Raw genomic sequence first — 57158 nt, 5'->3', positions numbered from 1 at the left:
GGACAACGTGAACGTCATGGCCGTCAACCTCACCACGCAGGTGCGCGGCATCGCCAAGGTGGTGACGGCCGTCGCCAACGGTGACCTCACCCAGCGCCTGAAGATGGAGGCCAAGGGCGAGGTGGCCGAGCTGGCGGACACCATCAACGCGATGACGCAGACGCTGTCCATCTTCGCGCAGCAGGTGACGGACGTGGCGCGCACGGTGGGCGTGGAGGGCAAGCTGGGCGCCCAGGCGGTGGTGCCGGGCGTCGCGGGCACGTGGAAGGACCTCACCAACAACGTGAATCTGCTCGCCAACAACCTCACCGACCAGGTCCGCAACATCGCGGAGGTGACGACGGCCGTCGCCAGGGGCGACCTGTCGCGCAAGATTACCGTCGACGCCAAGGGTGAGGTGCTGGAGCTCAAGAGCACCATCAACACCATGGTGGACCAGCTCAACAGCTTCGCCGCCGAGGTGACACGCGTCGCGAAGGAGGTCGGCACCGAGGGCAAGCTGGGCGGTCAGGCGGAAGTGCGCGGCGTGTCTGGCGTGTGGAAGGACCTCACGGACAACGTGAACTTCATGGCCGTCAACCTCACCACGCAAGTGCGCGGCATCGTGCGCGTGGTGACGGCGGTGGCCAACGGCGACCTGAACCAGAAGCTGACCCTGGACGCCAAGGGCGAGATTGCCGCGCTCGCGGACACCATCAACGCGATGACGCAGACGCTGTCCATCTTCGCGCAGCAGGTGACGGACGTGGCGCGCACGGTGGGCGTGGAGGGCAAGCTGGGCGCCCAGGCGGAAGTGCCGGGCGTCGCGGGCACGTGGAAGGACCTCACCAACAATGTGAATCTGCTCGCCAACAACCTCACGGCGCAGGTGCGCAACATCGCCGAGGTGACGACGGCCGTCGCCAACGGCGACCTGTCCAAGAAAATCACGGTCGACGCCAAGGGCGAGGTGCTGGAGCTCAAGAGCACCATCAACACCATGGTGGACCAGCTCCGCGCCTTCGCCGCGGAGGTGACGCGCGTCGCGAAGGAGGTCGGCACCGAGGGCAAGCTGGGCGGTCAGGCCGACGTGAAGGACCTGTCCGGCGTGTGGAAGGACCTCACGGACAACGTGAATGTCCTGGCCGGCAACCTCACGGACCAGGTGCGCAACATCGCCAAAGTCACGACGGCGGTGGCCAACGGTGACCTGTCCCAGAAAATCACTGTCTCCGTGAAGGGCGAGGTGCTGGAGCTCAAGAACACCATCAACACCATGGTGGACCAGCTCCGCGCCTTCGCCTCCGAGGTGACCCGCGTCGCGAAGGAGGTCGGCACCGAGGGCAAGCTGGGCGGTCAGGCCGCGGTGCCCGGCGTCGCCGGCACCTGGAAGGACCTCACGGACAACGTGAATGTCCTGGCCGGCAACCTCACGGACCAGGTGCGCAACATCGCCAAAGTCACGACGGCGGTGGCCAACGGAGATTTGTCGCAGAAAATCTCGGTGGAGGCCCGGGGCGAAATCCTGGAGCTGAAGAGCACCATCAACACCATGGTGGACCAGCTCCGCGCCTTCGCCGCCGAGGTGACGCGCGTCGCGAAGGAGGTGGGGACGGACGGCAAGCTGGGCGGTCAGGCCGCGGTGCCCGGCGTCGCGGGGACGTGGAAGGACCTCACGGACAACGTGAACAGCATGGCCTCCAACCTCACCGCGCAGGTGCGCAACATCGCGCTGGTGACCACGGCGGTGGCCAACGGCGATTTGTCCAAGAAGATTACCGTCGACGCCAAGGGCGAAATCCTGGAGCTGAAGGACACCATCAACATCATGGTGGACCAGCTCAACAGCTTCTCCGCGGAGGTGACGCGCGTCGCGCGCGAGGTCGGCACCGAGGGCAAGCTGGGCGGTCAGGCGGAGGTGCGCGGCGTGTCCGGCGTGTGGAAGGACCTCACGGACAACGTGAACTTCATGGCCCGCAACCTCACCACGCAGGTGCGCGGCATCGTCAAGGTGGTGACGGCCGTCGCCAACGGCGACTTGAAGCAGAAGCTGGCCGTGGAGGCGAAGGGCGAGGTCGCCGCGCTGGCGGAGACCATCAACAACATGACGGACACGCTGGGCACCTTCGCCGAGCAGGTGTCCACGGTGGCTCGCGAGGTGGGCGTCGAAGGGAAGCTGGGCGGCCAGGCGCGCGTGCCCGGGGTGGCGGGGACGTGGAAGGACCTCACGGACAACGTGAACTTCATGGCCTCCAACATCACCACGCAGGTGCGCGGCATCGTCAAGGTCGTGACGGCCGTCGCCAACGGCGACCTGACGCAGAAGCTGGCCGTGGAGGCGAAGGGCGAGGTCGCCGCGCTGGCGGAGACCATCAACAACATGACGGACACGCTGGGCACCTTCGCCGACCAGGTGACGACGGTGGCCCGCGAGGTGGGCATCGAAGGGAAGCTGGGCGGCCAGGCCCGCGTGCCCGGCGCGCGCGGCACGTGGCGGCAGCTCACGGACAACGTGAACCAGCTCGCCGGCACCCTGACGAGCCAGCTGCGCGCCATCTCCGACGTGGCCACCGCGGTGACGAAGGGGGACCTCACGCGCAGCATCACCGTCGTGGCGGAGGGCGAGGTCGCCGCGCTGAAGGACAACATCAACCAGATGATCGTCAACCTGCGTGAGACGACGCAGAAGAACCAGGAGCAGGACTGGCTCAAGACGAACCTGGCGAAGTTCAGCGGCATGATGCAGGGCCAGAAGAGCCTGGACGCCGTCAGCCGCCTCATCATGAGCGAGCTGACGCCGCTGGTCTCCGCGCACCACGGCGCCTTCTTCCTGGTGGACGGCGTCGAGGCGGGCGTGCCGCTGCTCAAGCTCACCAGCACCTACGCGTACCGGGAGCGAAAGAACATCGCCAACCGGTTCCGCTTCGGTGAGGGCCTGGTCGGCCAGTGCGCGCTGGAGCGGAAGACCATCCTGCTCACCCAGGTGCCGGAGGACTACATCACCATCTCCTCCGGGCTGGGCGAGGCCGCGCCGCTCAACATCATCGTCCTGCCCGTCCTCTTCGAGGGCGAGGTGAAGGCCGTCATCGAGCTGGCCTCCTTCCACGCGTTCAGCGCCATCCACCAAATCTTCCTGGACCAGCTCACGGAGACCATTGGCGTGGTGCTGAACATGATCATCGCCAACATGCGCACCGAACAGCTCCTGCTCCAGTCGCAGGACCTGACGCAGGAGCTCCAGAGCCAGTCCAATGAGCTGACGCAGCAGCAGGACGCGCTCAAGCGCAGCAACATCGAGCTGGAGGAGAAGGCGACGCTCCTGGAGGAGCAGAACCGCCGCGTGGAGGAGAAGAACAACGAGGTGGAGCGCGCCCGCGTCAGCCTGGAGGAGAAGGCCGAGCAGCTCACCGTCATCTCCAAGTACAAGAGCGAGTTCCTGGCCAACATGAGCCACGAGCTGCGCACGCCGCTCAACTCGCTGCTCATCCTGGCCAAGCTGCTGTCGGACAACAAGGACGGCAACCTCAGCACCAAGCAGGTGGAGTACGCGAACACCATCTACGCCTCCGGCGGAGACCTGCTCAGCCTCATCAACGAAATCCTCGACCTGTCCAAGGTGGAGGCCGGGAAGATGCAGGTGGAGCCGCGGGACATCGTCCTCACCGAGCTCAACCAGTTCATCGAGCGCAGCTTCATCCCCGTCGCGGAGCAGAAGGGCCTGTCCTTCACCGTGGAGGTGGGGCCCGGCGCGCCGCGCCACATCCGCACCGACCCTCAGCGGCTCCAGCAGGTGCTGAAGAACCTGCTGTCCAACGCCTTCAAGTTCACCGACGAGGGCAGCGTCCAGCTGAAGGTGAAGCAGGTCGACGCAGGCACGCACTTCGACCACGAGACGCTGCGGCGCTCGCGGTACGTGCTCGGCTTCGCGGTGTCGGACACGGGCATCGGCATCGCGCGGGACAAGCAGCGCCTCATCTTCGAGGCGTTCCAGCAGGCGGACGGCTCCACCGCGCGCAAGTACGGCGGCACGGGCCTGGGCCTGTCCATCAGCCGCGAAATCGCCAAGCTGCTGGGCGGCGAAATCCAGGTGACCAGCGAGCCCGGCCGCGGCAGCACCTTCACCCTCTACCTGCCGCCCGAGTACATCAGCCCGGAGGAGGAGGGCCTGTCGTCCATGCCGTCCCCGTACGAGCCTCCGCCCCGGCTGCCGCCGCCTCCGACGCCGGAGCCGCCGGTCGCGCCGCCGGTGGCGGACAGCGGCCACGTGCTGGACGCGGCGCTGCCGCCGCCCATCGAGTCGCTGCTGACGCCCGTCGCCGTGGAGGATGACCGCGACCACATCCGCGAAGGGGACCGCGTCCTGCTGCTCATCGAGGACGACGTGAAGTTCGCCCGCATCATGGTGCAGATGGCGCGGGAGAAGGGCTTCAAGGCCCTGGTGGCCACGCGCGGTGACACCGGCCTGTCCATGGCCAACGAGTTCCAGCCGCACGCCATCACCCTGGACATCCAGCTCCCCGTGGTGGACGGCTGGAGCGTGTTGGACCGGCTCAAGCGCAGCCCGCGCACGCGCCACATCCCCGTGCACGTCATCAGCGTCATGGACAAGAACCAGGGCAACTCGCAGGGCGCCTTCGGTTACCTCACCAAGCCTGTCAGCAAGGAGGGCCTGGAGCGGGTGTTCAACCAGCTGGCCAGCTTCCTGGAGCGCAAGGAGCGCCGGCTGCTGCTGGTGGAGGACGACGACGTCCAGCGCGACAGCCTGGTGACGCTGCTCAGCGAGGGCGGCGACGTGGTGGTGACGGCCGTGGCCACCGGTGAGGAGGTGCTCCAGAGCCTGGAGACCGGCGAGTTCGACTGCGTCGTCATCGACCTGATGCTGCCCGACACCGACGGCATCCGGCTGGTGGAGGAGGTCAAGACGCAGAACCGCTTCCGCGACCTGCCCATCGTCATCTACACCGGCAAGGAGCTGACGCCCAAGGACGAGGCCCGGCTGCGCCGCTACACCGGCAGCGTCATCCTCAAGAGCGGGACGAAGAGCCCGGAGCAGCTGCTCAGCGATACGGCGCTGTTCCTCCACCGGTTGGACCAGAACCTGCCGCCGCGCGCCCGGGCCGCCCTGGCGCAGCGCAACGACAAGGACGCGGAGCTGTCCGCCAGGAAGGTCCTGGTGGTGGATGACGACATGCGCAACATCTTCGCGCTCACCAGCGTGCTGGAGAACCACGGCATGCAGGTGGTGTTCGCGGAGAACGGGCGCGCGGCCATTGAGACGCTCGAGCAGCACCGCGATGTCGACATCGTCCTCATGGACGTGATGATGCCGGAGATGGACGGCTATGAGACCATGCGGGCCATCCGCAAGGACCTCAAGTACTCCAGCCTCCCCATCATCGCGGTGACGGCCAAGGCGCTGAAGGACGACCGGGAGAAGTGCATGGCGGCCGGCGCGAGTGACTACCTGCCCAAGCCGGTGGACACCGACAAGCTCCTGGAGCTCATCCGTCTGTGGGTGACGGCTTGATTCACTGAGTGATGTTTACCGTACGGCGCTCCTCTTCCGGGCTTGGGTCCGGTCGAGGGGACGCCTAGCCTCTTCCACCTTGAGAAAAGGCAGGACCGGGGCAGATTCATCCGCCGACTTCAATGACGCCTAGCGAACACATCTCCGCGGACCGCAACCAGGGAAGGCCCTCCCAGCCCCGGGCGAGCATCCTGATGGTGGATGACCATCCATCCAACCTGCTCGCGCTCGAGGCCATCCTCGAGCCGCTCGGGCAGGAGCTGGTGAAGGCCACCAGCGGTGAGGAGGCGCTCAAGTTCCTGCTCCAGCGCGACTTCGCCGTCATCCTGATGGACGTCCAGATGCCGGGGCTGGACGGCTTCCAGACGACCACGCTCATCAAGCAGCGCGAGCGCACGCGCACCATCCCCATCATCTTCCTCACCGCGCTCAGCCGCGACGCGGCCCACGTCTTCAAGGGCTACGCGCACGGCGCGGTGGACTACCTGCTCAAGCCGTTCGACCCGGAAATCCTCCGCTCCAAGGTCAGCGTCTTCGTGGACCTGTTCCTCAAGGAGCAGCAGCTTCAGCGGCAGGCGGTGCTCCTGCGGCAGCGCGAGCGCGAGGCGATGGAGCGGCAGAGCGAGCTGCGCCACCTGCGGCTCACGGAGTCCTTGCCGGAGGTGATGTGGGCGGCGCGCTCGGACGGCAGCTTCACCTACGCCAACCGCGCCGCGCGGGACTACACCGGCATCCAGGCGGACCAGCCGCTGTCGCTCAACACCTTCCTGGAGTTCGTCCACGCGGCGGACCGCGAGGCCATGCGCGCCGCATGGGTGCAGGCCATCCGCATGGGGCAGCGCGTGGAGCGCGAGTTCCGCCTGCGCCGCTTCGACGGCGTGTACCGCTGGCACCTGGCGCGCGCGGTGCCGGAGCGGGACGAGAATGGCCTGCTGGCCGGCTGGATTGCCGTGGCCACGGACATCGACGACAAGCGCCGGGCGGAGGAGGCGCAGGGGCGCTTCAAGGCGACGCTGGATGCGACGCTGGACTGCGTCCTCATGTTCTCCCCGGACTCGCTGACGCTCACCTACGCCAACGCGGGCGCGGCCAAGCAGCTGGCCAGCAGCACCGAGGAGCTGGTGGGCCTGTCGGTGCTGGAGGTGGAGGGCGCCTTCGACGAGGCCGGCTTCCGCAAGCTGCTGGCGCCGCTGGTGAGTGGCACGTTGCCCAGCCAGACGTACTCCACCAGCCACCGCCGGCGGGATGGTTCGGAGGTGCCGGTGGAGGTGGTGCTCCAGTACGTGGCGGCGGACGGCGGCCCGGGGCGCTTCATCTCCGTGGCGCGCGACATCACCGAGCGGCAGCGGGCGGAGACGGCGCTGCGGCTGGCCAGCGAGGCGAAGGACTCCTTCCTCGCGGCGGCCAGCCATGAGCTGCGCACGCCGCTGGCCGCGGCCAAGGGCCACGCGCACCTGGCGCTGCTGAAGCTGGGCGGCGAGACGGAGTCAGGGCCGGGCAAGTCGCTCAAAATCATCAACCGGCAAATCGACCGGATGGCCAAGCTGGTGGAGGACCTGCTGGACATCAGCCGGCTCCAGGCGGGGCGCTTGTCGCTGGAGCTGGAGCGGTTCGACCTGAGCCACCTGGTGCAGGAGACGCGGGACCGCATGGCGGTGCTGTCGCAAGGCCATGAAATCCACGTCGAGGCGTCGGAGCAGTTGGAGGGGACGTGGGACCGGGGCCGGCTGGACCAGGTGCTGACGAACCTGCTGTCCAACGCCCTGCGCTACTCGCCGGAGGGCGGGCCCGTGTGGGTGCGGGTGCAGGGTGAGCGCGACGAGGGCGTCCACCTGTCGGTGACGGACACCGGCGTGGGCATCCCCAAGGAGAAGCAGGCGCTCATCTTCGAGCGCTTCGGCCGCGCGCACGGCAGCAAGTACGGCGGTCTGGGCCTGGGGCTCACCATCAGCCAGGGCATCGTGGAGCAGCACGGCGGCCGCATCTGGGTGGAGTCCCCGGGCGTGGCGGGGGAGGGCTCTACCTTCCACGTCTGGCTGCCGCGCGAGACGGAGGCGCCCGCCGTCGCCGTGCCCCCGGACGCGGTGACACGCTCCCCGAACTGACGCCTCCCGGGGGGCGCGGCGTTTTTTCTGGGGGGCGCGTTCCCACGCTGGCACGGTCGCGTGTCCAATGGAGCGTGGAGAGAAAATGGCCCGGGGACTAGGCGCCTCGGAGCTCGCCGACCTCTATGAAAAGTACGCGCCCACCGTCCACGGGAGGGCCAGGACCCTGCTCGGCCGCGATTCGGACGCCTGGGACGCGGTGCAGGAGGTCTTCTGCCGGCTCCTCCAGGCGGGTGGGGCGTTTCGCGCGGAGGCACGCCCCATGACCTACATCTTCCGGGTCACCACCCATGTCTGCCTCAACATGCTGCGGAGCCGGGCGTTGAAGGACGTCCCCGCCCAGGCACCCTCCGAAGCGGAGGAGGCTGGCGAGGACCCGCAGGAGGTGGAGGCGCGCAACCTGCTGCGGGTGCTGGCTCGCGAGCTGGATGACCGGGCCCTCCAGATTGCGACGCTCCACTTCGTGGACGCGCTCACCCAGGAGGAAATCGTGGAGGTGGTGGGCCTGTCGCGCAAGACGGTGGGGCGCGAACTGGAGAAGGTCCGCGTTCGCGCGCGGGAGCTGGCGCTGGAGCCCCGGCCATGAGCGGGCACCTGTCGAGGCTCGCGCTGGATGAGCTGGTCGTGGAAGACGCCCCCCCGCCCGCGCATCTCGCGGCGTGTGCGCAGTGTCAGGCGAAGCTGGCGCGGCTGCGCGAGGCGGCGGGCACGGCGCGTGTGGCGCCTGAGTTCGCGTGGACGCGGACACGGGTGCTGGCGCAGCGTGCCGCACCTGCCCCCGCGCGTGGGTTCCTCGGGGCGTGGCGGTGGGCGGCTCCACTGGCCCTGGCCTTGGGGCTGGCGTCGGTGGTGGTGCTGCGGGAGCCGCCGGAAGGCGTCCGCGTCAAGGGCGGTCCCTTCGTGTCCGTGGTGAGGCAGTCGGACGGCGCCGTGGATGCGCCGCTGTCGCCCGGGGATGTGGTGACGCTCTCGCTGAAGCCGGCGCCCTACCGGTATGCGTTGGTGTTCGCCACGGACGCGGCGGGCAAGGTGTCGCTCCTGTGGCCCGCGCGGGGCACGCAGTCGGGAGACCCGGCGACGCTGGTGATGCCGCCTACGTTCATCGTCACGCCCGGTGACTTCGTGCTGGATGCGTTCTTTTCGGACGCGCCGCTGCCGGCCGAGCCGGGCCGCGCGGCCCTGGCGATTCGCGCCGCCGCCTGCGCTGCCCTCAAGGTGTCTTTGGATTGCCAGCCTCCCGCGCGGCTCGAAGGCGCGGCGCACCACTACCGTCTCGCCGTCCCCGTGAGCTCCAGCCCATGATGCTGCTCTCGCTGTTGACCGCCGCGCTGTTGTCGCAGGCTCCCGCCGAGGAGGCTCCGCCGCCCAGGCGCTATGCGTTGCTCATCGGCGCCAACCGGGGGCTGGCCTCCGACGAGCCCCTGCGCTTCGCGGACGCGGACGCGCGCCGCATGTTCACCCTGTTCCGGGACGCGGGGGGCCTCCTCCCGGAGGATGCCCAGGTCGTCCTGGGCGCGGATGCCAGCCAGGTGAAGGCGGCGCTCGGGACGCTGCGCGAACGCATGGCGCGTGACGCCACGCCAGGCGACCAGCTCCTCGTCTACGTGTCGAGCCACGCCGACGGTGAGGCGCTGCACCTCTCCGGGACGCGCCTGCCGGTGAAGGACCTGGTGGCGTTCATGGAGGCGTCCCCGGTGGGGGTGGCGGTGATGTTCATCGACTCGTGCCGCTCTGGCGCGGCCACCCGCATCAAGGGCCTGGAGCCGGTGGAGGAGCGGCTGGTGCAGTGGTCCGCGCCCGCCATCAAGGGGCGCGTCATCGTCACTTCGTCCAGCGCGGACGAAGCCTCGCAGGAGGCCGATGACCTCCAGGGCTCGTTCTTCACGCACCACCTGCTGGCGGGACTGCGCGGGGCGGGGGACCTGAACCGGGATGGGCGCGTGACACTTCAGGAGTCCTATGCCTACGCGTACGGGCGCACGGTGGAGTCCACGCTGCTGACCCGCGCGGGGACGCAGCACCCGAACTTCCACTTCGATTTGAAGGGGCAGGGGGAGCTGGTGCTCACCGAGCCCGTGCTCGCGCCCAGCAGGCTGCTCATCACCGTGCCCGAGCCGGGCGAGTGGGTGGTGGCCTCGGAGCAGGACGGCATGGTGATGGGCGTGTTCTCCAAGGGCAGCGGTCCGGTGATGCTGGCCCTGCCGCCTGGGGGCTACCGCCTGCGTTCGCGGCGAGAGGACGCGTGGCTGGAGCTGCGCGTCGCGGTGCCCGAGCAAGGGCACGTGCTGGTGGACGAGCCGCTGCTCCGCCAGGGCGCGTTGGTGGCGATGCAGGAGAAGGGCCCCACGGGCTGGCGGGGCGCGGTCCACCTGGGGGGCTCCTTCTTGACGCGGACCGCCAGCAACTTCGGCGTGGGCATGGGGGGGCACCTCACCGCCATGCTCAAAGCCCCCATCGAGCCGGGGCTGCTGGACGTGGTCTGGGGGACGTTCGCCGGGCGCGCCAGCACGTCCGCGGTGAGCCGAGGTATCCGCCAGACGGAGTGGTCCCTGCGGCTGGGAATGGGGCGCCGGTTCCACGGCGAAGTGGGGGCGCTGGTGCTCGGCCCCGAGTTGGGCGCGCTGTTCTTCCTCCAGGACGATGGGGGCACCTCCAGACGGGGCGTGGCGACCTACGGCGGCGTGAGCGCTTCCGTTTGGGTGGGTGGAGCGGATGTGTCGCTGGTCGTCACGGGGGGCCTGGGCGGCGCGGTGATGCCGCTGCCCGAGGGCAACGTGCTACGGCCGCTCGCGAGCGCGGGGGCCGGGCTGGGCTGGAGTTTTTGAGAGGCCAGGTTCCCGTCCGCGTCGGTTCGCGTGTCCAAAGAGGCACATTCCTGTCAGGAGATTCGATGCCTCGCTCTTCCGTCGTGCCCCCGGCGCTCGCCACGCTTCTCATCGCGGCGCTGGCCATGTCTGGCTGCGGTGAAATCTCAGATGGACAGCCGGGCGGCCCTTCCCCAAGCGACGCTCTGCGCCTGCAAATCAACAACGCACCGGAAATGGAGTACGCGAACGGAGTCCTCCCCGTCACGGTGCGAGCGCACGGGGGCACGCCAGAGATAGTGGAGGTCTTCGTGAATGGCTCGCTCCTGGCCACGCTGCTGCCGCCTTTCAAGTTCGATTGGGACACAACCCAGCTGCCGGAGGGCGTGCATCAGCTTCAGGCTCGAACGCAATGGAAGGGGCACTCCCTCCTGAGCACGAAGCATTCCGTGACGGTCGACCGCACGGGTCCCAGCGTCTGGAGCCGGTCGCCCATGAGCGGCCTCCGCGTGGGCCGCACGACGACCTTGGCGGTGACCTTCTCGGAGGCCATCTGGTTCACTCAGGGCGAAGGCCCTACGGCCAGTGTCCAGATTGGGGGCCGAACCCTGTCCCCGCGTATGTCGTTGTCCGAGGACCGCTTGACGCTGCATGCGCAGATAGACAAGCCAGAGGTGCTGCCGTCAACGGGCTCGGCTTCCGTGCCGCTGTGGAACGTCAGGGACCGGGCGGGAAACCACGCCGTACACAATGGGCTTCCTGTAGGGCAAGTCGACTGGACCTGGGAGGTCGACCTCTTCCATCAAGAGTCTCCTCACTGGTCGCAGTGGCCGTCATCAGGGAGGGATGGCCCCGCCTCGGTGGCGGACCGGCTGGCACTGGTCGTGGAACCGGATGGGACGCCGGTGGCCGCGCTCGCCGATGCGCTCGGCAGCGCGCCGCTTGACGAGGCTGTGCGCGCGGCGGGCATCGTCGTGGGGCGCTTTGAAGACGGTGCCTGGCAGGAGGTCGGTGCCCCGGTCATCGCGCCAGGGGCCTCTCCGGAGGCCATCGTCTCTCATCCTCGCCTCGCGCTGGGCTCGGAGGGGCGTCGGGTGATGGCGTTCCTCCAGCGTGATGCCGCGGAGGCCAACCCCGCGCTCCACGTCGTTCAATGGTCGGTGGACACCTGGGCGCCGCTGGGCGCGCGAGTGAACGCGCCCGATGCCGCGGCGTTGCTGGGCGCCGCGCTCGCTGTCGACAGCGAAGGGCGCCCCATCGTGGCCTGGAGCGCCGCGGATGGAGTTCATGTCCACCGCTGGGAAGGTGGAGTGTGGCTGCGATTGGGAGACGTTCAGCGGGTGGGCACGGGGCCGGGGGCCACCGTCTCGGCATATGCGCCCGCGTTGAGCGTGGATGGCTCCGGGGGCGTCTTTCTGGCCTGGGCGGAGGCCGAGTCCTCGGCCGTTGGCGCGGGGCTGTACGTCCGCTATTGGAATGGTTCGGCTTGGGAGGCAAGGGGAGGGCGGCTTCTCCACGAAACCCAGGACAGTCTGCGGGAGCAGGCGACCGAGCCCGCGCTGGCCACGTTGCCGGATGGGCGGCCCGTGGCGGTCTGGGCTGAAGCCGACTTCTTGGGTTACCACCGGAAGGTGGTCGTGGCTGAATGGGTGGGTTCGGCGTGGGACCTCCGTGTCGTGATGGCCACGGGGCCCTACGTCCGTGCGCGGGAGCGCCGCTGGCCTGCTGTCGCGGTGGATGGCAACGGGCACATCATGGTGACGTTTGCCGTGAGCTCTGGGGGTTACAGCAGCGGTTCGGACTTCGGCGTCTACATGTACTGGCACCGGCGGGGCTCGTATGCGACGGACCACGTCTCCTCGGATGGCTCCGTGTCTCCTTCGACGTTGGCGGTAGGGAGGTCCGGAAAGCCGGTGGTTGCGATCTCCAACTACAATTCGTTGCACGGGTCCGACAGGGTGACGCTTGTCCAACTGAACGAGTAAGTGGGCTGACGGGGACGGGGCCTCCTCCCCGGGGGAGGCAGGGCCGAGCAGGCGCCGCGGTTGCCGGCCTCCCCGGGTGCCTACCCTTCGCGCGACGTCAGCTCATTCGCGTTGGGAGGCCCGTATGAAAGCCGTGGTGCTCAAGTCCTATGGAGACGTGGACGCGCTCGCCATTCAAGACATGCCCGAGCCGAAGGTGGGGCCGGGCGAGGTGAAGGTCCGCGTCATCGCCGCGGGCATCAACCCCGTGGACTGGAAGATTCGACGCGGGGACATGAAGGCGATGATGCCCGTGCAGTTCCCCACCATCCTGGGGCGAGACGTGGCCGGTGAGGTCATCGAGGTGGGCCCGGGCGTCAACGACTTCAAGCCGGGCGACCGCGTCATGGGCGTGGTGAACGCCGGCTACGCGGAGAAGGTCGTCGCGCCCGTGGAGGCCTGGGCGAAGGTCCCCGAGTCCATGGACCTGAAGGACGCCGCCGCGCTCCCCCTGGTCACGCTCACCGGCGTGCAGTTGATGGAAGAGGCGGTGAACCCCAAGAAGGGGGACACGGTGCTCGTCATCGGCGCCATGGGGGCGGTGGGCCGCGCCGCCGTCTTCGCGGCGAAGGCGAAGGGCGCGAAGGTGCTGGCCGGCGTGCGCGCCAGCCAGAAGGCGGAGGCGCAGAAGCTGGGCGTGGACGGCATCTTCGCGCTCGACGTCGAGGACGAGTTCGCGAAGCTGCCCATGCTGGACGCGGTGGCGGACACCGTGGGCGGGCAGGTGGTGGCCCGCATCCTGGAGAAGGTGAAGCCCGGGGGCACCCTGGGCAGCGTCGTGGGTGAGCCGCCGGAAGCCAAGGGGCGCCAGCTCACCGTGCGCGCCATCCTCGCGCACCCGGACTCGCGCCGCCTGACGCAACTGGGGCAGGCCGTGGCGAAGGGCGACCTGGTCATCCCCGTCAGCAAGCGCTTCCCGCTGGAGCAGGTGAAGGAAGCGCAGAAGCTCGCGGAGCAGGGCGGCGTGGGCAAGGTGCTGCTCGTCAACTGAGCGTCACTGTTTGCGCGTCAGCAGCACCACCGCGCCCAGGATGGCGCCCATGGCCAGCCAGGCCGTGGGCGTCATCGTCTCACCCGCCAGCAGCCCGCCCAGGAGCACCGCCAGCACCGGGTTGACGTAGGCGTAGCTGGTGGCCAGCGACGCGCGCGCGTTGCGCAGCAGGTAGCCATAGGCGCTGTAGCCCACCAGCGAGCCGAAGACGACGAGGTAGAAGAACGCGGCCACCGCCCGGGGCGGGGGCATGGCCGTGGGGCGCTCCCCAATGAGCAGGCTGAAGCCCAGCATCACGGCGCCGCCACACAGCATCTGCGCCGCGGTGGACATCAACCCTCGCGGCATGGGCAGCCGGCGGCTCCACACCGAGCCCAGCGCCCAGCTCATGGGAGACACCAGCAGCGCCAGCGTCGGCAGGACGCCGCCGCCCAAATCCCTGCCCAGGTTGAGCAGGACGACGCCGCCGAAGCCGACGGCCAGCCCCCAGCGCTCCGCGCGCCCCGGCCACTGGCCGAAGAGCCCGCCGAAGAGCGCCGTCCACAGGGGCAAGCTCCCCACCACCAGCGCCGCCACCCCCGACGGCACCGACTGCTGCGCGAAGACGAGCCCGCCATTGCCCACCCCCAGCAGCAGCAGGCCCACCACCGCGCTGGCGCCCCACTGGCGCGCCGTGGGCACGGGCGCCCCGCGCAGCCACAGCACCGCGAAGAGCAGGGCGCCGGCGAGCACGAAGCGCACGCCTGACATCTGGAACGGCGGCAGGCCGCCTTCCAGCGCCCACCGGATGGCCAGATAGGTGGAGCCCCAAATAACGTAGAGGGACAGGAGGCTGGCGATGAGCCACCCGCGCTGGGCGCCACCGGGGAGGACGTCTCCGGAGGGCAGACTGACGGGGGCTGGCTGTGAAACAGGGAGGGACGCGGCACGCGAGGCGAGCACGGCGCGGCTTGTATCGCTGGCGAATTTCGCCGGCCATGTGGGCATTGCCATACCTCACAGCCGGGCCCATTCGGGGGAAGTACAGTGACGGGCACCGCGCTCGTGCGTCGGGGCGGCCGTCCGGCTGGCTGGAATCTTGGCGTCGGGAATGTCGCGCCGGGCCGCCCGTAGGAACAGGGCGGCTCCTGGATTGAATGCCCGGGGCCGCTTCCTTACACTTTCCCAGGGAGCCAGGGCGGAGGTGCCGCCGCACCGTTGGCTCCGGAGTGAGCGCCAGGGATGTCCGAAGAGCTGGGTGAGCGTGAGAAGGAAGTCCTCCGGGCGGTCGTCCAGGAGTACATCTCCACGGGCGGGCCGGTAGGCAGTCAGCAGCTCACCCGCAGGTCGGGGTTCGAGGTGTCCTCCGCCACCATGCGCAACGTGCTGGCGGACCTGGAGGAGCTGGGCTTCCTGGAGAAGCCCCACACCTCGGCCGGGCGCGTCCCCACCGACCAGGGCTACCGCTTCTACGTGGACACGCTGGTGAAGCTGAAGGACCCGACGCCGCGCGACAGGGAGCTCATCCACGCGGGGCTCGCGCACGAGGCCGACCTGGCGGAGATGCTGGGCGAGGCCAGCCGCATCCTCCATTCGCTGACGCGCCACGCGGGCGTGGTGGTGGCGCCGCGGCCGGAGTCGGCGGTGTTCCGGCGCATCGAGTTCGTCCGGCTGCGCGAGGACCGGGTGCTCGCCATCCTGGTGGGGCAGAGCGGCCAGGTGCACAACAAGGCGATTACGGTGGAGTTCCCCATCACCTCCGACGAATTGCTCAAGGCGAGCAACTACTTGTCGGAGCTGCTGCGGGAGGTGCCGCTGGAGTCGGCGCGCGAGCGCATCCGCGCGGAGATGGACCAGGAGCAGGCGCTCTACAACGCGCTGACGGCCAAGGCGCTGAAGCTGGGCGCGGCGGCCACGGACCTGGCGTCCACGGAGCGGATGCACATCCAGGGCACGGGCTCCTTCTTCGAGCAGCCGGAGTTCGCGGACGTGGAGCGCATGCGCGCGCTCTTCAAGGCCCTGGACGAGAAGCACAAGCTGCTGTCGCTGTTGGACCGCGTGCAGGTGGCCAACGAGATGCAGATTTTCATCGGCGCGGAGAGCGACTTCTCCGCGGCCGGCGACGTCACCGTCATCGCCAGCCCCTACGGCAACCAGGAGCAGGTGTTGGGCACGGTGGGCGTCATCGGCCCCACGCGCATGGACTACCGGCGCGTGATTCCGCTGGTGAACTTCACCGCGCAGGTGCTGTCGCGCGTGCTGGACAAGGTGTAGCGGGCCTCACTCCGCGCGGGTGACGAGCACCTCCTGCTCGCCAGTCGCGCGCCGGACGTGGAGCCGCACGGGCGTGCCGGGCGCGCCCCGGGTGCGGGACTCCGCCTCCGTGCTGTCGCGCACCACCTGGCCATCCACCGCCACCAGCCGGTCCCCCACGTTGACGCCCGCGCGCGCCGCGGGCCCGTCCGGCGTCAGCCACGCGAAGGCGACGTGGCCCCGGTCCTCGCTGAAGCCCGCGCCCAGCGTGCCCGGCGTAGCCCGGCGCGGGGACACTGTGACGTCACCGACGTCCGTGGCCTCCGCCTCCGCCACCTTCACGGTGCGCGTCTCCACGCGGCCCTCCGGCGGCAGCAGCCGCACGGTGTGGATGCCCGGACGCACGTCGCTCAGGCGGAAGCGTCCGTCCTGTCCGGTGAAGGCCTCCGGGCGCCCGCCCACGGCCTTGTCGAGGAACACCGCCACCCCCGGCGCGGGGCCGCCACCCCGGCTCCACACCGCGCGCCCGGAGATGGATGACACGCCGCCGGTGAGCGGCACCTCCACGTCCGACGTGCCGCCAGGCCGCAGCGTCACCTGGGCTTCGCCCGTGCGGCCGTCCTCGGTGCGCACCGTCACCTTCAGCGCCTGGGCGGGCGCGTCCGGCAGCAGGAAGGTGCCGCCGGTGAAGCGCCGCGTGGTGGGCCAGGCGCCGGCCCAGGGCAGGGCCTCACCGTCGGCCTCGAGCAGCTCCAGGACGAAGCCCTCCGGCGCCGCGCCGCTGCCCGCCACCACGCGCCCGCGCAGGGTGGCCGCGGGCTCCAGCCGCACGGTGAGCGGGGCCTGGTCCTCGTGCGCGGCGGACAGGCGCCCCACGCGCCCCGCGTTGTGGGCCACCAGCTCCAGGGGACTGGCGCCCTGGGGGCGCGGCGGCAGGGCGAACTGGCCCGCCTCGTCCGCGCGCTCCTTGCGCGTCATGGGGAAGTCCCCGCCCTGGATGGCGGCCACGATGGCCAGCGGGCTGGGCACCCCGGAGGGCTCCAGCACGACGCCGGACAACACCGGGTCCTCCTTCAACAGCAGGTCCTGCCGCACGGCGCCGCCCGAAGGCACCGTCACGAACGGGTCGCTCTCCATGTGGAAGTAGATGGCGGGCGTCTGGTGGCGCAGCGCGACCAATTGGTACACGCCCGCGGGCAATTCCAACTGGAACTGGCCCTGCGCGTCCGTCTCCGTGGAGGCCGTGCTCGAGCCGCCCCGAGGCACGGCGTGGACCAGCGCGGGCTCGGTCAGCGGCCCGCCCGACGCGCGCGTCACCTGCCCCCACACGGAGCCGGAGTCGGCCAGGGTGAAGTCCACGCGGGTGATGACCCCGGCCTTCAGCGTCTCCATGCGGGACGTCCATCGCCGCGAGCCCTCGCGCCGCGCGCGCACGGAGGTGGGCCCTGCTTCCAGCCCCTCCAGCCTCCAGGCGCCCTCGGCGTCGGTGAGGGCCGTGTGCGCCACGCCAGAGAAGGACTCCGGCTCGGCACGCACCTGCGCGCCTTCCAGCGGCCGCCCCTCCGCGTCCACCACCAGGCCCTCCAGCGCCGCCGTCGCGGGCTCCAGCCGCACGTCCAGGGGCGTGTGGCCGCCCGGGTTCACCACCACCGCTTCGAACACGCGGCCCGTCATCCCCGCCGCGCGCACCGTCACGTCGTATTCGCCGGGAGGCGCGTCCATCCGCCACCCGCCGTCATCCTTGGACGCGGCCCGGCCCAGCTCGCCCTGGCCGCCCGCGGGAGACGCCACCAGGACGGCCCCGCGCACCGGCGCGCCCTCCACCGTGGACACGGTGCCCGTCAGGCCACTGGCCGCGCCCAGCGTCACCACGAGCCCGCGCAGCGTCTCGCCCGGCGCGACGGACAGCGGCCCCGGCACGCGGCCCAGCCGGTCTCCTCGGCGCGCGGACACGACCCATGTCCCCGCGTTGACCTCCAGCGCGAAGCCGCCACCGTCCCCGGTGGTGACGCGCACCGGCGCGGTGGCTCCCGCCGCCATCACCTCCGCGTCCGCGACGGGCTGGCCCTTCGCGTCGACGACGAAGCCCTCCAGGGTGCTCGCGCCCCAGAGCCCCACGACGACTTCAGCGGCCCGCGGCACCTGGAGCAGGCGCAAGGTGCGGCGGCTGAAGCCCGGCGCCTCGGCGGTGAGCTCGTAGCGTCCGGGCGCCAGCTGCGTGAAGGCGAAGCGGCCCTGGGCGTCGCTCGTCGTCTCCGCCGCTTCTTCCGGCAAGCCGGTGGGGGCCGCCCAGGCCGTGGGCGTCCCGGGGTAGGGCCGCAGCGTCAGCGCGGCGAGCGGCACCGGCTCCTCGTGCCCCTCCGCCACGGTGCGCCCGCTCAGCGTCACGCCGTCGGGCAGGCGCAGCTCGACGGCCGTCTCCGCCTCGCCGAGCGGCCGGGTGGCCTCCAGCCGCACGGGGCCGTGGCCCGGCGCATGCGCGGACAGCAGGTAGTCGCCGGGCGCGGCGGGCAGGCGCAGCACGCCGCCCTCCGCCGTGGTGCTGTCGCCCGCGCGGCGCCATGGCGTGGCCCCGGTGCCGTCCGCGCCCACGCGCAGGTAGGCCCGCACGCGCGCCCCCGTCACGGGGCCCTGGGCGTCCACCACGCGCACCACGAAGGCGCCCAGCTCGGCGCCGGGGGCCATCTCCAACCCCGGGGTGGGCGGCGCGCTGGCGCGGGACGGGGCGCCGTTGGTGACGGCCGCTGGCGCGCTCAACGCCGCGGGCTCCGGGCGCGCGGCGGGGGCCGCGGGGATGGGCATGCGGAACCACAGCAGCAGCACGGCCGCGATGGCCAGGCACGAGGCAATCAAGAAGGGGATTCGATGGCGCACGGGCTCGGCCTCCCCCGCGTCCGGCCGGCGCCGTCGCGGCGGCCTACAGTGTAGGCCAGCCTGGCGGTGAACCGAAACTTCAGGAGGGCGCGGGTGCGTAGACGCGCAGGGCCGCGGGGGCCACCTCGAAGCGCATGGGCGTCTTGCCCACGAGCTCGCCGTCCGCGTTCACCTCCTGGACGGGGTCGGCCTCCACGTAGAGCCGCGCGGCGCGCAGGGCGGTGACGGCGGGGTGCTCCACGTGCTCGCCCGAGCGCAGGGACAGGGCCACGCGCATCAGCGTGGCGATGTCCTGGAGCTGCCCCAGGCCGGTGCCTTCGTTCCCCGACGCGGCGGAGGGCGCGGCGATGGCGTAGACGTTCAGCCGCCGGTCATCCAGCCGGGCATCGGGCGCCACCATGTTGCCGGCGCCATGGTAGAGGCCGTTGCCCACCACCAGCTGCAGCACGTCCAGCGCCAGCTCCTGGTCATCCGCCTTCAGCCGGATGTGGAAGGGCCGCAGGTCCTTCATCTCCGCGGCGGCCGCCACGGGGTAGGCCAGCTTGCCCGCGCGCTGCTTCAGCCGCTTCGTCAGCCGCCTGGCGATGCCGGTGGCCAGCCCCAGGCTGGCCGCGTTGAGGAAGGGGCGCCCATTGGCCAGGCCCACGTCCACGCGGGCCGTGTAGCCCTGGGCGATGACGTCACAGGCGGCTTCGATGTCGGCCGGGATTCCCAGCGAGCGCGCGAAGTCATTGCCAGTGCCCAGCGGGAGGACGCCCAGCGTCACGTCGCGGCCCAGCAGCTGGGCCACCGCGCGGCTCAGGGTGCCGTCGCCTCCTCCCACGATGAGGCGGCGGGTGCCCAGCGCCACCATCCGCCCCACCACCGCGTCCAGCCGGCTCGCCCGGGACAGCGCGTGGCATTCGACGATGGAGACGCCCCGTGCCACGAGCGTTTCCCGGGCGGCCTCGAAGGCCTCACGCCCTGAGCGTGAGCGCGTGTTCACCACCAACACCGCGGGGCCGTCATCCAGGACGGGCCTGCATGGGGGCTTGATGAGGGCGGGTTCCAGGGTGCCTCCTCTTTCGTGTCGCACGCCAATCTGTGCACGCTCGATGCGTCCCGCCAGCGGGGCGCGAGGCGGCGCGTGCGCGCATCCTCCTTTCGAGTCGCCCCGTGCCCCGGTGCATTCCCGGTGTCGGGTGCCATGTGGGCGTGCATGCGTGCGTCGCCGGTTGAACAGGTCCATCCGGCTGCGCGCTTCCGGATGGGTGGGTGGCTGCCCACCTCTGCGCTGGAGCTGGCCCCATGCAGGTGTCAGTCAGGCCTGGAGAGCAAGTCGCATGGCACGAGGAAGCAAGGCGAAGTACACGCCGAAGCAGAAGCGGATGGCCGAACACATTGAAGAGGGCTACGAGAAGCGCGGCGCTTCCGATGAGACGGCCGAGGCCCGGGCCTGGGCCACCGTGAACAAGCTCACGGGCGGTGGGATGAAGAAGGGCGGCTCGGGCAGCAAGGCCAAGGTCGCGCGCAGCCGTCCCCTGGCGCGGAAGAACGCGCGCAAGGCGGGCCGCAAGGGAGGCAAGGCCACCGCCGCGAAGCGCGCCGGCACCCGCCGCCGCGCCACCGCCGCCACGGGCCGCACGCGCAAGCCCGCTGTGCGGGCCACGCGTTCGGGTTCCAAGTCCACCGCCGCCAAGGGCACCGCGGCCCGGCGCGCCACCACCGCGAAGCGGCCCGCCGCCAAGTCCCGGAGCGGCACGCGGCGTGGGACTGGCAGCCGCGGCTCGCGCGGCCGCACCCGCAGCTAGCGCGCCGCCGCTTCCCCATCCCCCTTGCAGGGGGTGGGGAAGGGCGGGGGCGCGGGCTTCAGCGCCGCTCGTCGTCCTTGGCCACCTGGCTGGTGTCGGACTCGTTCCAGGGCCACTCGCGCCGGGACGCCTCGTAGCGCGCGAGCAGGTCCGCCGGGTCCTTCACCAGCGTGCGACAGCCCGCGGAGCGCAGGTCATCCGGAGGGAAGCCGCCAGCGAGCACGCCCACGGTGGGCAGGCTCAACTGGTTGGCGGCGAGCGCGTCATAGGGCGTGTCGCCCACGACGACCGTCACGTCCGCGGAAGGCTTGCCCAGCCGCGCCAGGGCGGCCTCGAAGATGTCCGGGTGGGGCTTGCTCTTGTCGACCTCGTCCGCGCTCGTCTTCGATTCGAACAGGCCTTCGATGCCGCACAGCTTCACGTAGTGCTTCAGCTCCGGCTCCTTCGCGCTGGAGGCCAGCACGATGCGGAGGCCGCCCGCGCGCAGCCGCTGGAAGAGCTCCCGCACCCGGGGAAAGGGGCGCACCTTCGGCAGGAACTCGTCCAGGAACAGCTTGCCGCGGTATTCGTCCAGCTCCTTGCCGAAGCGCGCCACTTCCTCGTCGTTGAAGAAGACGGGGATGAGCTGGTCGGAGCCCTTGCCAATCTGGCTGCGCACGTGCGCGAACGGGATGTCCCGGCCGAAGTGAAGGAAGGCGCGCCGCCATGCCTCGGCGTGCTCGTCCACCGAATCCACCAGGGTTCCATCCACGTCGAAAATGACGTTTTCCACCATGTGCCTTGTCCCTCGGCCCCGAAGGTGGGGATGCCGAGGGTGGCGGTCAACCGTCCGTGGGCTGGGTGGCGGGGGCGGGCTCCACCAGTGTCCGCGTCTGTACGTCGTAGCCTTCGGGGGCGGTGAGGGTGAAGCCGTCGTTGGGCAGGGCCGCGTTCAGCTCCACGCGCGTGAGCACCGTCTCACCCACGCGCTTGCCTCCCTGCCACCGGCCAAGGCGCCTGGGCACGCACAGCGACAGGGCCGCGTCGCAGTGCTCCTCCTCCACGCGCTCCTCGGCCGTGGCGCCGTCCGGTGCGCCGGTGCGCCGGCCCAGGAAGTCCAGCTGGGGCCAGCGCAGCACGTAGACCATCTCCAGGCCCGCGGCGTCACCCTCCAGCTTCTGCACCAGCTCCACCGCCTGCGGCGCCAGCGGGTGCGTGGCGCGGCGGACCGTCGCGTGGCTCAGCAGGAGCGGCGTGCGGAAGCCTTCGGGCATGAAGGGGTGGAACGTCTCCGACAGGAAGCCGGCGAGCTTCGCGGGCGGCAGCTCCGAGGTGAAGGTGCTGAAGCGCTTCTCCCCGTCGAACTGCTGGAAGAAGTGCGTGCCGTCCCACGCGAAGGTGCGCGAGGCGGGCGGGCCCAGCGTGCCCCGCAGGCGCCGCGGCGCGCGGTATTCGAAGGTGAACGTCACCGGCTCCAGCCCGGCGTCCTGGACGGCGCCGGCGATGCGGTAGCTCTTCAGCTTCGCCTCGCGGGCGGCGAGCCCGGCTTTCACTTCGGGCAGCAGCGTGGCCGCGTCATCGCCGCCCTTCTTGGGGCAGCCGGTGAGGGCCGTCAGGGCACAGAGCAGGAGGAGGCGTTCACGCATGGGAGGGCACAAAAGCAAGAAGGCCCGCCTGTCGCCAGGGGGCCTTCCGCATCAACCGCGCGGCTTGCGCGGTGTGGACTACTTGACCGCCACGCCTACGGCGCCGGAGCTGGTCACGCCGATGATGGTGCCCGTCAGCGCGTAGATGCCGTGGCGGGGCGTGGTGCCCGCGGTCAGCAGCTCCACCTTGGAGGCGCCCATGGCCTTGGCCTCGGCGATGAGCAGCTTGTTGATGACGGTGTCGAGGTCGCTCTGGACGATGTCGACGATGTGGAAGATGGCGGTCAGGCCCAGGGCGTTGGCCTGGACAACGGCGACGGCCTCACCGTTGGAGGCGATCTCCGTGCCGGAGACAACGGCGCTCTCAACGCTGGTGCAGGCAACCATGCTGCTGGCGGCGACGGCGGACAGGACAAGCTTCTTCATGATCTTCCCCTCTTGAATTGGATGCTTGTGTGGCGGCCGGACGCCTTGGAGAGCGACCGGCCGTTGTCTTGAAACCTTCAAGCGGGCGGGGTCGTAGCAGATGTCGACTCCATGTCAAGGTCCGTCCGAGACACTCGGTGTCAGTGCGGTTGGGCGGCAGCGCGTTGCAATGCACACCTCCCCTTGCTAGCCAACCTTGAGGCTCCCTTCATGGACACCGTCTCCGCTGCCCGCCCCGCGCCGCGCTACTGGGTGCACCTGTTGCTCCTGGTGCTGACGGTGGGGACCACCTTCACGTCGTACCTGCTCTACTTCCATTTCCAGCGGCCCTACTCGTTGGGAGAGGTGTCCCCCGAAGCGGCCTTCCGCGCGTTGTCCTTCAGCCTGTCGCTGCTGGCCATCCTGGGGACCCACGAGATGGGGCACTACCTGTTGGCGCGCTGGCACCGGGTGGAGACCTCCCTGCCATATTTCATCCCGCTGCCGGTGCTCGGCGTGGGTACGCTGGGCGCCGTCATCCGCATTCGCGACCGCATCCCGAACCGCAACGCCCTGGTGGACATTGGCGCGGCGGGGCCGCTCGCGGGGTTGGTGGTGGCCCTGCCCATCCTCTTCTGGGGACTGGCCCACTCCACCGTGGTGGATGCGCCGGACCTCCCGTCCACCACCTTCCCGGGAGACGGCTCGTTGTGGGCCATTGGCCGGGACGTCTTCACCTGGGTGATGGACCGCGTCACCAACGCGCCGCCCGCGCCGGAGGCGCCTTTCAACGGCGTGCAGACGCTCTTCGGGGACAGCCTGTTGATGCAGGGCCTCACGCGCCTGGCCCTGGGGCCGCTTCCGGAGGGCAAGGACGTGTTTGTCCATCCGGTGGTCATCGCCGGCTGGTTCGGGCTGCTCGTCACGCTGCTGAACCTGATGCCCGTGGGGCAGCTCGACGGCGGGCACCTGGCCTATGCGCTGTGGGGGCGGCGCGCGCACTGGGTGGGCCGCGCGGTGGCGTTGGTGTTGTTGGTCCTCACCCTTTTCGTCACCGCGTCCTGGGGCTTATGGCTGCTGGTGACGAGCAAGCTGGTAGGCTTCGGCCATCCGGAGGTGGTGGAACCCCAAGCACCGCTCAGTCCGCTGCGGAAGTGGATCTGCGCGCTGTGCCTGCTGGCACTCATCGGCTGCGCCATGCCCATTCCCCTGCGCCAGGTGATGACATGAAGTTCCAGTGTGACGCGTGTGAGCGGCTCGTGCCGCTGGAGACCTACCGGACAGAGGCCGGCGGGCTCGTGGTGACGTGTGGCCGCTGCGGCGCGGACAGCCGCGTGGGCCCGCCCGCCACCACCGCGCCGCGAACGGAGGTGCGGGCTGCTCCCGCCGCGGGGTCGGCGTCAGTGCCGTCGGTTCCGGTGCCGTCGGTTCCGGTGGTCCCTCCCTCTGAGAGCTGGAGCGCCGCCGCGCCGGTGACGCCGGCCCTGCGGGTGGTGCGTTCGGAGCCGGCGCCGCTGACGGACGACGCGCTCTTCGAGCCGCCCCCAGGCGTCTGTCCCAAGTGCGTCGCGCCTTGGCTTGAGGAGGCGCTGTCCTGCCCGCAGTGCGGGCTCGTCTACGTCAACTACCAGCCCGAGGAGCAGCCCCTGTCGGACGTGCTGGCGGAAGCGTGGCGGACGCTGGCGGCGCGCTGGGAGGACTGGGACGCCCATGACCGGCTGATGACGTTGGCGGTGGGGCGGGGCGAGCTGGCCATGGTGGGGCGGCTGTACCGGATCCGCCTGGCGCATGTGCCTGACGACGCCGTCGCGCGGCGGGGCCGCGATGAGGTGGTGCGCCGGGCCACCCTGGTGGTGCCGTCATCAACGGATTTGGTAGGAACCCCCGACGTCTCCCGCCGGCTGAAGACGTTGGCGGTGGGGGTGGGCTTCATCGTGGTGCTGGTGCTGGCGGTGCTCGTCTTCCAGCACCTGCGCACGCTGAGCGCGGGGTACTGAGCGCCGGGCTGTCCGGGCGCCGTGCCGCCGAGGGCGGTGCGACTTGCTGGCCAGGGGGCAGGCAGCCACCGGGGCGCGAACGCGGCCGGAAACGCGCTTGAAGCGGCGGTCGCTGCTATTTTGTCCGGCCGCTTCCCGCCTCCCCCTCGGTGCCGATGTCGCTCTCCGTCTCCACTCCGCCGTCCGTCGACAGCCTGCTCGGTCCGGGAGGCGCGCTCGAGGTCGCGCTGCCCGCGTACGAGCACCGCCCGGAGCAGCTTCAGATGGCGCGCGCCGTGGAGCGGGCCTTCGCCGAGCGCAGCTACCTGCTGGCCGAGGCGGGCACCGGCACGGGCAAGACGCTCGCCTACCTGGTGCCCGCGCTGCTGTCGGGACGCCGGGTGGTGGTGTCCACGGCCACCAAGACGTTGCAGGACCAGATCTTCTTCAAGGACCTGCCGCTGATGCGGGAGAAGATGGGCCTGCGCTTCGAGGCCGCGTACCTCAAGGGCCGGAGCAACTACCTGTGCCTGCACCGCTATGACGCCTTCTCCAAGGAGCCGCAGTTCGGCTCGCGCGAGGAGTCGCGCTACTGGCCCAAGCTGAAGGCGTGGGCGGAGGCGACGGACACCGGCGACCGCAGCGAGCTGGACCTGCCCGAGTCCTTCAGCGCCTGGTCGCGCCTGTCCACCACGTCCGAGACGTGCGTGGGCACCAGATGTCCGCAGTACGAGACGTGCTTCGTCACGCGCACGCGCAAGCGCGCGGAGCAGGCGGACCTGCTGGTGGTCAACCACCACCTCTTCTTCGCGGACCTGGCGCTGCGCAGCTCCGGCAAGCGCACCGAGGGCGTGCTGCCCTGGTACGAGGCCGTCATCTTCGACGAGGCCCACGCGCTGGAAGACGCGGCCAGCGGCCACTTCGGTTGCAGCGTGTCCAACTACCGGCTGGAGGAGTTGGCGCGGGACGCGGTGGCGTCGCTGAAGGAGGACGACGCCCGCCACGCCATGCTGCGCGCGCTGGCGGCCCGGTTGCGCGCGGGGGCGGATGCGCTCTTCGCGCAGGCGCCCCGGGCGCTGGGGCTGTCTGGCCAGGAGGCTTCTGTGGCGCTGCGCCCGGAGGTCATGGCGAAGCTGTCCACGCCGCTGGAGGGCGTGCGTGACGCGCTGGCCGCGTTGTCCGCCTTCACGGTGGGCGAGCGCGAGCCGGAGCTGGCCGCCATCACCCGCCGCGCGGACGAGCTGGAGGAGCAGCTCTCCTTCCTGGAGAAGGCCGAGTCCGCGGACCACGTCTACTGGGCGGAGCAGCGGGGCAAGGGCCTCTTCCTGCGCGCCAGTCCCATCGACGTGGCGAAGGAGCTGCGCGAGCGGATGTACGGCGCGCTGGACACGGTGGTGTACACGTCCGCGACGCTAGCGGCCGACAGCCGCTTCGACTTCTTCGCCAACCGCATGGGCCTGTACGGCGAGGACGGCCAGCCGGTGACGCGCGTGCGGACGCTGGCGGTGCCCAGCCCCTTCGACTACCCGTCGCAGGCGGCGCTGTACCTGCCCACGCACCTGCCGGACCCGGCCGCGCCGGGCTTCATTGAGGAGGCGGCGGAGGAGATTGAGCGGCTCTGCGAGGTGACGGGCGGGCGCGCCTTCGTGCTCTTCACGTCCCTGCGCAACATGGTGCGGGCCTACGAGCTAGTGGCGCCCCGGCTGCCTTATCAGGCCCTGCTTCAGGGCGAGCGCCCCAAGCAGCAACTGCTGGAGTCCTTCCGCGAGACGCCGAGCGTCCTCTTCGCGGCGCACAGCTTCTGGGAGGGCGTCGACGTGCCGGGCGACGCGCTGAGCCTGGTCATCATCGACCGGCTGCCGTTCGCGTCGCCGGGAGACCCGCTGGTGGCCGCGCGCATCAAGCAGCTCCAGCAGCGGGGCGAGGAGCCCTTCGAGCTGTATCAGCTCCCGCATGCGGCGCTGGCGCTGCGGCAGGGCTTCGGCCGGCTCATCCGCACGCAGTCGGACCGGGGCATCGTGGCGATGCTGGACCGGCGCATCGTGACGAAGGCGTATGGCCGCGTCTTCCTCGACAGCCTCCCGCCCGCGCGCCGCATGGAGGACGTGGTGTCACTGAGCCGCTGGTTCAACGGCCCGGTGCGGCCGGTGCGCACCCTCCGCTGAGCCTCAGGGCGTGTCGCGCAGCCGCAGGCCGATGCGCGCCAGCAGGGGAGGGCCCAACGTGTCCACCCCGGCACGGCCCGCGAGGTACTCGCGGTCGAAGAGGTTCTCCACCGCGCCGAAGATGTGAAGCTTCCAGAAGAGGTGGCGGCTGGCGGACACGTCCACCACGGCGTAGCCCCCCATGGGGCGCTCGTTGAGGTCGTCCTCGAACTGAGCGCCCGTCGCGCGAAGCTGCACCGTGGCCGTCACGATGTCGGGGTCATGGAAGGTGACGATGGCGGTGCCTCGGTGCCGGGGGTCCTGCGCGAGCTGCTTGCCCACCAGCCCGGGCTGTCCCGGCGAGCGCGTCACGACGGGGTCCACGAAGGTGTACGCGAGCAGCGCCGTCCACTGACGCGCCAGCTTCCAGTCCACGCTCGCCTCCACGCCGCGCACCCGCGCCTGCCCCAGATTCTCTCGCTGGCGCGTGGAGCCATCCGGGAGCGGCTGCTCCAGCGTGACGTTGGTGATGGGGTCGTCGAGCACGTTCCAGAAGCCCGTCACGCGCGTGGTGAGGCCCAGCGAGGAGGACTCGGCTTCCACGCCAGCCTCGCCGCCCCACAGCCGCTCCGCGCCCAGGTGGGCGTTGGCGGCGGTGAGGACGGTGCCCACCTGGAAGGGGCGGTACAGCTCGTTGAGCGTGGGGGCGCGGAAGGCGCGGTAGGCGGAGGCGCGCAGGGTGAGCCCCTCCAGCGGACGCACTCGCAGGCCCAGGCGCGGGCTGAGCTGCTGCTCGGTGCGGTCGTCGAAGCGCGTGGTGTCCACGGTGCCATTGGCGCGCTCCAGGCGCTGCGCACCGTCCTGGTTGCGCCACACGTCCATCCGGAGCGCGGCGCTGAGCTCCACGGCGGGCGAGGGCGTGTAGAGGTCCTCGATGAAGACGCCGCCGGACAGTTGGGTGCCTCCGGTGTCGCGCAGGCGGAGGGAGGTCTCCGAGGGCGCGGGAGGGAAGAGCTGCTCCCGGGACGTGCCCGCCATGCGGCGCGCATCCAGGCCCGCGGTGAGGACGTGCGTGCCCAGCGCCGTCCAGGACGGGCCGGTCCAGACGAGGGACGCGCCCTGGTCGTTGGCGGGGACGTCCTGGCTGGCGGCCAGTGTCTCGGAAGCGCGGTCCTGGGCGATGCGCGCGCGGTCCTGTCCGAAGCGCTGCACGCGGCCGAAGAGGTCCAGCGTGAAGGTGCCGCTGTGCGCGGTGCGCAGCCGTGCACCCGCGCTGAAGTGCGCCAGCTCCACGCGCGCGGTGGTGAGCCGGGTGCCGCCGTTCTGGTCCTCGCGGAACAGGCTGGCGCGGGCGGAGAGGGTGAGCGCCTCGGTGGCATCCGCTTCGATGCGTCCGTTGACGACGGCATGGTTGCTGGGCGTGTCCGCGTCGATGGCGCCGCGCTGGGCGGGGCTGACGATGGGGTAGCCGTCGCTGTTGAGCAGCTCTGCCTCCAGCGAGGCGCGGACGGGGCCCCACGCCTCCGCCCCGCGTGCCGCGAGCAGGCCCGTATGCGCGTTGCCGTAGGTGGCATCCGCGTCGAGCTGCGCTCCGGTGATGTCGCGTGACACGAGCTGCACGACGCCGCCGAGCGCGCCGCTGCCGTAGAGGGCTGAGCCGCCGCTGGGGACGACCTCGATGCGCTCGAGCCCGAGCCGAGGCAGCGCGCGCCAGAAAATCCAGCCACCAAACGGGTCGTTGACGGGGATGCCGTCGAGCAGCACGAGGCTGCGCGCCACGCCCGAAGGCGCGAGCCCGCGCAGGTTGAGTCCCTGCGCCGTCGGGTCGGAGACGAGACTGGGCGTGCGGCGGAAGGTGGCGGCGGAGGGCACGGTGCGGACCAGCGCGTCCTGCGTCAGCGTGGGGCTCCGGTCGATTTCCGGGCGGGGGAGGACCGTGGTGGTGGCGGGCACGTCCCGCGCAGGCCGGGGACGCCGTGAGCCCGTGACGACGGTCCGCGCGGCGCCACTGTCCGCGTCCTCCGTCCGCTCCCGCGTGGGCGCATCCGTTGACGGCTGTTGCTGGCTCGTGTCGGGAACCTCCTGCTCGTCGGGGCTCGGCGCCGCCATCACCGTGGAGGAGGCGAGGGCCCAGAGCAGGGGCGCGAGCACCCGGATGGGACGCACGTGAGGACTCCGATGAGTCACGAGGAGGGCGGGCATCGATGCCCGCTCTAGCAGCCCGACGCCCCGGTTCCAGGTCACCGGGCAGATGACGCCGCGGAAGGAGGCGCCTGTCCGTCCGATGCTGAACGCACGCCCCAGGCTCAACAGGCCGAGGCGCGCACCGGCCCCGGCTGCGTCATCCGCCGGCGCGGCTGCCCGCCACGTCCCGCACGGTGAGCAGGGCGGCGTCCACCTCCGCCAGGATGCGACGCGCGTGCTGCAGGAAGGCCTCGCCCGCGGGGAGCAGGCGCATGCCACCCCGGGTCCGCTCGAAGAGCCGCGCCCCGAGTTCGTCCTCGAGCGCCTGGATGTGACGGCTGAGCGGCGGCTGCGTCAGGTGCAGGCGGCGCGCGGCTCGGCCCACGTTGCACTCCTCGGCAACGGCGACGAAGGACTGGATGTGCGTGAGGCTCACGTCCGCCACTCTACCGTCATCAGCCATACCGAAACAGCATTGGACGCCTGGCCCCCTGGCGCCGCACCTTGGCGCCCATGAGCATTCCCTTGTTCAAGGGCACGGACGTCGAACGTCTGCGCCGTGCGAGTCAGGCCGCCGCCGGTACGCTGGCTTTCGTTGCCTCCAAGCTGGCCCCCGGTGTCACCACGGCGGACATCGACCAGTGGGTTCGCGAGGACACGGCGCGCCGGGGAGGCAAGCCCAGCCAGCTGGGGTACAAGGGCTTCCCTGCCACCGTCTGTACCAGCCGCAACCACATCGTCTGTCACGGCGTCCCGAACCCCGGCGAGCGGCTGGACCGCGGGGACATCATCAACGTGGACGTGACGACGTTCCTGGACGGCTTTCACGGCGACACCTCCGCGACGTTCCTCATTGGCGAGGTGTCCGACGACGCCCGTCGCATCGTGGACGTGGCGCGCCGGTGCCGTGACGCGGGCATCGCCGTCGTCCGCCACGGCGCGCGGCTGGGCGACATCGGCGCGGCCATCGAGGAGCTGGCGAAGAAGGAGGGCTGCAGCGTGGTGGAGGAGTTCGGCGGGCATGGCATCGGCCACCAGATGCACGGGCCGCCCACCATCTCCCACACGGGCAAGCGAGGCTCGGGCATCAAGCTGCGCTCGGGCATGGTCTTCACCGTGGAGCCCATGGTGAACCTGGGCCGGCCGGACATCCGCATCCTGGCCGACGGTTGGACGGTGGTGACGGAGGACGGCGCCCTGTCCGCCCAGTTCGAGCACACCCTCCTGGTGACGCCCGATGGCTGCGAGGTGCTCACCCAGCCCGAACACGCCCTCTCGCTCGAAATCGCCTGCTGAACGCTTTCCCTGTCCTGAGAGGGCGGGCAGGCAGCCGTGTCTGCCATGGGTCCTCGGGGTGCCTACCCTTGGAGGACGAGGGCGGGAGGCCACGCGATGAAGAAGGAGATGCTGTTGCACGAGCTGCACCCGGCACTGGTGCACATGCCACTGGCCCTGCTTCCCACGGCGGCGGTGGCGGACCTCATCTCGGTGACGACAGGCGACGGCGCCTGGGCCCAGGTGGCACGCCGCATCTGGGTGGCTGGCTCCATTGGCGGCCTGCTCGCGGGCGTGTCGGGGCTGGCGGCCAGCCAGGAGGTCCGGCTGGAGTCGCCGCGTGCCCGGGACATGACGTTCCTGCATGGCGTGGGCAATGCCACCGTGCTGCTCGGCGCCTTGGGCGTGACGGTGTGGCGGCTGCGGCGCGAGCCCACCGCGGCCACCGTGGCGCTGGGGCTGGGCGCCTGTGGGCTGGCGCTCTACACGGCGACGCTCGGTGGAAAGCTGGTCTACGAGCTGGGCGTGGGACAGCCTGATTCAACGAGCAAGGCGACCTCCCCCGCGCTGCTGTCTCGCGACGCGCCGCTGCTGCTGGTGCGTGACGCGCTTCGTGGAGCGCAGTGGCTGGTGTCACGGGCGCGTGAGGTGCTCGCCGGCGGGCGTCCACTCGTGAAGGGCGCCTCGGGCACGAAGCCGGAGGATGAATCGCTCACGTTGCCCGCGCCCGTCGTGGTGTTCCACGGCCCGGGCCGCCCCATGCCTCAAGCGTAGTGCCCACCCTTCCGGCGTCCATGTCATGACACTTCCGTGTGGCGTGGATGCCCCCGCGCAGGTCGCCGCGGGGTGGGTTTGCCGTCCCCGGAAAATGGCGCTAGAGCTGCGCGCCATCCAGTGGGGGACGACGCATGCGCGCACGCGGGGAAGTCGCAGCGGTGGTGCTGGGCATCATGCTGGTCGGAGCAGGTGCTTCGTTGCTGGTCCCTCGGTGGGCGCTCGGCAATGAAGGAACACCGCCCGAAGTCGCCCGGACGCCCGCATCGTCACCCAAGGTCGCCGCCGAGCCGCGCTTCCACGTCGAGCCCGCGAAGGATGACTCCGGCCGCGCGGTGCAGGTGGCGCGCCTTCGTGACGAAGCGCCGGAATGGGAGCGGTTCGCGGCGCGCGCGTTGGTGCCACTGACACCTGACGAACTGGCTTTGCTGCGAGAGGAGCCAGTGGACGACCTCGCGGTGCTGGTGACGCGCACGGAGCGGGCCTTCATGGACGCCACGCCCGAAGCGCGCGCCGAGAAGGAACGGCGCTATCTGGCGGCGCTGAACCTGGTGGCCAGGCTGGCCGCGCCGCCGGAGCCCGCGGACGCGGACGCCCGCGCGCGAGAGGTGGACGCGCGCTACCAGCAAGCGCTCACCGTGGAGCGGGTGAAGTGGCGGTCGCTTCCGCCGGAGGAGCAGTCGCGGCAGCACGACACCTTCAAGGAAGCGTTCTTCCGCGCGGAGGAGACGCGATGAAGGCGCTTCCAATGAGTCTCCTCACGCTGGTGCTGCTGGCGCCCGCGCTGGTGCTGGCCGGGCCGCACTACGTGGCCTCGCGCGACTGGGGCAGCTTCATCTGGTTGAGCACGTGGCTGGACGCGGGGCAGACGTACACCTTCGAGACGCGGGATTTGACGGGCACCGCGCCGGACACCGTCCTCCATGTGCTCAGGGACCGCGGCGGCGTCTGGAGTCAGGTGGCCATGGGCGACGACTGCGCGGGCGCGGCGCGTTCCTGCGTGACGTTCACCGCGCCGGACTCCGGCCTCTACCGCGTCTGGGTGCGCGCCTACGCGGACGGGCGCGGCGGGACGGCCAGCCTGTATCGCAACGGCGCGCTCCTCCTGAGCAACCAGCCCTTCGGCGGCGTGCCGCTCAGCTTCGCCTGGAACGTGAGGGACACGTTCCGGGCCACGTCCACGACGCCGGGCGCGGGGGACCACCTGGTCTTCCTGCTGCGCTCCAACGCGGAGTACCTGCAACACGACGATGACAGCGGGCCCCGCGCCTACCCGCTGGTCGTCGCGGCGAGCACGCAGAACGCGGGCGCCCAGCGCGTGGTGGTGGGCCGCTTTCCCGGAAGCACGGGCACGGCCAGCTTCGTCCACGATGACGCGCTGTGGTCCACCATCTTCAGCGACAACGACGAGGACAAAGACGGCATCTCCAATGCCCTGGAGCCGCTGGTGGGGATGAACCCGGACTCGAAGGACTCGGACGGGGATGGGATACCGGACACGCTGGAGCTGTTTGGCAATGACGGCTTCTCCTTCTCCGAGTGGGGCAGCCCCACGGTGAAGGACCTCTACGTGGAGGTGGATTGGATGGAGCACCCCACCAATCCCTATCTCACGCGAAGGCCCTATGCCGGGCTGGTGGCGGACGCGGCGGAGGTGTTCGCGCGGGACGCGGGCGTGCGGCTGCATGCCTTCATCGACAACGCGCTGCCCTGGCACGAAGTGGTGTGCTTCGGCGCGTGCAGCGGCGGCGTGGACTTCTATTCGCTGAAGCAGAGCGGGTTCTCCACCGGGAACCCGGAGCGGCGGCCCTACTTCCACTATGCGGTGTGGGCCTACCGGCAAGGCAGCAGCACGTCGTGCTCATCCGGGAAGGCGGAGGTGCTGGGCAACGACCTCATCATCAGCCTGGGCTGCTGGAGCAGCCCGAGCATCCAGGAGCAGCGCGGCACCTTCATCCACGAGCTGGGCCACAATCTGGCGCTGGACCACAACGGCAACGACGTGCCGGGGCAGACCAGCGTGGTGCACGCCAGCGTGATGAACTACCGCTACCAGATGCTCGGCGTGGGCTCGCCGGGCTCGCACACGTACTCATTCGGAGCCAATGCGTGCGCGGCGTGTAGCGCGTCGCCCAAGAGCAAGTGCGTCTCCTGCCGGAGCGGCTTCCTGGGGTGCGGCTTCCCCGGCTGCGGCTCGTGCGACTGCGATGTGAATGAGTGGGGCGCCGTGGAGCTCGACTTCCTGGACGACGGCGACGCGGACGACGGCACCGGCCGTGCGCTGCTGGCGAAGTACGCTCCGGACGACAAGGGAGGGCCGTCGCGGTTCCAGCCGCGCGTGCCCCACGCGGAGCCACCCGTCGCGTCGCGGCGCCTGTCGGTGGAGCGCAAGCGGGAGCGGCTGCGGGCGCGGGGGCAGGTGGAGGGACAGGACTTCTTCGTGTCGACCGACGGCACGACGCTCTACGCTGAGTGCCCATGAGCCTGCGCTCGCGCCCGGGACGCTGTCGTGCCCCGGCGAGCTGGGCGCACGGTGCCGCGGGGCTCCTCATCGCGGGCCTGATGGGCTGCCAGATGAAGTGCTCCGCGCCGGTCTCCGACGCCGGGCATGCCTTGGCCTCGCTCCAACGCGAGCGCCCGTGTGTCCAGGTCTGGCGCGCGGCGCAGGTGGACGTGGCGTTCAAGGAAGCGCCCGAGGACGCCGTGCAGCAGCGCACGGACACGCGGCTGGAGCGCCGCTTCACCGTCGCCCGGCAGTTGCGCGGCGCGTACCGGCACCAGGACCGGTGGGCCTCCGTGCTGGAGTACGAGGCGGGGCCGGTGCGCGGCGGCGTGAGCTACAGCCTCCAGGTGCCGGACGTGCTGGCGGACCTGACGGGGCAGGTCGTTCAGTGGACGAGCCATCGCGAGCCCGCGTCCTGTCCTACGACGGAGGCAGGTGCGCCTCCCGTGCTGTTGTCGGGAGACACCCTGCGGGACGCGGAGGGCCGGCTGCTGCTGCTCACGGTGCCGAGTGCGCCCACCACCCTCGCGGGAGACGTGCTGCTTCCCGCGGGGCTCGTTCCGGAGCTGCGCTTCCGCTGGGAGGACGCGGGCTGCACGCTGGCGGAGGGGACGCAGGCGCTGGACGTCCAGCTCCGCGTGACGCACGCGAATCGTTCGCCAGGCCCGGGGACCACGGTGACGGCCGAGGTGGGACAGCCGGCCCGGGTGACCCTGGACGGTGTGCGATATGTCGTCCGGGTGGCGCGTGCCACGGCGGATCCGCGGGGCCGGTGTGGGCAGGCGGTCTTCACGCTGATGCGTGAGGGCCTGCTCGAACAGGCGCGGCCCGGACCCTGAGTCAGGCCGCGGTGTGCCGTTCCTGGAAATAGTCTGCCTTACCGCTCGTTGTGCGACGCCGGTATGTAGGCCCGCCGCGCTCAGGCACTTCATGCGTGGCCAGGGCCGGGGCCTGCTATCTTCGCGGGCTTCAACGGACACCTGAGGACGGCACCATGCGAAGCGGGCTGAAGCGGAACTGGGCGGGTGTCGCGGTGGGCGGCCTGCTCGGCGCATGGCTGCTCGGCTGTGGCGGCTCGACGACGGAGGGCCTGGAGTCGCTGGAGCAGGGGACCGCGCCGCCCGAGTCCGCCTCCGTGGACCTGTCGAGCGCGGACCTCCGCACCCGCCTGGAGTCCATCGCGGGCCTCACGGTGCTGACCGACGTCGAGGTCAACGGCTTCCGCTTCTTCACGATGGACTACGAGCAGCCCGTGGACCACCTGCGTCCCTGGAGCACGCGTTTCCAGCAGCGGGTGACGCTGATGCACCGCTCGGAGACGGCGCCCATGGTGCTGGACACGGAGGGCACCGCCATCTTCGAGGAGCCCATCCCCGCCGAGCCCACGGACCTGCTCCAGGGCAACCAGCTCACCGTGGAGCACCGCTTCTACGGCGCGTCCAAGCCGGCCAGCATGGACTGGCGGAAGCTGACGATGTGGCAGGCGGCGGCGGATGCCCACCGGCTCGTCGAGGCCTTCAAGCCGCTGTACGGCGGGCGCTGGCTGTCCACCGGCGTCTTCAAGGGTGGCACCGCCGCCCTGGCCCACCGCTTCTATTTCCCCAGCGACGTCCACGCCACGGTGACCTATTCGGCGCAGCACAACCGGGGCCTCCATGACGCGCGTCACGGGCGCTTCCTCCTCACGAAGGTGGGAGACGCGGCCTGCCGCCAGCAGCTCGCGTCCCTCCAGTACGCCGCGCTGACCCGCCGCGACGAGCTGCTGCCCTTCATGGATGGCTACGACGCCCAGGGCTTCACCTTCAACACGCTGGGGAAGGACCGCGCCTTCGAGTTCGCCGTCATCGAGGTGCCCTTCATCTTCTGGCAGTACTACGGCATGGCGGGGACGTGTGAGGGGCTCCCCTCACCGGAGGCGAGCGCGGAGGAGCTCTTCGCCTTCTTCAGCTACGTCTCCACGCTGGAGTTCACCTTCTCCGACCAGGCGCTGGAGGAGTCGGCGCCGCTCTACTACCAGGGCGCCACGCAGATGGGCGGCCCGGGCTACCCGGAGCTGCACCTGCGGCCGTTGCTGCGCTACGCCGGTCAGCACCTCCCCACGCGCTTCCCGCCCACGGGCGTGCGCAAGCAGTACGAGCCGTGGACGGGGGGCATGCTGGAGGCGTGGACCCGCTTCGAGGCCAGGCGGGTGCTGCTCGTCTACGGCGCGCTGAGCCCCTGGTCCGCCAGCGCCTTCAGCACCACGACGGGCAACGACGCGTACCGCGTCATCGCCGATGACAGCGTCGGCTTCTTCGGCACGCTGAGCGCGCTGCCGGAGCCGCAGCGGAGCTTCCTGCTCGGGCGCCTGTCGGAGTGGGCGGACGCCCCGGTGCAGCTCCCGACGGGGATGGAGGCCCTGCGCCGCCGCGGGTCGAGCGACGCGCGCATGAAGGCCTGGCGCGCTCGGTAGCGGACGCGGACTTTTTGAGCTCAAACCATCCTTGGCGTCCGGGCGGCCGTGACTATCTTCCGCCGCACTTTCAGGGAGGGTTGAGCGAATGCTGAAGAACTTGCTGATGGCCGCGGCGCTGGGCGTTCTGGTGGTGGGCACGGGCTGCCACCGCAACACGCGGGAGAGCGCGGAGAGCGACGCCGAGCGCGCCGTGGACAAGACGGAGGACGCCGCGGAGGAGGCGGGCGACAAGATTGAGGACACGGCCGAGGAGGCCGGGGACGAAATCGAAGACGCCACCGACGACTGAGCGTGGTTTCGCGGGGGTCCGTCCCGAGCGGGCGGGCCGCCGCTGTTTTGACACCGGACCGGCTCCTCAGGCCGGGCTGGAGTCGATGATTTTCTTCGCGATGCCGAAGGAGAAGCCCGCACGGGCCAGCGCCGCGAGGTCCTTCTTCCGGTGCTCCTCCCGGGTGCCGGGCTGCTTGCGGAAGGGGCCCAGCCGCTTCTTGCGCGCCCAGATGCGCGCGGCGTCTTCCTCGGACACCTCGTGGGTGGCGTCAGCGACCTTCTTCGCCACGACTTCCGCCGGGACGCCCTTGAGGCGCAGCTTCTGGGCAATCATTCGCGTGCTGCGGCCCGAGGCGCGCAGCGACTGCGCCTTCATCTGGGCATAGGCCTCGTCGTTGAGCAGGCCATTGCGGACCAGCTTCGCGACCAGCGCCTCCACCCAGGCCAGCGCCTCGCCGCGCTCGCCGCCGTGGAACTTGAGGGAGCGGTCCACCCGGCGCAGCAGCACCCGCTGCAACTGGCTCTTCGTCGCCGCGTACCGCTTCAGGTAGTGCAGCGCCGCGTTCTCCAGATAGGTGGGGGACACCTTCCGGGGCCGCTTGGGCCCGCGCTCGTTATTCATGACGGATTCGGGTCTACCACCCAGGTCCGACGCCCGGAAGGAACGCCGGGAGGAGCGTGCGGCCCGTCAGTCGCTCCCTGACTGGTAGAGCGCGCACAGCGTGCCGGACGGGTCCTCGATGACGCAGAAGCGCCCCGCCTTGTCGGAGCCGCGAATCCTGCCTCGCACCTGGCCACCCATGGCCGTGACGCGCTCCAGGCTCTGCTCCAGGTCCGCCACGGTGATGTAGACCATCCACCCGGAGGGCATGTCCGCGTTCGGGCCGCGCGCGTGGCAGATGCCTCCAGCGGGCGTCTCGCCGCCGCCCGGGGGCATCATGATGAAGTCCTCGTAGCCGCCCATGTCCAGGCCGGTGGCGGACCAGCCCACCACGTCCTTGTAGAAGTCCCTCACCGCCACCGCGTCCTTCACCGTGAGGTCCATCCAGCCCACGCTGCCCACCGCCGGCTTCTTCATCGACACGCTTGTGCTCCTTTCGGGTTTTCCGCCCGCGGCTTCAGCCCAGCGACTTCAGGGACTCCGGCACCTGCCAGTCGGGCTTGAGGCGGGAGATGACCTTGGCCAGGTTCTCCTTGTCCTGGGCCTTCTCCAGCGCGGCCTCGGGCGTAATCACGTCGTCCTTCACCAGCCGCTCCAGGTGCATGTCCAGCGTCTGCATGCCCTGGCCCTGGCCCGCCTGCATCTTCGAGGCAATCTGGAACACCTTGCCCTCGCGAATCATGGAGGCGATGGCGGGCCCGCCCACCAGGATTTCCAGCGCGGCCACGCGGCCCTTGCCGTCCGCCGTCTTGATGAGCTGCTGGGCGACGATGCCCGCCAGGCTCTCCGCCAGCATGCCGCGCACCTGCTGCTGCTCGTCCGCGGGGAAGGCGTTGATGATGCGGTCGATGGTGGCCGGCGCGCTGTTGGTGTGCACCGTGGCGAACACCAGCACGCCGAAGCTCGCCAGCTGGAGCGCCAGCTTCATCGTCTCGTTGGTGCGCAGCTCGCCAATGAGGATGACGTTGGGGTCCTCGCGGCCCGCGGAGCGGATGGCCGTGGAGAAGCTGGACGCGTGCGGGCCCACCTCCCGGTGTGTCACCTGCGCCCGCATGGACTCGTGCACGAACTCCACCGGGTCTTCAATGGTGAGCACGTGCGCGGGCCGCGTCTTGTTGATGTAGTTGATCATCGCGGCCAGCGTGGTGGACTTGCCGCTGCCCGTGGGGCCGGTGACGAGCACCAGCCCGCTGCGGCGCTCCGACAGCTTGCGCACCACCTCCGGCGTCTTCAGGTCCTCCAGCGACAGCACCTTGCTGGGGATGGTGCGGAAGACGGCCGCCAGGCCCGTCATCTTGTTGAAGTAGTTGGCGCGGAAGCGGGCCTTCGTCCCGTAGCTGTAGGCGAAGTCCAGGTCCAGGTCCTCGACAATCTGCCGCTGCTGCTCCGGCGAGCAGATTTCGAAGAGCAGCGCCTGCAGCTCCGGCGCGGTGAGGGGCTGCTCGCGCAGCGGTACCAGCTCGCCGCGGATGCGGCCCATGGGCGGGTAGCCGATGCCCATGTGCAGGTCGCTGCCCTTCTGCTCCAGCAGCGCATCGAACAGGACAGCCAGACGGGGCGTCGTCATCTCAGGAGCCCTTCCTTCCCATCAGCGAGCCCATTTTACTGAGCAGCCGCGCGCTCTCCTGCTGCGTCTCCGGCGCGTTCACCGTGGCGCCGGCGCGCCTGCCCGTCACCACCGCCTCCAGCTCGTCCGGGTTGTCCGCGAAGCCCTTGGCGACGTCCAGCTTCACCTTCCCGGCGCGCACCAGGTCCGCCAGCGAGTCCTCGAAGCGGATGATGCCCAGGCTCTTGCCGCGCTGCTGGAGCGAGGGAATCTGGAACGTCTTGTTGTCGCGGATGAGGTTGCCCAGCGACACCGAGCCCGGCAGCACCTCCGCCGCGGCCACCAGCCCCTTGCCGTCCGCGCTCGGCATCAGCCGCTGGCTGACGATGAGCCGCAGGCCGCTGGACAGCGACAGGCGCACCTGCTGCTGGTCTCCCGGCGGGAAGAGGTCGATGAGCCGGTCGATGGTCTTCGCCGCGCTCGGCGTGTTCATGGTGCTGATGAGCAGGTGGCCCGTCTCCGCGGCGGACAGCGCCATGCGCACCGTCTCCGTGTCGCGCAGCTCGCCCACCACGATGACGTCCGGGTCCTCACGCAGGCTGCCCTTGAGCGCGCTGGCGAACGTCTTGGTATGCGAGCCCACCTCGCGCTGGCTGATGAGCGCGCGCTTGCGCGGGTGGACGAACTCCACCGGGTCCTCCACGGTGAGCACGTGGTGGGACGTCTCGCGGTTGATGAGGTCCACCAGGGCCGCCAGCGTGCTCGTCTTGCCGTGGCCGGACGGGCCGGTGATGACGATGAGGCCCTGGTGGTGGTGCGTGGCCTTGGCGATGTCCGCGGGCAGGCCCAGCGACTCCAGCGTGGGCACTTCCCGCGCAATCAGCCGGAAGGTGCCCTTGAGGCCGGTGCGCTGGCGGCTGACGTTGACCCGGAAGCGCCCCATCTCCGGCGTCTCCAGGGAGAAGTCACAGCTGCCCTCGCGCTCCAGCACCGGCCGCAGCCGCTCCGGCACCACCGGCAGCAGCAGCTTCTCCACCGTCGTCGCGTCCAGCACCGGGCCCTGCGCCGTCAGCTCTCCGGCGAAGCGGAAGAGGGGCGGGCGCTCCGCGATGATGTGTACGTCGCTGGCCAGGCCCCGGCGGCCTTCCTCCAGCAGCACGGCCAGCTCACGCCCCGCGCCCGTGAAGGTCCGGGCCGGCGCGGCCATGGGACGGGCCGCCGCGGGCTCGGGCGCACGGGCGGCCTGGGCCCCGGCGGGCTCGGGCGGGCGGTAGGGCTGGGGCGCGGCGGGCTCGGGCGCGCGGTATGCCGGAGCAGCGGCGGGCTCGGGGGCGCGGGAGGCCGGTGCCGCGGCCTGCACGGGCGCCGCGGCAGCGGGACGCGCGGCGGGCTGCGCGGGAGCAGGCGCCGCGGGGCGCGCGGTGGTGGCGGCGGCCCCCGCGTCGGCGGCCTTGCTGAGCCGCAGGTGGATGAGGTCCCCCCGCCGCATGGCGGCGATGGACAGGGAGCCCAGGCCGGTGGCGTTGACGGACCACTGAACCGGCGTCTCCGTGACGGTGGAGGCCCGGGCCACGCCCACCATCGCCTGCAGGGCGCGGGTGATGTCCTCGGCCGTGGCGGCGGAGGGGTCCACCGGCTCATAGCCGTTGGCGCCGCGGATCATCGGTGGACGGCCGGTGGCCAGGGTCAACTCGGTGACACCCGGACGCGACAGGTGCCGCAACAGTTCTGCGAGCGATTTCATGCGGGATGTCGGCTCAAGTCCGCGACTGCGCGCGGGCGCGGGGGAGCCGCAGGATAGACGACATCGCGAGGAAATCGGCCCCCCTTGTCCCGGGACTGCCCGCCTGCTTTCGGGCAGACGGAAATCGTCCGTGCCTGACGGAGACAGTCACCCGGAAGGAGGGGGGAGGGCGCTCCGGGACCCACCAGGGGGCCCGCTCGGAGCAGCGGGCGGGAGGAGGGCCTCCCGCCCGGAGGCAACACGTCCCGCGCGAACCTAGAGCTCGCGGGACATCAGGAGGCGGAGCTTCCCGGACTTCTTGGAGACCACCGTGGCCACCGTGGTGAAGCCTTCCTTCCGGTAGAAGCTCACCGCGGGCGAGTTGGACGGGTCCACCCGCAGGGCGATGGTCTTCCGGTACATGTCCCGGGCCGCCTTCAGCGCCTGCTCCAGCAGGATGTTGCCCAGGCCCTTGCGGCGCAGCTCGGACTTCACCACGATGTTGCGCAGGTACGCCGCGCCCGGAACCGGGCCGTCCCGCTCCACCGTGACATAGCCGACAAGCTGGCTTTGCAGCTTCGCCACATGGATGAAGGGCTTGAGCTGGGCCAGGGCCTTGAGGCTGTCCTCCTGCGTCTCACCCCGGCTCTTCCAGGGCTCGGAGCCGGCGCGCAGGTCCGCCACCGCCGTCATGTCCTCGTCGGTGGGCAGGCCGAACTTCACCGCCGCCATCAGGTCGTTGGGGAGGCCAGCCACATCCAGGACCGGTGCTGGGGCCACCTCCACGCCTGCGTCCACCTGCTTCATCGTCATCGCCTTGCTCCTCCGTCGAGTTGCGATCCTAACCGCTCCAGCGGCACCGGTGCACGCAGTCATTCCGCGCACATTGTCCCATGAAGTGAGGAGAGGCCCTCCTCTCCTTGGTGAGGAGCCGGATTTCGTCGAACCGGCCATGCGTTCAGCCCATTCCAAGGATGAGCATCGCTTCCACGCCTGGCACCCCGCCGGCCTTCCGTGCCGGGCCGCTTCCCACTATAAAAACCCGCAGTCGGGCGCGAAGGCGTCAAACTCCTCCGTTCGACCGTCAGCCAGAGCCCCACCTTGCAACTCAACCACGCCCAGCGAGAGCTGACGCTCAAGATCGTCTACTACGGGCCCGGGCTCAGCGGGAAGACGACCAATCTGCGTCACCTCCACGCGAAGGCGTCCCCGGAGGTGCGGGGGCGGTTGCTGAACGTGGAGACCCACGACGACCGCACCCTCTTCTTCGACCTGCTGCCCGTCTTCTTCTCCACGTCCTCGGGCTTCAAGGTGAAGGTGAAGCTCTTCACCGTGCCGGGCCAGGTCATCCACAACGCCACCCGGCGCATCGTCCTGCAGGGCGCGGACGCGGTGGTCTTCATCGCGGACAGCCGGCGCGGCGCCACGGCGGACAACAACGCCTACTGGCGCAACCTCCAGGAGAACATGAAGGAGAACAACCTGGACCCCAGCCAGGTCCCGGTGGTCATCCAGTTCAACAAGAAGGACCTGCCAGACGCGCGGACGGATGCCGAAATCGAGGAGTCCCGACGGCGAGGCGGCGAGGCGGTGGTGGGCGCGGTGGCCCTGCGAGGCGAGGGCGTCCTGGAGACCTTCCACGCGGTGGCGCAGGCCGCCTACCGGCGGCTCGACATGCGCGCCCACCTGGCGCGCAACCTGGGCCTGACGGAGGCGGAGTTCCTGGGACAGATTTTCCGGCGCATGGACCTCACTGGCACGGCGCTGGCCGCCATGTACGGGCGCGCGGCGGGTGAAGCGCGCAGCGGAGACGGGCGATGAACGGCGCGTCGGGCAACGGGGCGTCGGACGGCGTGGGCGCCTCGCGCCGGGAGTCCGTGCTCCAGCGGCGGCTGTCGCTGGCGGACATGCTGGACCTGCCCTCCTTCGTGGAGGTGGTGCGGAGCTTCAGCGAGCTGTACCGCGTGGGCATCAAGGTGATGGACACCGCGGGCGACAAGCTGGCCGACGTGAAGGTGGGGCACGGCGACTTCTGCTCGTACGTGTTCGGCTTCCCGGAGGGCCGCTCGCGCTGCACCGCCACGGTGGCCCGCGTGAAGGACGGACCGGTGGCCCCGGTGCAAAGCGCCCGGCCCGCGCGCGGTGACGGCGCGGAGGCCGCGGGCATCATCGCGCTGCCGTGCTTCACCGGCCTGCGCTATTTGGTGATGCCGGTGCGCTGGGAAGGCGACACGCTGGGCCGCGTCATCCTGGGCCCCTTCACGCCGGAGGAACTGGCGGACTTCCCGCAGTCGCTGACGGACATCTCCGGGGTGGACCTGTCGCGCGCGCACGAGCTGGTGGGCCGCGTGCGGCGCGTGCCCGAGCGCACCGCCGCGCAGGTGCTGGTGCACTTCGGGCAGGTGCTGGCCGCGCTGGTGGCCAGCGGGCAGCGCGCCTTCCTGGCGACGCAGCTCCACATCGAGGCGATGCTGGAGACGCACCGGGATTTGGAGGCGAACAACGCCCGGCTGGCGCAGGCCAACACCCGCCTGAAGGAGCTGGACCGGCTGAAGTCCACCTTCCTGGGCACGGTGAGCCACGAGCTGCGCACGCCGCTGGCTTCCATCATCGGCTACTCGGAGATGCTGGCGGAAGGCCTGGCCGGCGCGCTCAACCCGGAGCAGCTGCTCTACGTGCGCACCATCGTGGAGAAGGGCGAGTCGCTGCTCAACCTCATCTCCTCCATCCTGGACTTGAGCCAGATTGAAGCCGGGCGGCTGCGCCTGGTGATGGGCCCGGTGGATTTGGGCAGCGTCATCCAGACGGCGGTGTCCAGCGTGGCGCCCCAGGCGCAGCGCAAGGGCGTGGAGCTGGAGGTGCGCCTGCCGCCGCTGCCCCAGCCGCGCCTGGCCGCGGACGCGGACAAGCTGCGCCAGGTGGTGGTGAACCTGCTCGCCAACGCGGTGAAGTTCACCTCGTCCGGGGGCCGGGTGTCGGTGGTGATGTCGGAGGCCACCGCGCAGAAGGAGCTGGCCGCGCAGGGCTACCGCGTGAGCGTGGAAGACACGGGCATGGGCATCCGCGCGGACCAGTTCGAGAACATCTTCCAGAGCTTCTACCAGGTGGACGGCAGCTCCACGCGCGAGCACGGCGGGGCGGGGCTGGGGCTGGCCATCGTGAAGAGCCTGGTGGAAGGCCACGGGGGGCGCGTGTCCGTGGAGAGCGAGTTCGGCCGGGGCTCGCGCTTCACCGTGGTGCTGCCGCTCCAGCCGCCGCTGTCGGAGCATGGCGGCTTCTCCGCGCTGGCGCCCATGCCGTCGCCTGGCGGACAGGACCGCTTCTGACGCGGGCCGACACACCGGGGGGCTGAACTGAGTTCCCCGGGCGGAAGGGCTCCCGCGTATCCTCGCGCGCATGCTCTCCGGCCGCCCCCCCGCAGCTTCCTACGTACTCATCGACGCAGAGAACATCGACTGGGCTGTGTCCAACGTGGTGGGCCGCAAGCCCGAGTCCCAGGACCGCGTCCAGTTCGACCGGCTCGTGTCCTTCTGTGAGACGAACTTCCCGGCGCCCGTGCGCTGCGTGGTGGTGCTCAACGCCCGCGGCGAGCAGCTGCCGGACGTCATGATTGGCTTCGTGCGCGCGCTCAAGTCCGCCGGCTGTGAGGTGGCCCTCCTCTACGGCCGCCCCGACCAGAAGGTGGTGGACCTGGGCATCCTCAAGCTGCTGGAGAACATCCGCACCCAGCGCCCCGGCGCGGCGGTGGTGCTCGCCAGCCATGACGGCGCGGACTTCGCCGAGGCCCTCAAGCCCATGCTCGAGGAGAAACGCGAGGTGGCCGTGCTCGGCCTGCGCGAATACGTCAGCCAGCGCTTCCGGGAGCTCGTCCCCTCCGGGCTCAAGATTCTGGATTTGGAGTTGAACGCCAAGGTGTTCAACCGGCCCCTGCCGCGCATGCTCCCTGTCAACGTGGACGAGTTCGACCCGGGGCTGTTCCTGTAGCCAACCGCTCACCCATGCGCACGCCGCTGACGGCCGCGGCGTGTGCCTTTGGCCAGGGCGCGCCGCGCCGCGTGAGACTTTGGAGGTCACCGCGAAGGAAGGGATTGTGGCAAATCCTGTCACAATCCAGACGGCTCCTCAGAGGATGGGAAATCCTGGCATGTCCATTGAAGTGGGAAAGCCCGCTTCTTGGATTTCCCATGAAGCGTGAGGAGCCGTCAGATGCGTCTGCTTTGGAATTTTGGAACCCCCCTGTGGGCCGCCGTGCTCTCCCTCGCATTGCCCCTGGCGCAGGCCCAGGCGCAGGACTGTGTGAAGTTCCATGACCTGAATCACTGTGGCATCGGTGACGCCTATGTCAGCGTCACGGACGAAGGCGTCCGGATTGAGAATGGCGATGTGAGCGGCGAGTCCGGCGTCGTCATCCACACGGGCCTTGCCAGTCATTGGACCGCGGGCATCTTCAGCGAGAGCGACGCGCCCGAGCACGGGAAGATGCTGCTCTCCTCCGTGTCCGAGGGCTCCACGACGAGCACGGCGACTCTCGTGACGGAGGACGGGCGGGCCGCCTATTCCACCACCTTCACGGGCGCGGGCGAGGAGTCCACGCACTCCGCGCTCGTCTACTACCAGGGGCAGCTGCAGGGGGTGATGACGCGCCTCCACAACGGCGGGGTCAATGTCCTTGAGCCGCACGACCCCGTGACGCCGTGGCCGCCTCCGTCGCCGTCCTGCCGGCCGGCCTACCAGAGCTGGAACTCCTGCATGGATCAGTGCCAGGGCATGGGCTACTGGAGCTGCAACTATTGCTACACCCCGTGCGGCTATTCCTTCAACGTGACGCCCCGGGGCCAGTGCCAGTGGACCATCGACCTGGCGCATCCGTACGTGGAGCTCTCGGACGGCCGCGTCCTGCAGGCGGACCGGCTGGTCCTGAGCGAGGAGGTCCATGGCCCGACGAACTACCCGTACCTCGGCTTTGACGAAATCCACCTGCAGACGACGGCGAACGTGACCCAGATTGTCAGTGAGAGCGTCACGCCCGCGAAGCAGTAGTCATTGAAGTGTCTCCCCGGCTGGAAGTGGGGCTGTCGTCCGCTTCCAGCCGTTCTTCCTGAGGCGAGCCATGTTCCGTCATTCCTGGCGCTTGCCGGGCGCGAAGGCGCTTGGGTGGTGTGGATTTCTCCTGCTCGCCGCCGGTCCGTCCCATGCGGCGCCGCGCGCGCGCGAGGCGCTCTCGGGTGGGGCGACGACGGTCTTCGACGTCACGCCGAATGCCTATGGCCGTGCGCTGGGGAACCTGGACCCCGCGCGCTGGCAGCCCATGCTCGACGGCAAGGCGGTGTTCATGCGGGACTGGTACGCCCTGGCGGACGTGACGGCGGGCCCCTTCTCGAATGCCACGGGGTGTGGCTCCTGCCACTTCAAGGATGGCCGTGGGCGGCCCCTGCGTGAGCTGGGCGCAGAGGCGCCGCTGCTCGTCCGCTTGAGCGTGCCTTCGGAGGACTCGCCCGCGGGGCGCCACGAGCCCGTCTACGGTGGCCAGCTCCATGACCGCGCCATTCCGGGCGTCGCCGCCGAGGGCGAGGTCCAGGTCACCTATACGGACGTGAAGGGGAAGTACGCGGACGGGACGCCCTACACGCTGCGCCAGCCGCGCTATGACATCGCTCGATTGGGGTACGGGGAGCTGTCCGCGCAGGTGATGCTCTCGCCGCGCATTCCCTCGCCTGTGTTCGGGCTCGGCTTGCTGGAGGCCATCCCCGACAAGGCCATCCTGGCGCGGGCGGATGAGAAGGACCGCGACGGGGATGGCATCTCCGGCCGCCCAAACCGGGTGCGGACCGCCCGCGATGGCGCGGTTCGCCTGGGCCGCTATGGCTGGAAGGCCAACCAGCCCACGCTGGAGCAGCAGGTCGCCAGCGCCTTCTCGGAGGACCTGGGGCTCACTTCACCGCTCTATCCCGAGCGCAACTGCACACAGGCGCAGGCGCCCTGCCAGGCGCCGCCGTCCGCCAAGGGGCCCGCTTTGTCGGAACAGCAGTTGGCGCAGACGGTGCTCTACCTGCGCCTGATTGCGCCTCCCGCGCGCCGGGACGTGGCGGAGCCGGCGGTGGTGAAGGGGCGGGCGCTGTTCCAGAAGACGGGCTGCGCGGCGTGTCACCACGCGGAGTTCACCACAGGCACTGTCGAGGACGTGCCCGAGCTGTCCAACCAAAGCATCCGTCCGTACACGGACCTGCTGCTGCACGACATGGGGCCGGAGCTGGCGGATGGCCGCCCCGACGGTGAAGCGAGCGGCGCCGAGTGGAGGACGCCGCCCCTGTGGGGGCTGGGCCTGCTGGAGACGGTGAACCGTCAGGTGCGCATGCTCCATGACGGCCGCGCGCGCAGCTTCGAGGAGGCCATCCTCTGGCACGGGGGCGAGGGCGCCCGTGCCCGCGCGCGCTTCAAGGCCTTGAGCAAGGCGGAGCGCGAGGCGCTGGTGGCCTTCCTGCGCTCGCTTTGAAGGCGAGCGCAGGGGCCGTCGCCGTCAACTGTTGGCCATGGCGGTGCGGAGGCTGTCCAGGATGTAGTGTCGGAGCTCCTCGCTCGTCATCTCAGGCGTCTCCTTCAACTTCTTTTCGGCGAACTTCTTCCATTCGTTCAGCTCGTTGGGCGTCGGCTCGCTCGACGGCTGAGAGGGCCCGGCATAGTTGATGTAGATGAGCCACCCGTAGGCCGCCCTGATGTGGTCTTCGATGCTCTGCTTGGCGGGAGCGTTGGTCCCCATCTGCTCGCTGCGCATCGCGTCCTGGATGGCGTACTTGAGCTCCTCCGGAGAGATGTCCTTGTTCTCCTTCTTCTTCTCGTTGGCGAAGGCGCGCCAGCGCCGCATCTCCTCGGGCGTGGCGTCGCGCTCCTTCCCCTCGTAGCAGAAGGACACCCACTTGACGGCGTCCTGGATGAACTTGTCGATGTTGGCGCTGCCCGTGCTGTCCATGCCCGTCGCCTTCACGCGGATGGCGTCCTGGATGGCGAACTTGAGCTCCTCGGGCGTGAGGTCCGGGTTCGCCTTCTGGTGCTTCCGGGCGAAGTCGCGCCAGTGCGCCAGCTCCTCGGCGGTGGGTTTGCGCTCCTTGCCCTCGTAGCACTGGGTGACCCACTTGACGCCGTCCTCGATGAACTTGTCGATGTTCTTCGGAGTCGCCTCACCGGTCCCCGTCATCTTCGCGCGCATGGCGTCGGTGATGGCGTACTTGAGGTTCTCGGGCGTGATGTCTGGGTTCTTCTTCACCTGCTCCTGGGCGAAGGCGCGCCACTCCTTCAGCTCCGCGGGCGTGGCCTCGCGCTCCTTGCCCTCGTAGCATTGGGTGACCCACTTGACGGCGTCCTTGATGAACTTGTCGATGTTCTCCGGGGTCACCGCGTCCGTCCCCAGGACCTTCGCCCGGACGGCGTCGATGATGGCGTACTTGAGCTCCTCCGGGGTCGTCTCCGGATTCTTGCGCATCAGGTCGGCGGCGAAGTCGCGCCAGTGCCGCAGGTCCGCCTCCGTGGGAGGGGGCGCCTTCTCGTCGTAGCACTGGGTGACCCACGCGATGGCCTCGGAGATGAACCTGTTGGTGTTCGCCGGCGAATGGGCGTCCAGCCCGTCCCGCTCCAGGCGCAGCTTGTCCTGGATGGCGTAGCGGACCTCATCGGCGGTGATTTTCGGGTTCTTGTTGCGGAGCTCCCGTGCGAAGTCCAACCACTTGGAGCGCTCGGGACCGCTCGGCCAGCGGTCGCCCTCGAAGACATTCCGGTAGGCGTCGGCGACGCAGGCCGCCAGGCGCTCATCCTTGAGCGGGCCCAGGGCGGAGGGGAGAATCTCCTTGCCGAAAGGGGGCTGCGGGGTACCCGTCGTCCCCGGGGCCTGGGCGGCGAAGGTGCTCGCGGGGGCCGCCTTCGTCACGCTCTGCGTTGGAAGGACGGAGCCGAGCAGGTCCACCCATTGCTGGGTGCCGACGTCCTTCGTGCCCGCGGGGCGCGTCTGGGTTTTGGGCGTGGAAACGAAAGGCAGCCGCTCGCCAATCTTTGGCATGAACTCCCCCAGGAGATGGAAGACCCAATCCTTACGTTGTCTTGGAATGGTGCGAAAATGGTGCGTCTGCCCAAGGTGCCGAAAAGTGTCGTTGCCCTGACACGCCGTCTGGTCTTTCCTCCAGGTCCATGGCTGGTGAGTTCGATTTCATTCGTCGGTTCCTCGCGCGCTTCCCCGCCGCGCGCGTGCCCGTGGGGCCCGGGGATGACTGCGCGGTGCTGCCCCCCTCCCGGGGCGCGCAGTGCGTCACCACGGACGCGGTGGTGGAGGACGTGCACTTCACGCGCGCCGCGTTCTCCCCCGCGGACATCGGCCACAAGGCGCTGGCGGTGAACCTGTCGGACCTGGCGTCCATGGGGGCCACGCCGCGCTGGTTCGTCTGCGCGCTCGCGCTGCCGAAGGACTATCCCCCGCGGGAACTCACGGGCCTGGCGCGAGGCATGGCCGCGCTGGCCACCGCGCACCGGATTGCGCTGGTGGGTGGCAACTTCACCTCCGCGCGCGAGCTGTCCGTCACCATCACCGCCGCGGGCGAGCTGTCACGCGCGCCCCTCACCCGGGCGGGGGCCCGCCCCGGGGACCTCCTCTATATCTCCGGCACGCTGGGCGACGCGCGCCTGGGCCTCTCCCAGCTGCGTGCGGGGCTGCGCCGGGGCCCGGCGGTGCGCCGTCAGCGCCGCCCCGAGCCGCGCGTGGCGCTGGGGCTGCTCGCCGCGCGTCATGCATCCGCCGCGCTGGATGTTTCCGACGGACTTGCACAGGACCTGGGTCATCTCTGCACCGCCTCGGGCGTGCGCGCGGAGCTGGAGCTGGAGCGGCTGCCGCTGTCGGCCGCGGTGCGCAAGGCGCTGGGGCCCGAAGGGGCGCTGGCGGGGGGCGAGGACTACGAGCTGCTGCTGGCCGTTCCCCCGGGGCGCAGCCGGGCATTCGAGCGCGCGTGCGCTACAGGGGGACACGCCATCACCCGCATCGGCCACTTCACAGAGGGGCGCGGGTGGGTGAGCCGGGACAGGACAGGCCGCGTTCTCCCACCGCCAGAGGGGTTCGACCACTTCCGACCTCGGGCGATGGATTGACCCTGCGGAGCAGCAAGGCTAAACCCGAGACGCTTCTCATCCCCCGAAAGCAACCCGTGCGCCGTCCCCTCCGCGACGACACAGTCCCCGGACACACTCCCCGCCGCGAGCCCCTGCAGCGATTGCTGCGCGCCGTGGACGGCCCTCGCGCGACCCGCGAGCGGTCCCTTCACCGGAAGATTCTCAACGGCTACGTCTTGATGGGGCTGGCGCTGACGGCGTGGATGTACGCGTCGGACCGCCTCATCGACTTCCTCTTCCCGGAGCTCAGCGTGGGGGGGAGGGACGCGGTGCGCATTGGCGTCGCCGTCATCATCACCGGGGCCGCCGCCGCGCTGCTGCCTTCGTGGCTGGCGCGCGTCACCCGCGTGAAGGTGCTCAGCCGCTCCGCGTACGAAATCTCGCAGGGCGACCTGTCCAAGCCGGTGGCCGCCGAGGGCGGCAGCACGCGCGACGAAATCGACGAGCTGACGGGCGCCATCACCCGCATGCAGGAGAACCTGCGCGAGCTGGTGGGAAAGATTCAGGAGACGGCCAAGAGCGTGGCCGACACCGCCATCGACCTCCAGCGCTCGGCGGAGAACGTCAACGGCTCCACCGAGGAGGTGGGCTCGTCGATGGAGAAGATCGCCGGCGGCGCCGAGTCGCAGTCGCAGCTCGTGTCGAAGGCGTCCAAGGTCATCACGGAGATGGCCGGCAGCATCCAGCGCACCACGGCCAGCGCCGAGGACGCGGCGCGGACGACGGCGGAGACGAGCAGCGCGGCCGAGGACGGCTCCAAGGCGGCGCGGCTGGCCGGCGAGAAGGTGAAGAAGGTCTTCAACCGCATCGAGTCCGCCAGCCAGCAGGTGTTCGCCTTCGGCGAGAAGACGCAGGAAATCTCCAAGATCGTCGACGCGATTACGCAGGTGGCGCAGCAGACGAACCTGCTGGCGCTCAACGCGACGATTGAAGCGGCGCGCGCGGGTGAGTACGGCCGCGGCTTCGCGGTGGTGGCCGATGAGGTGCGCAAGCTGGCTGAGAGCGCGGGCCGCTCCGCCGAGCAGATCTCCAAGCTGGCGCGCGACATCTCCGGGCAGTCCACCTCCGTCGTGAGCGCCATGAAGGAAGGCATCGCGGAGCTGGCCGAGGGCCGCGAGGACCTGACCAACATCGTGCGCTCCATGGGCGCCATCACCGACACCATCCGCAAGGGCTCCGAGAAGGTGCACCTCATCTCCGAGAGCGCCCGCGAGCAGCTCAAGGGCAGCGAGGAGATGGTGAAGGCCATCGAGGAAATCAAGCTGGTGGCGCGAAACAACGCCTCCTCCACCGAGGCCATCCAGGCGGTCATCCAGGAGCAGACGGCCGCCGTGTCCCGGATGACGTCGCTGGCCAGTGAGCTGACCAACCTCTCCGTCGAGCTGCAGAGCGTCGTGCGCAGCTTCCGCCTGGGCTCATGAGCCAGCCGCCCTCGGACAACGTCGACGCGAGGCTCAAGGCCGCGGAGGACCAGCTGCGCGGGGTGATGCTCGCGCTCCCGGAGACGACCGAGGAGTTCCCCTGGGGCCACCGCACGGCCAAGGTGAAGGGGAAGATGTTCGTCATCCTCGCGCTGGACAACGACGGGCTGGGGGTCACCACCAAGCTCCCCGAGTCCCACGAGGCCGCGCTCACGCTGCCCTTCACCGAGCCCACCGGCTACGGCCTGGGCAAGAGCGGCTGGGTGTCCTCCCGCTTCAAGCCGGGCAGCGAGGTCCCCATCGGGCTCTTGTCCCAGTGGATTCACGAGAGCTTCCGCGCCGTGGCGCCGCAGAAGGTGCTCAAGGCGCTGACGGCTCCGGGCGCGGCGCGGGCTCCGAAGGCGAAGCCCGGCAAGGCGGCCACCCCGGAGGCCCAGCGGCCTTCCGCCGGGGCTCGGAAGAAGCCCGCGGCGGCGAAGCGGGTGGCCGGTGCAGGGAGGGGCGGGGCGGCGAAGCCGGCGGTTGGCGGGAAGAAATCCGTGGCGAAGCCGGCCTCGGCGCGCGAAGGTCCCAAGGGGCGGGCCGGCGCGAAGACGTCCACGGCGAAGCGGGGCGCGGCGGGTTCGTCCCGCTGATTCCAGAGCGGATAGAACGTTACTCCTGTGCGGCACGTCATCTTCCGGGTGGAGAAGGAGCGTTACGGGCTGCCGCTCTCGGCGGTGCGAGAGGTCGTCGTGCCTCCCGAGCGCTTCACCCGTGTGCCGCGTGCGCCACTGGCCATTACAGGCGTAATGAATCTGCGCGGCCGGGTCGTGACAGTGGTAGAGCTGCGGCAGCTCCTGAGTCTTCCCGAGGGTCCTACCCCGCCCGGACGGGTGGTTCTACTGGACCGTGGGCGGAGAGATTTGGGACTGTTGGTAACGGACGTAGACGGCATCGAAGCGGTGGAGCGGGTGAGCACGGCGCCAGGAAAAATGACGCCTGCCATCCGGGGCGTCGCCAGGCTGGGTGGCCTGGGAGTGACTGTCCTGGACCCAGAAGGGTTGGATGCCGCGGTGGTTGCCTTGTTCACCCATTCCAAGTGAGTAGCCCCCTGGAAAGCGCGGATGCTAGTGTCCGCGCTCCTCTAGGTGATTCGGAGGCGGAGTTCTTCACATGGCTAAGCGGGTCCTGGTCGTCGACGATGCCATCTTCATGCGCAACATGATCAAGGACATCTTTGCGTCTGGGGGGTTCGAGGTCGTCGGCGAGGCGGCCAACGGCCTGGAGGCCGTGGAGAAGTACAAGGAGCTCAAGCCCGACCTCACGACGATGGACATCGTCATGCCCTTCAAGAGCGGCATCGAGGCCACGCGGGAAATCATCAAGGCGGACAGCAGCGCGGTGGTCATCATGTGCTCCGCGCTCGGGCAGGAGAGCCTGGTGATGGAGGCCATCGAGGCGGGCGCCTCGGACTTCATCGTCAAGCCGTTCCGGGCCGAGGACGTGCTGGCCGTGGTGAAGAAGGTCCTGGGCGAGACGTGAGCGGCTGCGCCCTGGCGCGGGCCGTCCACCCTTCCTGACACGAGGCCGGGTCCATGACGATGGACATGTCCCGCTACCTCGGGCTCTTCATCTCCGAGGCGACCGACCACCTGGAGGCGCTCGGGCGTGACCTCGTGGAGCTCGAGCGCGAGAGCTCGTCCAGCGCGGTGGATTCGATGTTCCGCCATGCCCACTCGGTCAAGGGCATGGCGTCGTCCATGGGCTTCGAGCCCATCGCCATCGTGGCGCACCGCGTGGAGGACCTCGTGGACGCCGTCCGTCAGGACCGCGGCCGCCTGGACCGCGACCTGGTGGACCTGCTGCTCTCCGCCGCCGACACCATGCTCGCGCAGGTGCGCGCGGTGGCGGAGGGCAAGCCGCCGGATGACTCCGCGGCGCTCCTGACGCAGCTCAGCCAGCGCGTCACCACCATGACGGGCCACGCCCCGGCCGCTACGCGCGTCGCGAAGGTGACGGCGCTGAAGCCGGAGGGCGGCGGCACGGACGGCTCGGGCTCGGATGGCTCGGGCTCGGACGGCTCCGGCTCTTCGGGCGGCACGGGCGGGTCGGGTTCCGGCGGAGGCTCGGGCACTGGCTCGGATGGCTCGGGCCCCGCGGGCGGAGCTGGCGGCACGAGCGGCGGAGCCGGAAGCGGCTCGGGCCCCACAGCCACCGGTGCCAGTCCCGGCTCGACGGGGGCCTCCAGCCCGGGCGACCCCGGTGCCTCCACCACCTCCATCGCTCCCCCATCCCCGGACGGAACCCCCGGAGGCGTGGTGCTGCCGCTGTCCGCGCGCCGGGCCTCGGACGCGCCCGGTGCCGCCGCCGGAGCCGCGGCACCGTCGCCCGACCTGGCCAACGCCCTGAAGGCCGCGGCCAGCGCGCCGCTTCCGGAAACGCTGGCCCAACGTTGGGCGGTGCGCCTGCGCATCGCGCCTACCTGCCAGGTGCCCGGCGTGCGCGCCTTCCTCGTCCACAAGCGCCTCACCAACCTGGGCACGCTGGTGGACCTCCGGCCCGCGCTGGAGGAGCTGAAGGCCGGCCGCATCCCAGACGGCAACATCCAACTGGAGCTGGAGACCCCGGCGGGCGAAGCGGGCATCCACGCGGCGCTGAAGAACGTGGCCGAGGTGGAGGTCCTCTCGGTGAAGCCCGCGGTGGCCGCGCCCGTGGTGCAGCCCGCCCTGGTGCCCGTCCCCGACGGCGCCCGCGCGCCCGCGGACACGGCGTCGCGCACGGTGCGGGTGCGCACGGAGCTCCTCGACTACTTCCTCGACACGGTGGGTGAGCTGATGCTCGCCACGGCCCGCCTGCGCGAGGTGGGCAAGGTGCTGCCGGAGAACACGCGCCCCGCGCTGGAAGAGGGCGTCTACCGGCTGCACACGCTGGTGAAGGACCTGCACGACAAGGTGATGACGGCGCGCATGACGCCGCTGTCCCTCATCACCGACCGGCTGCCCCGGGCGGCGCGTGACATCGCCCGCCGCAAGGAGCGCGAGGTCGACCTGGTCATCACCGGCGCGGAAATCGAGCTGGACCGGGCCATCCTCGAGGAGCTGTCGGACCCGCTGCTCCACCTGCTGCGCAACTGCATCGACCACGGCCTGGAGACGCCGGAGGACCGCGCCGCCGCGAAGAAGGGCCCTCGGGGCCGGGTGCTGGTGGCGGTGAAGCGCGCCAGGGACCGCGTCATCATCGAGCTGGAGGACGACGGCCGCGGCATGGACCCCGCGAAGCTGAAGAACGCCGCGGTGTCGCGGGGCCTGCTCTCGGCGGAGGCCGCGGCGCGCATGACGGACCGCGAGGCCTTCATGCTGTCGTGCCTTCCGGGCGTCTCCACCGCCAAGGACATCACCGACATCTCCGGCCGCGGCGTGGGCATGGACGCGGTGAAGCGCGTGGTGGAGAACGTCGGCGGCACGCTCGAAATCGACAGCGAGCGAGGCCGGGGCACCCGCTTCACGCTGCGCCTTCCACTGACAGTCGCCGTGGTGCACCTGCTGCTGGTGCAGGTGGGCGAGGAGGTCTTCGGCCTGCCCATCGCCAAGGTGGTGGGGGCGACGGAGGCGGACGGGGAGTCGCTCAGCCGCAGCCGCGAGACGGCCCTGCTGCCTCACGGCAATTCACTGCTGCCGGTCCACGCGTTGGATGCGCTGGTGGGCCTTCCAGCCCCGCCGAGGCAGGGAACCCGGCCTTTCGTGGTGATGGACGGGGATTCCGGCCGGGTGGCCCTGGAGGTGGACCGCCTGTTGGGACAGGAGGAGGTGGTGCTCAAGCCGCTGTCGCGGCCCCTGGACTTGCTGCCCGGCCTGTCCGGCGTCACCATTCTGGGAAGTGGGCGTCCGGTGTTCATCCTGGACGTGCCGAGGTTACTGTCCGCGTGAGCCAGCCCCTGCCCAGCGACGCGCAACTCGACGCACTGCGCGAGGTGGCCAACATTGGTTGCGGCCACGCGGCCAATGCGCTCTCCCGGTTGATGGGGGGCCGCAAGGTGGACCTCTCCATCCCCCGCGTGCTGCTGACGGGCCCGTCGGACGCCGCCGAGCTGCTGGGCGGAGCCGCGCCGGTGGTGGCCGGGTGGCTCGGCATCCAGGGCGGGCTGCGGGGGGCCCTGCTGCTGGTGTTGCCCCAGGACGACGGCGCCGCGCTGGAGGCGCTGCTCCTGGAAGGACAGGCGGCGATTCATCAGGCCGAGCGGGACAGCGTGGTGGCGGAGACGGCGAACATCGTCGCCAGCGCCTGCCTGTCCGCCATGGGCCGGCTGACGGGCTGGAGGCTGGTGCCCACGGTGCCCACGGTGCGGCGAGGCCGCGCGCGGGACGTGGTGTCCGACGCGGTGGGGCAGGTGGAGGGCGACGCCAGCAGCGTGGTGGTGCTGGAGGCCCGCTTCCTCGCGGCCGCGGCGCCGCCGGTGGGTGGGCAGCTGCTGTTGGTGCTGGCGCGGGACAGCATCCGTGACCTGCTGGCGCGGCTGGGCGTGTAGCCCGTTTCGAGCTAGACGGGCGCCCATGGATGAAAAGGCGCTGAAGCAGCTCCTGGGCAGCGTGAAGTCCGGCCGCGTCTCCGTGGACGACGCGGTGGGCAAGTTGAAGGACCTGCCCTTCGCGGAGCTGGGGTACGCGACGCTCGACACGCACCGCAACCTGCGCTTCGGCTTCCCGGAGGTGGTGCTGGGGGAGCCCAAGACGGTGGAGCAGCTCCTGGGCATCGTCGGGGCGCTGGTGGAGCGCAAGCAGACGGTGCTGGTGACGCGGCTCCAGCCGGACAAGGCGGAGGCGCTGGTGGCGCGCTTCCCCAAGGGCCAGTACCACCCGGTGGCGCGCATCTTCCATCTCAAGCAGGGCAAGGTGCGCGCGGGCCGCGTGGCCGTGGTGACGGCGGGCACCAGCGACATCCCCGTGGCGGAGGAGGCGGCCATGACGGCCGAGGCCATGGGCGCGGAGGTGCGGCGCGTCTACGACGTGGGCGTGGCGGGCATCCACCGGCTGCTGCGGCGCCGCGAGGAAATCCAGGAGTGCCATGCCGCCGTGGTGGTGGCGGGCATGGAGGGCGCGCTGGCCAGCGCGCTGGGCGGACTGGTGGGCATCCCCGTGGTCGCGGTGCCCACGTCGGTGGGCTACGGCGCCAACTTCAAGGGCGTGTCCGCGCTGCTGGCCATGGTGAACTCGTGCGCCTCCAACGTGGCCACGGTGAATATCGACAACGGCTTCGGCGGTGGCTTCTACGCCGCCCTCATCTCCCGCACGAAGGGGCGCAGGTGAGCACCATGCGACGCATCCTCTACCTGGAGCCGGTGGGCGGCATCGCCGGGGACATGTTCCTGGCGGCGGGCCTGGACCTGGGCATTGCCCCCGCGGACCTGGAGCGCGCGCTGTCGGGCCTGCGCGTCCCGGGCTGGAAGCTGGCGGTGAGCCGCGCGGTGCGCCACGCCATCAGCGGCACGCACCTGGACGTCGTGCTGGAGGCGCGCGAGGCCCACCCGCACCGCGCCTACGCGGACATCCGGCGCCTCATCGAAGAGGCGGACACGCTGCCCCCGCGCGCGAAGGAGCGGGCGCTGGCGGTGTTCCGCGCCATCGGCGAGGCGGAGGCGAAGGTCCACGGCGTGTCCATTGACGACATCCACTTCCATGAAGTGGGCGCGGTGGACTCCATCGTCGACATCTGCGGCGCGGCGGTGGTGCTGGAGCTCTTGGGCAACCCGGAGGTCCACGCGGCGCCGCCGCCGCTGGGCAGCGGCACCATCCGCGTGGCCCACGGCGCCATGCCCATTCCCGTCCCCGCGACGCTGGAGTTGCTGCGGGACGTGCCCGTGCGCTTCGAAGGCGTGGGCGAATTGACGACGCCCACGGGCGCGGCGCTGCTCAAGGTGCTGGCGCACATCGGCCACCCGCCGGACTTCATCGTGGAGAAGGTGGGCTACGGCGTCGGAACGAAGGACTTCAAGGACCGGCCCAACGTGCTGCGCGCGTCGCTGGGCCGGCTGGAGCAGGCCGGCAACGAGGGGCTCTGGGTGGTGGAGGCCAACCTGGACGACGCCACGCCGCAGCTGCTGGGGCACCTGCTGGAGCGGCTGCTCACGGTGGGCGCGCTGGACGCGTGGGTGACGCCGGTGGTGATGAAGAAGAGCCGGCCGGGGCACCTGCTGAGCGCGCTGGTGGAGGGCGGCACGCGCGAGGCCCTCGTGGACGTGGTGCTGCGCGAGTCCACCACGCTGGGCGTGCGCTACCACCGCGTGGAGCGTCAGGCGCTGGAGCGGGACTGGGTGGAGGTGGAGACGCCGTGGGGCCAGGTCCGCGTGAAGCGCGGGCTGCGCCAGGGCGCGGTGCTCAACGCCCACCCGGAGTTCGAGGACTGTCGCCAGGTGGCGGAGGCCGCGGGCGTCCCCGTGAAGCAGGTGATGGCCGCGGCGGTGGCGGCGCTCGGCGCGAAGGCCTGAGCGTCGCGGGCACGCGGGCTACATCTCCGGGGACGTTTCGGACAGCTTGATGACGACGAAGGTCGCGCCCGCGGGGTCGGCGACGACGGCGAGGCGGCCGTAGGGCGAGTCCTCGGGAGGCTGGAGCACCTTGCCGCCCAGCTCAGTCACCTGCCGCACCGCCACGTCGGCATCCGCCACCGCGAAGTAGCACAGCCAGTGGGCGGGCACCTCGGCGGGCCAGCTCTCGCCCATCTGCAGGACGCCGCCCACCGCCGTCTTGC

The 57158-nt window shown here is 70.5% G+C and carries 48 protein-coding genes (2 of these 48 cut by a window edge); 33 read left to right on the top strand and 15 right to left on the bottom strand.

Going from position 1 to position 57158, the window contains the following annotated elements; translation table 11 throughout:
• The 7 genes from KGD87_RS22675 to KGD87_RS22645 form a co-directional block, all read left to right on the top strand.
• Positions 1 to 5506 carry the 3' portion of a HAMP domain-containing protein gene (locus tag KGD87_RS22675; RefSeq protein WP_284662499.1) on the top strand. It extends 1913 nt beyond the left edge of the window, so the window shows 5506 of its 7419 coding nt (coding positions 1914-7419); its start codon lies off the left edge, out of view; it ends in the stop codon at positions 5504 to 5506.
• 122 nt (positions 5507 to 5628) lie between these two features.
• Positions 5629 to 7611 (top strand): hybrid sensor histidine kinase/response regulator, encoded by a 1983-nt coding sequence (locus KGD87_RS22670; protein WP_284662497.1) that lies wholly within the window; start codon positions 5629 to 5631, stop codon positions 7609 to 7611.
• Between the two features lie 85 nt (positions 7612 to 7696).
• A complete protein-coding gene (locus KGD87_RS22665; RefSeq protein ID WP_176415620.1) occupies positions 7697 to 8197 on the top strand; it encodes a sigma-70 family RNA polymerase sigma factor in 501 nt (166 codons plus the stop codon).
• Entirely contained in the window at positions 8194 to 8913 is a 720-nt protein-coding gene (locus tag KGD87_RS22660) for a hypothetical protein (protein ID WP_284662495.1), read from the top strand. The genes KGD87_RS22665 and KGD87_RS22660 overlap by 4 nt, the downstream gene beginning before the upstream one ends.
• A complete protein-coding gene (locus KGD87_RS22655; RefSeq protein WP_284662494.1) occupies positions 8910 to 10436 on the top strand; it encodes a caspase family protein in 1527 nt (508 codons plus the stop codon). The genes KGD87_RS22660 and KGD87_RS22655 overlap by 4 nt, the downstream gene beginning before the upstream one ends.
• Before the next feature lie 65 nt (positions 10437 to 10501).
• Positions 10502 to 12400 carry an Ig-like domain-containing protein gene (locus KGD87_RS22650; RefSeq protein WP_284662492.1) on the top strand — a complete coding sequence of 633 codons (1899 nt, stop codon included), beginning with the start codon at positions 10502 to 10504 and terminating at the stop codon, positions 12398 to 12400.
• Positions 12401 to 12524: 124 nt separating this feature from the next.
• Positions 12525 to 13430 (top strand): NADP-dependent oxidoreductase, encoded by a 906-nt coding sequence (locus KGD87_RS22645; protein WP_284662490.1) that lies wholly within the window; start codon positions 12525 to 12527, stop codon positions 13428 to 13430.
• Between the two features lie 3 nt (positions 13431 to 13433).
• On the opposite strand, the gene yedA is transcribed toward KGD87_RS22645, so the two are convergent.
• Positions 13434 to 14417 carry a drug/metabolite exporter YedA gene (gene yedA / locus KGD87_RS22640; protein ID WP_284662489.1) on the bottom strand — a complete coding sequence of 328 codons (984 nt, stop codon included), beginning with the start codon at positions 14415 to 14417 and terminating at the stop codon, positions 13434 to 13436.
• 234 nt (positions 14418 to 14651) lie between these two features.
• Here yedA and hrcA point away from each other — a divergent pair, with 234 nt between their 5' ends.
• Positions 14652 to 15683: a heat-inducible transcriptional repressor HrcA gene (gene hrcA / locus KGD87_RS22635; protein ID WP_163786006.1), complete on the top strand. Its 1032-nt coding sequence runs from the start codon at positions 14652 to 14654 to the stop codon at positions 15681 to 15683.
• 6 nt (positions 15684 to 15689) lie between these two features.
• Here hrcA and KGD87_RS22630 read toward each other — a convergent pair whose 3' ends face one another.
• Entirely contained in the window at positions 15690 to 18536 is a 2847-nt protein-coding gene (locus KGD87_RS22630; protein ID WP_284662486.1) for a carboxypeptidase regulatory-like domain-containing protein, read from the bottom strand.
• Positions 18537 to 18615: 79 nt separating this feature from the next.
• On the bottom strand, positions 18616 to 19611 hold the full coding sequence (locus KGD87_RS22625; protein ID WP_284662484.1) for a lipid kinase: 996 nt from the start codon (positions 19609 to 19611) through the stop codon (positions 18616 to 18618).
• 247 nt (positions 19612 to 19858) lie between these two features.
• On the opposite strand from KGD87_RS22625, the gene KGD87_RS22620 reads away from it, so the two are divergent.
• Positions 19859 to 20326, top strand: coding sequence for a transcriptional regulator (locus KGD87_RS22620; protein ID WP_284662483.1), 468 nt, complete (start codon positions 19859 to 19861; stop codon positions 20324 to 20326).
• Between the two features lie 58 nt (positions 20327 to 20384).
• Here KGD87_RS22620 and KGD87_RS22615 read toward each other — a convergent pair whose 3' ends face one another.
• The 3 genes from KGD87_RS22615 to KGD87_RS22605 all read right to left on the bottom strand — a co-directional run bounded on the left by KGD87_RS22615 (position 20385) and on the right by KGD87_RS22605 (position 22377).
• Positions 20385 to 21101: an HAD family hydrolase gene (locus tag KGD87_RS22615; protein WP_284662481.1), complete on the bottom strand. Its 717-nt coding sequence runs from the start codon at positions 21099 to 21101 to the stop codon at positions 20385 to 20387.
• A gap of 46 nt (positions 21102 to 21147) precedes the next feature.
• A complete protein-coding gene (locus KGD87_RS22610) occupies positions 21148 to 21951 on the bottom strand; it encodes a hypothetical protein (RefSeq protein ID WP_284662480.1) in 804 nt (267 codons plus the stop codon).
• Positions 21952 to 22029: 78 nt separating this feature from the next.
• A complete protein-coding gene (locus KGD87_RS22605) occupies positions 22030 to 22377 on the bottom strand; it encodes a hypothetical protein (RefSeq protein ID WP_163781778.1) in 348 nt (115 codons plus the stop codon).
• A 210-nt stretch (positions 22378 to 22587) separates the two neighbouring features.
• Here KGD87_RS22605 and KGD87_RS22600 point away from each other — a divergent pair, with 210 nt between their 5' ends.
• The 3 genes from KGD87_RS22600 to yoaA all read left to right on the top strand — a co-directional run bounded on the left by KGD87_RS22600 (position 22588) and on the right by yoaA (position 26497).
• On the top strand, positions 22588 to 23586 hold the full coding sequence (locus KGD87_RS22600; RefSeq protein WP_284662479.1) for a site-2 protease family protein: 999 nt from the start codon (positions 22588 to 22590) through the stop codon (positions 23584 to 23586).
• Positions 23583 to 24353 carry a hypothetical protein gene (locus KGD87_RS22595; RefSeq protein WP_284662478.1) on the top strand — a complete coding sequence of 257 codons (771 nt, stop codon included), beginning with the start codon at positions 23583 to 23585 and terminating at the stop codon, positions 24351 to 24353. The genes KGD87_RS22600 and KGD87_RS22595 overlap by 4 nt, the downstream gene beginning before the upstream one ends.
• Positions 24354 to 24508: 155 nt before the next feature.
• A complete protein-coding gene (yoaA, locus tag KGD87_RS22590) occupies positions 24509 to 26497 on the top strand; it encodes a DNA repair helicase YoaA (RefSeq protein ID WP_284662477.1) in 1989 nt (662 codons plus the stop codon).
• A 3-nt stretch (positions 26498 to 26500) separates the two neighbouring features.
• Here yoaA and KGD87_RS22585 read toward each other — a convergent pair whose 3' ends face one another.
• Both KGD87_RS22585 and KGD87_RS22580 read right to left on the bottom strand, forming a co-directional pair.
• Positions 26501 to 28585, bottom strand: coding sequence for a TonB-dependent receptor (locus tag KGD87_RS22585; RefSeq protein WP_284668683.1), 2085 nt, complete (start codon positions 28583 to 28585; stop codon positions 26501 to 26503).
• 232 nt (positions 28586 to 28817) lie between these two features.
• Positions 28818 to 29096: a LysR family transcriptional regulator gene (locus KGD87_RS22580; RefSeq protein WP_163781790.1), complete on the bottom strand. Its 279-nt coding sequence runs from the start codon at positions 29094 to 29096 to the stop codon at positions 28818 to 28820.
• Positions 29097 to 29173: 77 nt separating this feature from the next.
• Between KGD87_RS22580 and map the strand changes: the two genes are divergently transcribed.
• From map to KGD87_RS22545, 7 genes are all read left to right on the top strand, one after another.
• Positions 29174 to 29956 carry a type I methionyl aminopeptidase gene (gene map, locus KGD87_RS22575; protein WP_284662476.1) on the top strand — a complete coding sequence of 261 codons (783 nt, stop codon included), beginning with the start codon at positions 29174 to 29176 and terminating at the stop codon, positions 29954 to 29956.
• A 96-nt stretch (positions 29957 to 30052) separates the two neighbouring features.
• Positions 30053 to 30709 carry a DUF2231 domain-containing protein gene (locus KGD87_RS22570; protein WP_284662475.1) on the top strand — a complete coding sequence of 219 codons (657 nt, stop codon included), beginning with the start codon at positions 30053 to 30055 and terminating at the stop codon, positions 30707 to 30709.
• 134 nt (positions 30710 to 30843) lie between these two features.
• Positions 30844 to 31446, top strand: coding sequence for a hypothetical protein (locus KGD87_RS22565; protein ID WP_284662474.1), 603 nt, complete (start codon positions 30844 to 30846; stop codon positions 31444 to 31446).
• Complete coding sequence (locus KGD87_RS22560; protein ID WP_284662473.1) at positions 31443 to 33191, top strand: hypothetical protein; 1749 nt, start codon at positions 31443 to 31445, stop codon at positions 33189 to 33191. Before KGD87_RS22565 ends, KGD87_RS22560 begins: the two co-directional genes overlap by 4 nt.
• Positions 33188 to 34051 (top strand): hypothetical protein, encoded by an 864-nt coding sequence (locus tag KGD87_RS22555; RefSeq protein ID WP_284662472.1) that lies wholly within the window; start codon positions 33188 to 33190, stop codon positions 34049 to 34051. The genes KGD87_RS22560 and KGD87_RS22555 overlap by 4 nt, the downstream gene beginning before the upstream one ends.
• A gap of 155 nt (positions 34052 to 34206) precedes the next feature.
• Positions 34207 to 35664, top strand: a complete 1458-nt coding sequence (locus KGD87_RS22550; RefSeq protein WP_284662471.1) for a S28 family serine protease — start codon at positions 34207 to 34209, stop codon at positions 35662 to 35664.
• Positions 35665 to 35752: 88 nt separating this feature from the next.
• A complete protein-coding gene (locus KGD87_RS22545) occupies positions 35753 to 35956 on the top strand; it encodes a YtxH domain-containing protein (RefSeq protein WP_163781805.1) in 204 nt (67 codons plus the stop codon).
• 66 nt (positions 35957 to 36022) lie between these two features.
• Here KGD87_RS22545 and KGD87_RS22540 read toward each other — a convergent pair whose 3' ends face one another.
• The 5 genes from KGD87_RS22540 to KGD87_RS22520 all read right to left on the bottom strand — a co-directional run bounded on the left by KGD87_RS22540 (position 36023) and on the right by KGD87_RS22520 (position 40680).
• Entirely contained in the window at positions 36023 to 36559 is a 537-nt protein-coding gene (locus KGD87_RS22540) for a regulatory protein RecX (protein ID WP_176413156.1), read from the bottom strand.
• Positions 36560 to 36625: 66 nt separating this feature from the next.
• Positions 36626 to 37015, bottom strand: coding sequence for a VOC family protein (locus tag KGD87_RS22535; RefSeq protein WP_284668682.1), 390 nt, complete (start codon positions 37013 to 37015; stop codon positions 36626 to 36628).
• A 40-nt stretch (positions 37016 to 37055) separates the two neighbouring features.
• Complete coding sequence (locus tag KGD87_RS22530) at positions 37056 to 38165, bottom strand: type IV pilus twitching motility protein PilT (protein WP_163781809.1); 1110 nt, start codon at positions 38163 to 38165, stop codon at positions 37056 to 37058.
• Between the two features lies 1 nt (position 38166).
• Complete coding sequence (locus KGD87_RS22525) at positions 38167 to 39888, bottom strand: type IV pilus twitching motility protein PilT (RefSeq protein WP_284662470.1); 1722 nt, start codon at positions 39886 to 39888, stop codon at positions 38167 to 38169.
• A gap of 255 nt (positions 39889 to 40143) precedes the next feature.
• Positions 40144 to 40680, bottom strand: a complete 537-nt coding sequence (locus KGD87_RS22520) for a GNAT family N-acetyltransferase (RefSeq protein ID WP_284662469.1) — start codon at positions 40678 to 40680, stop codon at positions 40144 to 40146.
• Positions 40681 to 40968: 288 nt separating this feature from the next.
• Here KGD87_RS22520 and KGD87_RS22515 point away from each other — a divergent pair, with 288 nt between their 5' ends.
• The 5 genes from KGD87_RS22515 to KGD87_RS22495 all read left to right on the top strand — a co-directional run bounded on the left by KGD87_RS22515 (position 40969) and on the right by KGD87_RS22495 (position 46360).
• Positions 40969 to 41688, top strand: coding sequence for a GTP-binding protein (locus KGD87_RS22515; protein ID WP_176415644.1), 720 nt, complete (start codon positions 40969 to 40971; stop codon positions 41686 to 41688).
• Positions 41685 to 43193, top strand: a complete 1509-nt coding sequence (locus tag KGD87_RS22510) for an ATP-binding protein (RefSeq protein WP_284662467.1) — start codon at positions 41685 to 41687, stop codon at positions 43191 to 43193. The genes KGD87_RS22515 and KGD87_RS22510 overlap by 4 nt, the downstream gene beginning before the upstream one ends.
• A 70-nt stretch (positions 43194 to 43263) precedes the next feature.
• Complete coding sequence (locus KGD87_RS22505) at positions 43264 to 43851, top strand: NYN domain-containing protein (protein WP_176415646.1); 588 nt, start codon at positions 43264 to 43266, stop codon at positions 43849 to 43851.
• A gap of 222 nt (positions 43852 to 44073) precedes the next feature.
• Positions 44074 to 44907: a hypothetical protein gene (locus tag KGD87_RS22500; protein ID WP_284662463.1), complete on the top strand. Its 834-nt coding sequence runs from the start codon at positions 44074 to 44076 to the stop codon at positions 44905 to 44907.
• A 70-nt stretch (positions 44908 to 44977) separates the two neighbouring features.
• The gene (locus KGD87_RS22495; RefSeq protein WP_284662462.1) at positions 44978 to 46360 is read left to right on the top strand and encodes a di-heme oxidoreductase family protein; all 1383 of its coding nucleotides are present in this window, start codon (positions 44978 to 44980) and stop codon (positions 46358 to 46360) included.
• A 24-nt stretch (positions 46361 to 46384) separates the two neighbouring features.
• Here KGD87_RS22495 and KGD87_RS22490 read toward each other — a convergent pair whose 3' ends face one another.
• Positions 46385 to 47914, bottom strand: coding sequence for a hypothetical protein (locus KGD87_RS22490; protein ID WP_284662460.1), 1530 nt, complete (start codon positions 47912 to 47914; stop codon positions 46385 to 46387).
• 128 nt (positions 47915 to 48042) lie between these two features.
• On the opposite strand from KGD87_RS22490, the gene thiL reads away from it, so the two are divergent.
• The 9 genes from thiL to larC all read left to right on the top strand — a co-directional run bounded on the left by thiL (position 48043) and on the right by larC (position 56895).
• Positions 48043 to 48990: a thiamine-phosphate kinase gene (thiL, locus tag KGD87_RS22485; RefSeq protein WP_284662459.1), complete on the top strand. Its 948-nt coding sequence runs from the start codon at positions 48043 to 48045 to the stop codon at positions 48988 to 48990.
• 56 nt (positions 48991 to 49046) lie between these two features.
• Positions 49047 to 50432 (top strand): methyl-accepting chemotaxis protein, encoded by a 1386-nt coding sequence (locus KGD87_RS22480; protein WP_163784280.1) that lies wholly within the window; start codon positions 49047 to 49049, stop codon positions 50430 to 50432.
• Entirely contained in the window at positions 50429 to 51067 is a 639-nt protein-coding gene (locus KGD87_RS22475; protein ID WP_284662458.1) for an MmcQ/YjbR family DNA-binding protein, read from the top strand. Before KGD87_RS22480 ends, KGD87_RS22475 begins: the two co-directional genes overlap by 4 nt.
• 27 nt (positions 51068 to 51094) lie before the next feature.
• Positions 51095 to 51517 (top strand): chemotaxis protein CheW, encoded by a 423-nt coding sequence (locus tag KGD87_RS22470; protein ID WP_011556619.1) that lies wholly within the window; start codon positions 51095 to 51097, stop codon positions 51515 to 51517.
• A gap of 70 nt (positions 51518 to 51587) precedes the next feature.
• Positions 51588 to 51956, top strand: coding sequence for a response regulator (locus KGD87_RS22465; RefSeq protein ID WP_011556618.1), 369 nt, complete (start codon positions 51588 to 51590; stop codon positions 51954 to 51956).
• Between the two features lie 53 nt (positions 51957 to 52009).
• The gene (locus KGD87_RS22460; RefSeq protein WP_284662451.1) at positions 52010 to 54340 is read left to right on the top strand and encodes a chemotaxis protein CheA; all 2331 of its coding nucleotides are present in this window, start codon (positions 52010 to 52012) and stop codon (positions 54338 to 54340) included.
• Complete coding sequence (locus KGD87_RS22455; RefSeq protein WP_284662450.1) at positions 54337 to 54939, top strand: chemotaxis protein CheC; 603 nt, start codon at positions 54337 to 54339, stop codon at positions 54937 to 54939. The genes KGD87_RS22460 and KGD87_RS22455 overlap by 4 nt, the downstream gene beginning before the upstream one ends.
• A gap of 25 nt (positions 54940 to 54964) precedes the next feature.
• A complete protein-coding gene (gene larB / locus KGD87_RS22450) occupies positions 54965 to 55717 on the top strand; it encodes a nickel pincer cofactor biosynthesis protein LarB (RefSeq protein ID WP_163784295.1) in 753 nt (250 codons plus the stop codon).
• Positions 55718 to 55722: 5 nt separating this feature from the next.
• On the top strand, positions 55723 to 56895 hold the full coding sequence (gene larC / locus KGD87_RS22445) for a nickel pincer cofactor biosynthesis protein LarC (protein WP_284662448.1): 1173 nt from the start codon (positions 55723 to 55725) through the stop codon (positions 56893 to 56895).
• 18 nt (positions 56896 to 56913) lie between these two features.
• On the opposite strand, the gene KGD87_RS22440 is transcribed toward larC, so the two are convergent.
• Positions 56914 to 57158, bottom strand: partial view of a VOC family protein gene (locus tag KGD87_RS22440; RefSeq protein ID WP_284662447.1) — the end only. The gene runs 544 nt beyond the window's last position; 245 of the gene's 789 nt are visible here — the last part of the coding sequence; its start codon lies beyond the right edge, outside the window; it ends in the stop codon at positions 56914 to 56916.

Source organism: Myxococcus sp. SDU36 (assembly GCF_030168875.1).
GTDB classification, from domain to species: Bacteria; Myxococcota; Myxococcia; order Myxococcales; family Myxococcaceae; genus Myxococcus; species Myxococcus vastator.
This window is presented reverse-complemented; position numbering and strand designations above follow the sequence as displayed.

Excerpts from the sequence above, each read along its gene's own strand:
- KGD87_RS22670 (WP_284662497.1), top strand. The coding sequence starts at position 5,629 with ATGACGCCTAGCGAACACATCTCCGCGGACCGCAACCAGGGAAGGCCC.
- KGD87_RS22665 (WP_176415620.1), top strand. The coding sequence starts at position 7,697 with ATGGCCCGGGGACTAGGCGCCTCGGAGCTCGCCGACCTCTATGAAAAG.
- KGD87_RS22660 (WP_284662495.1), top strand. The coding sequence starts at position 8,194 with ATGAGCGGGCACCTGTCGAGGCTCGCGCTGGATGAGCTGGTCGTGGAA.
- KGD87_RS22655 (WP_284662494.1), top strand. The coding sequence starts at position 8,910 with ATGATGCTGCTCTCGCTGTTGACCGCCGCGCTGTTGTCGCAGGCTCCC.
- KGD87_RS22650 (WP_284662492.1), top strand. The coding sequence starts at position 10,502 with ATGCCTCGCTCTTCCGTCGTGCCCCCGGCGCTCGCCACGCTTCTCATC.
- KGD87_RS22645 (WP_284662490.1), top strand. The coding sequence starts at position 12,525 with ATGAAAGCCGTGGTGCTCAAGTCCTATGGAGACGTGGACGCGCTCGCC.
- yedA (WP_284662489.1), bottom strand. The coding sequence starts at position 14,417 with ATGCCCACATGGCCGGCGAAATTCGCCAGCGATACAAGCCGCGCCGTG.
- hrcA (WP_163786006.1), top strand. The coding sequence starts at position 14,652 with ATGTCCGAAGAGCTGGGTGAGCGTGAGAAGGAAGTCCTCCGGGCGGTC.
- KGD87_RS22620 (WP_284662483.1), top strand. The coding sequence starts at position 19,859 with ATGGCACGAGGAAGCAAGGCGAAGTACACGCCGAAGCAGAAGCGGATG.
- KGD87_RS22615 (WP_284662481.1), bottom strand. The coding sequence starts at position 21,101 with ATGGTGGAAAACGTCATTTTCGACGTGGATGGAACCCTGGTGGATTCG.
- KGD87_RS22610 (WP_284662480.1), bottom strand. The coding sequence starts at position 21,951 with ATGCGTGAACGCCTCCTCCTGCTCTGTGCCCTGACGGCCCTCACCGGC.
- KGD87_RS22605 (WP_163781778.1), bottom strand. The coding sequence starts at position 22,377 with ATGAAGAAGCTTGTCCTGTCCGCCGTCGCCGCCAGCAGCATGGTTGCC.
- KGD87_RS22600 (WP_284662479.1), top strand. The coding sequence starts at position 22,588 with ATGGACACCGTCTCCGCTGCCCGCCCCGCGCCGCGCTACTGGGTGCAC.
- KGD87_RS22595 (WP_284662478.1), top strand. The coding sequence starts at position 23,583 with ATGAAGTTCCAGTGTGACGCGTGTGAGCGGCTCGTGCCGCTGGAGACC.
- yoaA (WP_284662477.1), top strand. The coding sequence starts at position 24,509 with ATGTCGCTCTCCGTCTCCACTCCGCCGTCCGTCGACAGCCTGCTCGGT.
- KGD87_RS22585 (WP_284668683.1), bottom strand. The coding sequence starts at position 28,585 with ATGGCGGCGCCGAGCCCCGACGAGCAGGAGGTTCCCGACACGAGCCAG.
- map (WP_284662476.1), top strand. The coding sequence starts at position 29,174 with ATGAGCATTCCCTTGTTCAAGGGCACGGACGTCGAACGTCTGCGCCGT.
- KGD87_RS22570 (WP_284662475.1), top strand. The coding sequence starts at position 30,053 with ATGAAGAAGGAGATGCTGTTGCACGAGCTGCACCCGGCACTGGTGCAC.
- KGD87_RS22565 (WP_284662474.1), top strand. The coding sequence starts at position 30,844 with ATGCGCGCACGCGGGGAAGTCGCAGCGGTGGTGCTGGGCATCATGCTG.
- KGD87_RS22560 (WP_284662473.1), top strand. The coding sequence starts at position 31,443 with ATGAAGGCGCTTCCAATGAGTCTCCTCACGCTGGTGCTGCTGGCGCCC.
- KGD87_RS22555 (WP_284662472.1), top strand. The coding sequence starts at position 33,188 with ATGAGCCTGCGCTCGCGCCCGGGACGCTGTCGTGCCCCGGCGAGCTGG.
- KGD87_RS22550 (WP_284662471.1), top strand. The coding sequence starts at position 34,207 with ATGCGAAGCGGGCTGAAGCGGAACTGGGCGGGTGTCGCGGTGGGCGGC.
- KGD87_RS22545 (WP_163781805.1), top strand. The coding sequence starts at position 35,753 with ATGCTGAAGAACTTGCTGATGGCCGCGGCGCTGGGCGTTCTGGTGGTG.
- KGD87_RS22540 (WP_176413156.1), bottom strand. The coding sequence starts at position 36,559 with ATGAATAACGAGCGCGGGCCCAAGCGGCCCCGGAAGGTGTCCCCCACC.
- KGD87_RS22535 (WP_284668682.1), bottom strand. The coding sequence starts at position 37,015 with ATGAAGAAGCCGGCGGTGGGCAGCGTGGGCTGGATGGACCTCACGGTG.
- KGD87_RS22530 (WP_163781809.1), bottom strand. The coding sequence starts at position 38,165 with ATGACGACGCCCCGTCTGGCTGTCCTGTTCGATGCGCTGCTGGAGCAG.
- KGD87_RS22525 (WP_284662470.1), bottom strand. The coding sequence starts at position 39,888 with ATGAAATCGCTCGCAGAACTGTTGCGGCACCTGTCGCGTCCGGGTGTC.
- KGD87_RS22520 (WP_284662469.1), bottom strand. The coding sequence starts at position 40,680 with ATGACGATGAAGCAGGTGGACGCAGGCGTGGAGGTGGCCCCAGCACCG.
- KGD87_RS22510 (WP_284662467.1), top strand. The coding sequence starts at position 41,685 with ATGAACGGCGCGTCGGGCAACGGGGCGTCGGACGGCGTGGGCGCCTCG.
- KGD87_RS22505 (WP_176415646.1), top strand. The coding sequence starts at position 43,264 with ATGCTCTCCGGCCGCCCCCCCGCAGCTTCCTACGTACTCATCGACGCA.
- KGD87_RS22500 (WP_284662463.1), top strand. The coding sequence starts at position 44,074 with ATGCGTCTGCTTTGGAATTTTGGAACCCCCCTGTGGGCCGCCGTGCTC.
- KGD87_RS22495 (WP_284662462.1), top strand. The coding sequence starts at position 44,978 with ATGTTCCGTCATTCCTGGCGCTTGCCGGGCGCGAAGGCGCTTGGGTGG.
- KGD87_RS22490 (WP_284662460.1), bottom strand. The coding sequence starts at position 47,914 with ATGCCAAAGATTGGCGAGCGGCTGCCTTTCGTTTCCACGCCCAAAACC.
- thiL (WP_284662459.1), top strand. The coding sequence starts at position 48,043 with ATGGCTGGTGAGTTCGATTTCATTCGTCGGTTCCTCGCGCGCTTCCCC.
- KGD87_RS22475 (WP_284662458.1), top strand. The coding sequence starts at position 50,429 with ATGAGCCAGCCGCCCTCGGACAACGTCGACGCGAGGCTCAAGGCCGCG.
- KGD87_RS22465 (WP_011556618.1), top strand. The coding sequence starts at position 51,588 with ATGGCTAAGCGGGTCCTGGTCGTCGACGATGCCATCTTCATGCGCAAC.
- KGD87_RS22460 (WP_284662451.1), top strand. The coding sequence starts at position 52,010 with ATGACGATGGACATGTCCCGCTACCTCGGGCTCTTCATCTCCGAGGCG.
- larB (WP_163784295.1), top strand. The coding sequence starts at position 54,965 with ATGGATGAAAAGGCGCTGAAGCAGCTCCTGGGCAGCGTGAAGTCCGGC.
- larC (WP_284662448.1), top strand. The coding sequence starts at position 55,723 with ATGCGACGCATCCTCTACCTGGAGCCGGTGGGCGGCATCGCCGGGGAC.